This is a genomic window from Actinophytocola sp. NPDC049390, assembly GCF_044466355.1.
In the GTDB taxonomy this organism is placed as follows: domain Bacteria; phylum Actinomycetota; class Actinomycetes; order Mycobacteriales; family Pseudonocardiaceae; genus Actinophytocola.
Map to the genome: position 1 here is coordinate 222,968 of NZ_JBITMQ010000003.1, position 40,627 is coordinate 263,594.

The following is a 40,627-nucleotide window of genomic DNA, read 5'->3' on the forward strand; positions in this document are numbered from 1 at the left end:
CCGACGACGGCGGCCAGCACCATGAGCGCCAGCAGGACGGCCGCCCACCCGAGCGCGGCCGCGTCCACGCCGGGTGCCCACCCGGCCGCGGCCACGAACACCGCCGCGGCCGCGAGCACCCCGGTACGGCCCAGTTCCGCGCCGCCCGCCGGACCCTCGGTCAGGGACGCCCAGCACCCGCACGACGACCCGCGCAGCACGGCCAGGACCACGAAGCAGAGGAACCCGGCGTACGTGACCGCGAGCGCCGCCCCGACGACCCGGCCGCCGACGAACACGACCGCGGCCGCGAGCAGCAGCTCCCACGCGCCGAGCAGCCGCCCGGCCAACCGCAGCCGGTGCGCGGGACGTGGTCCGAGGACACGCCGAAGCGCCCCGGCGACATGACCGGGGCGCCACAGCTTCGGTACGCCCGCGCTGACCAGCAACGCGGCCAGCGCGAGCGCGAAGCCCTGCGCAGGGCTCACAACTTGTCGTAGCAGTCGATGATCACGGCCATGATCACGCCGAGGCCCGCGCCAGCGGCGACCGCCGCGATGATCTCGGCGGCCGCGACCCCGACCGCCGCCAGTGCCGCCTCCAGGTAGGTGGCGCCCCACCGGGACGCCGCGATCAGCATCGCCTTCACGTCCTGCGGCAGCATCCGCCACAGGCCCGCGATCTCCTTGACGCCGTCCTCGCCGATCTCCATGAGGATCTCGCCGTCGCGGCCCGCGCACGCGGTGAAGTCATCCCACGCCATCGTTCACTTCCCCTTCGTCACGCGGTCTGCTCGAGTGCCTGGTTGGTCGCCTGCAGCGACTCGCCCAGCGACATGCCGTTGCCCGCGAACGCCGTGATCAGCGGGTCGCCCTCGGACACCACCCCGACCTCCGGGTCGCCGAGCAGCGTGTCGGCGCCCTGCCGGGAGAGGGCGTCCACGATCGCCCTGCTGGTCTCGTCGAGCCCCTCGTACCAGCTGTTCACGTGCGCGGCGACCTGCTGGATGTAGCCCGCGTCCGCGACCTCCGGCGCGATGTCGATGCCCGCGCCCGCGAGCGCGCCCACCAGCGCGTCAGCACCCGCTCCGTCGTCGACCGGCTGCCACTGGCTGCCGTCCCACTTCCACTTGCCGTCGTCGCTGAGCGCGCCGACCTCCGCCTGCTGCGTCTCCCCGTCCGGGACCGGCTGCCAGTCGGCGCCGTCCCACCAGTACCTGCCGTCCTCGGAGAGCTGCGCTCCCTCTGGCACCGTCATCGCTGTTCCTCCCGCGGTGACCGGCCACGACGTCCGTGGCCCGTGGCAGGAGGATGGCTCCTCACGGTCCTTGCCGGACAGTCGTGGCGGACCGGTTCAACGGGAACCGCCGACCTCCCGAAAGGGCAGTGCGGTGACCAGCGCCGTGGCCGCGATCCGCAGGCGCCTGCGCGTCGGTACGACCACGCGCCTGCCGAGCACGTCGTAGTCGGCGTCGGCGATCTCGTCGAGGATGCGGCGGTACATGGCGGCCGCGGCGGCGATGCACGGCCGTGCCCTGGGTGCCAGCATCCCGATGCCCGGCTCGGCCCGCCGGTAGACGGCGTGGTTGCACGACACGAGGTGGGCGAGCGCACGGCGGATGGGCCGTGCGGTGCGGCCCGTGCGGTGCGCGTGCTCGACCATGGCCCGGTCCACGCCGAACGCCGCCAGCTCGTCGGCGGGCAGGTACAGGCGGCCGCGGTCGAGGTCCTCACCGACGTCGCGCAGGAAGTTCGTCAGCTGGAACGCCTCACCGAGCGCCGCCGCGTACGGCGCCGCCTCCGCCTGTGGCACGGACGTGCCGAGCACCGGCAGCATCTGCAGCCCGATCACGCCCGCCGAGCCGTGCGTGTACTCGGCGAGGTCGGCGAAGGTGGCGTAACCGGTGACCGTGAGGTCCATCCGCATGGACGCGAGGAACTCGGTGAACAGGTGCTCGTCGATGTCGTGGCGCTGCACGGTGTCGGCGAGCGCCAGCAGCACGGGGTGCGCGCAGGGGCCGCCGGACAGCGCTTCGGCGAGCGCCTTCTCGAGGCTGTTCAGCGCCTCGCCGGGGTCGCCGGGTGCGGTCCCGCTGTCGACGATCTCGTCCGCGAGTCGTGCGAACCCGTACAGGGCGTGCACCGAGGGCCTGCTCGCCGCGGGCAGCAGCCGGGTGGCCAGGAAGTACGTGCGCCCGTGCTGTGCGTTGATCCGTCGGCAGGCCGCGTACGCGGCTTCCAGCGCCGACGTTCTTCTTCCCGCGGAGGTGCCCAACAGCCCTGTCACTTGGGGCAGCTCACCCACTGGCCCGCCGGGCACGCGCCCTTCTCCTGCTTGTACGTCGCCACCAGCTGGGCCGCGAGCGCATGCGCGGACACGGGGTTGTCCGCGGTGGTGACGAGGGAGTACGTGCACACGGACTTGGTGGTGCCGAGGCAGCTGCGCAGCTGTTCCTTCGCCTGGTCACGCCAGTAGCGCGCGGACACGACGCCGTACTTCCACACGCCCTCGGAGTAGGAGACCTCGTACACGGCGTGCCCGCTCTCGCCCTCGCTGCGTGCCTTCGGGTCCGCGGCCTTGGCGGCGCCGCGTTCGGCGAGCGGCGCGGCGTCCGGCGGGTCCGCCAGTGCGAGGGCGGTCCACACGGCGCCGTACGGGTGGCTGCCGGGCACGCTGTTGGCGCGCTGGTAGAAGTCCGCCCACTTCTGGTTCTTGATCGCGCAGCTCATGGTGGCCGACTTGCCGGGCTGGACCGGTCCGACGGTCTGCTCGCAGCTGCCGAGCGGCGCGTTGTCGCCCGTCCAGTCGGCCTTCAGGTGGACCTTCACGGCCTTCTTCGACGGGTTGGTGATGTCGACGATGAGCGTGCAGCTCGTCGCAGCGCACTTGTCGAACCGGTTGCCGCCCTGGGTGATCGACGTGAGCGCGTCGACCGCGGTGTTCAGTTCGTTCTTCGCCTTGCCGGCCAGGTCGGTGTAGATCTTGTTGATCGTCGCGGACACGTCGGTGACGGCCACCTGCAGGTCGCGGGCCTTGGTGTTCTCGGCGCTGCCGATCTCGTCGAGCGTGAGCGCGACGACGCCGTGCGGCGCCTCCTCCGCGAGGTAGACGGTGCCGCCGTCGACGGGGATCTCGACCCCGCTCACGCCGCCGCCCGCGTTGGTGGCCTGGGTGGGCAGCTCCCCGTCGGCGTCCTTGGTGGCCTTGCCCGCGGTCTGGCCGACGACGTCCGGGGTGAAGATGTCGGCGAACTCGACGCCGAGCAGCACGGTCGGCAGCTTCACCCAGCGGTTGCCGAGCGCGGTGCCGTCACCGGAGCTGACGCCGAAGCGGGCGGCCATGGCGGCCCAGAACTCGGGTTTGCCCTTCAGGTACAGGGTCTTGTCGAGCACGATGATCGACGCGCCGCGCCCGTCGACGGCGATCGAGCCGAACACCTCGCTGGTGCTGGTCGCGGTCACGTCGACGGTGAACGTCGAGTCGTCGGAGGCGGTCAGCGTGCCCTGGTAGCGCACCGCGGCCGACTCCGCGAGGCTCGCGAGCGCGGCGCCCGTGGCCTCCGCGGTGGTGAGCGGCCCGATCTCGACGCCCGACGGCGCCCCGCTGACCGCGTTCGTGCACGCGGTCAGCCCGAGCGCACCCGCGACCAGGAGAGGCACCAGCCGGCGAGGCTTGCGAGTCGGCTCCGCTGTCATCGTTGTTCTCCCCGTCCGGCGGGCACGCCGTGGCCTGTTCGGGCGCATCCCCAGCAGGAGTATCCCAACTCAGTTGGCGGCGACGCGGGGGGAGTTCCTGACGGATTGCCGACGAGTCGTCCCCGTCACCCGTTCGGCGGCGAGCCGGCCGGAGATGACGACGGGCGGTATGCCCACGCCCGGGGTGGTGCCGCAGCCCGCGAGGACGACGTTGGCCGCGCCGCGCACCAGGTTGCGCGGCCGGAACGGACCGGTCTGCGGAAACGTGTGGGCCAGTGAGAACGGGGTGCCCGCCGCGAGGCCCTGTGCGGCCCAGTCGGCGGGGGTGACCAGCCGTTCGACGGTGATCGCGTCGTCGAAACCGGTGAGTCCGCGGTCGGCGAGCACCCGCCCCAGCTCCGCCCGGTAGGCGGGCCCGACCCGGTGCCAGTCGATGGCCGCGGTCGCCAGGTTCGGGCACGGCGCGAGCACCGACAGGACCTCGCGGCCGTGCGGCGCGAGGCCGGGGTCGGTCGCGGTCGGGCGGGTGACCAGCAGCGACGGGTCGCTCATGAGCCTGCCCGCACGCAGGATCTCGGCGAACGTGCGGTCCCACTCCGCGCCGAAGAACACCGTGTGGTGCCCGAGTTCCGGCCAGGTGCGGTCCACGCCGGCGTGCAGCACGACCGCCGACGGCGACCAGCGCGGCCGCAGCGGCCTGCGTGGCGAGATGCCGAGCAGCCGGTAGCTGACCGGCAGGTCGGGGGTGAGCACGATCGCGTCGCACGGGATCCGCTCGCCGTGCGTGGTGCGGACGGCCGTGACCTGGTCGCCGGTGCGTTCCAGCCAGGCCGCGCCGGTGCCGGTGCGCACCGAGGCGCCCGCGTCCGTCGCCGCGTCCGCCATGGCCTGCGCGACCGCGCCGACCCCGCCGCGCGGGAAGTAGACGCCCGCGACGGTGTCCATGTAGGCGATCACCGCGTAGGCGGCGAGTGCCTGGGTCGGCGCGAGGCCCGCGTACAGCGACTGGAAGGAGAACAGCCGCCGCAGCCGTTCGTCGGACAGGAACCGGCCGATCCGCGGGCCGAGCCTGCCGAACCCGCCCAGTGCGGCGAGGTGGGCGAGCTCGCCGCCGAGCAGGTCGAGCGGGGAGTCGAAGTTGGCGCCGATGAACGTGTCGCGCTGGACGCGGTACAGCCGGGTCAGCCACTGGCGCAGCCGCAGGTAGCCCGCCGCCTCACGGGGCCCGGCCACCCGGCGGACCTCCTCGGCCATGGCGTCGGCGTCGGTGTGCACGGCGATCGTGGACCCGTCGGCGAAGTGCGCGCGGTACGCCGGGTCGAGCCGGATGAGGTCGACGCGGTCGGCGAGCGACGAGCCGACGGCCGCGAACGCCTCGTCGAGCAGTTCCGGCATGGTGAGCACGGAGGCGCCGGTGTCGATGCGGAACTCACCGAGCCGGTCGCGGCCCGCGCGGCCGCCGACGTGCGGCGCCGCCTCCAGCACGGTCACCTCGCGGCCGGCGCCGAGCAGGTGCAGCGCGGCCGACAGCCCGGCCAGGCCGGCGCCGACCACGACCACGTGGTCGGTCCTGCCGGGAAGGGAACGCATTCAGCGGTCCCGCCGGGTCGCGGCGATCGCGAGGTCCGCGAGCCGGGTGCGGCCTGGTTCGGCCAGCCCGGCCGCGTCGAGCGCGGCCATCGCCGACACCGTGAGCTTCTCGATCCGCCGTTCCAGCTCGTCGACTGCGCCGACCTCGACCAGCAGGTCCCGCACCCGCCGGATGGTCTCCTCGGTGAGGTCGGGGTCGCCGAGCGCGCGGCGCAGCAGGTCCGCGTCGGCGTGCCTGCCCGCGTCGTCGGCGTACCGCAGGCCGAGCGAGACCAGCAGCGTGCGCTTGCCCTCACGCAGGTCGTCACCGGCGGGTTTGCCGGTGACGACGGTGTCGCCGTACACGCCGAGCAGGTCGTCGCGGAGCTGGAACGCGACGCCGATGTCGGTGCCGAACGCGCGGACGGACGCGATCGTGTCCTCGTCGGCGCCCGCGAGCGCCACACCCATGTGCAGCGGGCGTTCCACCGTGTACGCGGCGGTCTTCAGCCGGGCCACGCCCAGCGCACGTTCCTCGGACTCGTCACCCTCGGCCTGCGCGAGCACGTCGAGGTACTGGCCCGCGAACATCTCGGCCCGCATCGCGAGCCACGGCGCACGGGCGGCGGCCCGCATCCGGTCGTTCAGCGGTGCGCCGGTGAACATGTCGTCCGCCCACGCGAGCGCGAGGTCGCCGAGCAGGATCGCGGCGGCCATGCCGAACCGTTCCGGCTCACCGAGCCAGCCACCGGCCCGGTGCGCGTCGGTGAACCGGACGTGCACGGTCGGGTGGCCCCTGCGCAGTTCCGAGGCGTCCATGAGGTCGTCGTGGACCAGCGCGCACGTCTGGATCAGCTCCAGCGCGCTCACCGCGGTCAGCACGGCCTCGGCCGTCGGGCCGGTGCCCTCCCCGCCCGCGGCGCGCCACCCCCACCACGCGAACGTGGGCCGGATGCGCTTGCCACCGCGGAGCGCGAAGTCGGACAGGGTGTCGACGGCGGTCGCGAACGTCTGCGCCTGCGCGGGCAGCTCGGCGCGACGCTCGGCGAGGTAGCCGCGGAGGAGCTTCTCGACGTGGCGGTGCACCGCGCTGTCGATGTCCTCAGCTACGCGCTCGGGGGTCACGCTGACCATGGTGCGTGTTCGGCGTCCGGAACGCACCGCCGGGGGTGGGTGTCGAGGGGATCTGTAGGCAGAGTCACTACCCTGAGTGCATGACTTCGGTGGTGGCCCGCATCCCAGGTGACCGGCCGGTGTTCTCCGTCGAGTTCATGCCGCCCCGGGACGACGCGGACGAACTGCGGCTGTGGAACGCCATCCGCTCGTTGGAGGGCCTCGACCCGGCGTTCGTGTCGGTGACCTACGGCGCGGGCGGCTCCAGCCGCGACCGCACCATCAGGACGACCGGCCGGGTCGTGACCGAGACCACGCTGGTGTCGATGGCCCACCTGACCGCTGTCGACCACTCGGTGGCCGAGCTGCGCAACGTCATCGGCTGGTACGCCTCGCTCGGCATCCGCAACGTGCTCGCGCTGCGCGGGGACCCGCCTGGCGACCCCAACGGTGAGTGGGTCAGGCACCCCGAGGGCCTGGAGTACGCCGAGGAACTGGTGACCCTCGTCCGCTCGCTCGGCGACTTCTGCGTCGGCGTGTCGGCGTTCCCGTACGGCCACCCGCGCTCCGCCGACCTCGACGAGGACACGAGGTACCTGGTCCGCAAGCTCCGCGCGGGCGCCGACTTCGCCATCGCCCAGCTGTTCTTCGAGGCCGACGACTTCCTGCGGCTGCGTGACCGGGTCGCTGCGGCGGGCTGCGAGACGCTGCTCCTGCCCGGTGTGATGCCGCTGACCACGCCGAAGATCCTGAGCAAGACCGTGGAGCTGTCCGGCGCGGACGTGCCCGCGGCGCTCGCCGAGCGCCTCGACCCGCTCGCCGGGGACGCGAAGGCCTTCCGCGAGGAGGGCATGAACGTCACGACGGAGCTGTGCGAACGGCTCCTGGCCGAGGGCGTGCCGAGCCTGCACTTCTACACGTTCAACCGGTCGAAGGCGACGAAGGAGATCGTGGTCGACCGCCTCGGCCTGGCCCCGGGCCGCTCACACCTGCGCTCGGTCGGCTAGCGCCTGGCCTGGGCGCGTTCCGCGCTCAGGCTGCGGCGGTGTGCGATCAGCGCCAGCAGGGCGGCGATCACGGACGCGCCCAGTGCACCGCCGCCGACGATCGTCACCCACTTCGTCAGCGACTCGCCGCGCGTGTCGGAGTACTGCGCGATCGCGTTGAACTCCGTGATCGCGGCGGGTTTCGGGGACCAGCTGATCGTGCCTTCGTCCTCGTCGCCGTTGGTCCTGGTGATCGAGCCGGGGAAGGCGACCTTGATCTGGACGTCCGCGCGGTCCTTGGGCATCTGCGACAGGTCGACCGAACCGGCGAGCGTCACGAGGCCGCCGGCACGGCGCAACGACAGCCGGAACTCGTCGGCCTCGGAGATCGTGTCCACGAGCGTCTGGACGTCGGCGAAGCGCAGGCCGGAGAACGTCACCTTCTGCCCGACGTAGCCGTCCTGGGCGTACTTCTCCGTCCGCACGCGGTCCGACAGCTCGGGCGGGATCGTCAGCGGCGGCCCGGTGTCCTGCTCGCTCACCGGCAGCGCGGCGACGACCAGCTCACCCGACACGAGGTCGTCCGGCGACACCGCGATGGCGGCGTGGATGCGCAGGCAGCCGGTCAGGGAGAGCATGAGCATGCCGAGCAGCGCGAGTAGCCCTGTGACTCGAAAGACCCTGCGCACCGCGCCATCCTGCCAGTACCCCCGGGTGGGCGCGAAATCCCGTGTGCGTGCACGCGCCGGTCGGTACCGTGCGCGCCATGACCGTGCAGCGCATCAGCGACCAGTACGTCGACGACTACGTGCGGCTTCTGCCGACGGTGGCCACCGAACTGGGCATCCCCGGCCACGACGACCGGTGGCCGGACCTGTCACCCGACGGGAACGCCGCGGTCACCGACCTGCAGCGGCGCGCACTCGCCGACGTGGCCGCCGTCGAACCGGCGGACGGCGCGGAACGCGTGGCGAAGGCGGTGTTCGCCGAGCGGCTCGGCGTCGAGGTCGAGACCTACGACGCCGGCCTCGTCGACTCGGACCTGAACGTGCTCGCGAGCCCGCCGCAGACGCTGCGGTCCACGTTCGACCTGATGCCCGCCGACACCGCCGACGACTGGGCCACCATCGCGACCCGCCTGTCCCGCCTGCCCGCGGCCATGGCCGGCTACCGCGCGAGCCTGCTGCACGCCGCCGCGAAGGGCCACGTGTCCGCGGCCCGGCAGGTCCGCAAGGTGGCCGACCAGTGCGGGCAGTGGAGCGAGGACTTCTTCACCGGTCTCGTCGCCGCCGCGAAGGACGTGCCGGACAGCCTGCGTGCCGACCTGAACGCGGGCGCGGAGGCCGCCTCGCGGACCTACGGGGAGCTGGCGGAGTTCCTGCGCACCGAGATGCTGCCGAAGGCCCCGGAGAAGGACGCGGTCGGCGAGGACGCCTACAAGCTGCTGTCCCGCCGCTACCTGGGTGCCGCGCTGGACCTGCGCGAGGCCTACGCGTGGGGCTGGGACGAGTTCATGCGCCTCGAGGCCGAGATGAAACAGGTCGCGAACCGGATCAGGCCGGGCGCGAACCTCGCCGAGGCCGCCGCCGCGCTCGACGCCGACCCGCGCTACCAGGTGCGGGGCGTCGAGGCGTTCCGCGAGTGGATGCAGAAGCTGTCCGACCAGGCGCTGTCCGACCTGCGCGGCGTGCACTTCGACATCCCCGACGAGATCATGCGGCTCGACTGCAAGATCGCCCCGCCCGGTGGATCGGCGGGCGCGTACTACACCAACCCGAGCGACGACTTCACCCGTCCCGGCGCGATGTGGTGGGCCCTGCCGCCCGGCAAGGACTCGTTCACCACGTGGCGCGAGGCCAGCATCGTCTACCACGAGGGCGCGCCGGGCCACCACCTGCAGATCGCGACGGCGATGTACCACGCGGAACGGCTGAACAAGTTCCAGCGGATGCTGTCGTGGGTGCCCGCCTACTCGGAGGGCTGGGCGCTGTACGCCGAGCGGCTGATGCGCGAGTTCGGCTACCTGTCCGACGACGGCAACCTGTTCGGGATGCTCAACGAGAACATCTTCCGCGCCGCTCGCGTGATCATCGACATCGGCATGCACCTGGAGCTGACGATCCCGCCGGGCACCGGCTTCCACGAGGGCGCGACCTGGACCCCGGAGCTGGGCCTGGAGTTCATGCTGACCAGGACGATCACCGAGCAGGCGACGGTCGTCGACGAGGTGGACCGGTACCTGGGGTGGGGCGGTCAGGCACCCGCGTACAAGCTGGGCGAGCGGTTGTGGCTGGAGGCCCGCGAGGACGCCAAGGCCCGGTCGGGCGCCGCGTTCGACCTGAAGCACTTCCACATGGAGGCCCTCTACCTGGGGCAGATGGGCATGGACACGATGCGAGAGTGCCTGGCCCGCATCTAGGTCGTCACCTCGGTGAAGGCCCACGGGTCGTGGGCGGAGAACACCCGCACCTCGTCGCCGTGGTCGCGGACCAGTTCCCGGAGCCGGGCCTGGTTGCCGATCCGCAGCGGCCGGTCGGTCTCGGTGATCTCCTCGAACGCGTCCCACAGCGGGATCTCCCACCGCTGCGGCGCGATCTGCCCGTCGTAGTAGAACGCGTCCCCGGCGTGCAGCAGCCAGCGGTCGGTGGTCTTCACGGCGACCGCGCAGTGGCCCGGCGTGTGCCCGGCCAACGGCACCAGCAGCACGTCCTGCGGCAGCCCGTCCAGGTGTACGGCGTCGAAGCCGAACCACGTCGTGTCGCGCCTGGACGGGTACGTCACCCACCTCGGCCGGTGTGCCCAGTGCGCCGGGCGGTACCGCAGCGTGTGTTCCGGGTGCGTGCTGGTCGTCGCCATGGCCGCGCGGAACTCGGCGTCATGGACGTGGATCCGGGCAGCGGGAAAGTCGGGCAGACCGCCGCTGTGGTCGAGGTCGAGGTGGGTGAGCACGATGTCGGTCACGTCCGCCGGGTCGTGGCCCAGCGCGGTGAGCCGCGCGACCGCGGTCTCGTCCGGGTCGAGCAGTGGCTCCGTGCGGGCCAGGAAGTCCGGGCCGAGCGCGACGTCCGGCTGCCCGATGTCGACCGCGCCGAACCCGGTCTCCACCAGCACCAGGCCGTGGTCCGCCTCGACCACGAGGCAGTGGCACACGACGCGCGCGGGTTCCCGGCCGTCGGCGGGGATCTCGCGCATGGTGCCGCAGTTGAGGTGTGTGACGTTCATCCGTGCTCCAAGAAGTCGCAAGAAATGTGGAAACCGCGAAAATCACTCGCTTTGTCAACCGAATGGGGCAATCCGGTCGCGCGCTAGCCCTGCCGTCGGAGTGATACGCCCCCGTTCGGAGGAAGCGACGGCCCCGGTGCACCGGCCACGACGAGAGAATATGACGACTGGTCTAGCTAATTCAATAGACCGGTCATCATAGACTTCGAGAAAGTTCGTGCCTTGTGCTTGCGCGACACGAGATAGTGGAGGCAAGTGACACCCCAGTGGAGGTCGGCATGGCAACCGACGCGGAAGTCATCGGCGTCCGCGGCGTCTTCCTCAAGCTGAGGACTCATGCCGGCCTGACTGCCAGACGTCTGCGCGACACGGAAGTGGACACGCGTGTCCTCGCGGACCTGCCCGCGGTGCAGCGCGCGATCCGCGAGTCCGGCGCGCCGGTCGAGCAGGCCGTCGTCGACGCCGTGGCCGCGGTCGTCGCCGAGCTGGAACCCACCGACCGGCTCATCGCCGACGTGGTGCTCGCGCTCGGCATGCTGGCCGACGAGCTCACCGACCAGCCCGCGCTCGCCAACCGCCTCTACCGCGCCGACCTCGGCGTGCGGCGGATCGCGCTGTCGGAGGGCTGGCGCACGCTGCACGAGCTGATGGGCGTGGAGAACCCGCCGCCCGCGCCGACCGTGCGCAGCCTGCGCGGCTCGGTGGAGGAGAAGACGCTCGGCGTGCTGGCCGAGCGCTGCGTCCGCGCCGCGGGCCTGGCGCGCCGCGAGTCGTCCGAGGAGCCCGGCAACACGGTGCTCGTCGTCGGCGGCGCGGTGATGGACCACATCACGGTCGTCGAGCAGCTGCCGGTCGCGGGCACGTCCGTGCAGGCCACGTCGTTCCACATGAACCCCGGCGGCAAGGGGCTCAACCTGTCGGTGGCCGGCAGGCGCATGGGCTTCGACATCCGTTTCGCCGCCGCCGTCGGTGGTGACGCGGCCGCGACCAGGCTTCTCGAGTACATGCGCAGCGAGGACCTGTCCACCGACTTGATCGTTGAAGCACCGGGCGAAGCGACCCCCGTGGCACAGGTTATTGTGCTGCCCAACGGAGACGCCGCCACGATCGGCTGGAAGAACGAACTCCGGGTCGCACTCTCCACAAGAGACATGCGAAGCCAGGCGATGAGCCGTGCGCTGGCCGAGGCCGACGCCGTGCTCGTGACCCTGGAAGCGCCGGTCGATGTCGTGAAGTGGACGTTGGACACCGCACGGAATCTGCCGAGGAAGCCGCTGGTGCTGTTGCAGGCGTCCCCACCCCTGGACCGTCCACAGCAGATCTACCGGCAGCTCACCGGCGTGGATTACGTCGTGGGTTCCGAATGGGCGCTAGGCAAGCTGCTGCCCCCCTTCGACGACGACAAGAGCATTGACGAGATCGCTCGTCAGCTGCGCACCATGGGCGTGGCGACGGTCTGTGTCGTGGAGAACTTCCGCTGCCGCATCAGATCTCGTGAGTTGGAAGCGGACATCGACGCACCATCGGTGCCGCTCACCGACTCCCCGGGGGCTCGCGAAGCCTTCTCCGCGGCCCTGGTACATCATTTGCTCAGGATCGGCCGCGGTGGCCTCACCCGCGAAAGCCTTGAGTGGGCGAGCGCGGCGATGGCCACGAACCTTTCCATCGACATCATCACAGACGCCATGCCCAAGCCCGGCGACGTCGGACGGATCATGGAGTCGGACCAGAGTGTGGGGTAGCCCGCGTGGGCGATGAAAACCTGACGGAACATGTGCTGAGGCACGCAGACGGGGACTTCCGCGTCGTCGTGCTCGGCCGGGGTTCCGACCTGCACGGCAACCAGCCGTGCGCCGCGGTGTTCGGCGAACCCGAGGACGGGTGTCTCGTTCGGATCCACTCGCGGTGTGTGTATGGCGAGATCTTCGAGTCCGTCGACTGCGACTGCCGGGACCAACTGCGGCAGTCGATGGCCATGATGCGCAAAGCGGGCTCCGGTGTGCTCATCTACCTCGATCAGGAGGGCAGAGGCGCCGGGCTGCTCGCGAAGGCTCTCGGGTACCAGCTGACCCAACGTGAGGGCCTGGACACGTTTTCCAGCTACCGGGTGCTCGGCCTGCCCGAGGACTCCCGGTCCTATGAGGACGCGGTGGCCATCCTCCGCGGTCTCGGCCTGCGCCGGGTGCGGCTGCTGACCAACAACCCGGCGAAGGTCGCGGCACTGGCGACCGCGGACTTCCACGTCGACCAGCAACCGTTCCTCGTACCCGGCCAGAGCGCCGAGGCACGCAGCTACCTGGCGGCCAAGGCCAGGTACGGCCACACCATCTCGATCACCGAGTTGGAGGCCGACGCCGCACGCGAACGCTGGCGGTGGCTGCACAAGCTGCTGCGGCGGACCAGGCGGCGTCCGCAGACGACGACCCCGGAGCGGGCACCCGCGCTGGTCGTCGAGCTGCCGGTACCCACGGTGAACCCCGTGGAGAAGCCGGTGGCGACCGCGCAACCGACCGATCTGGTCAGCTGACACGCGGGGGTGGCCGGGGCGGTTCGCCACCCCGGCCACCCGGCGGCTACAGCGGTAGCGTGTGGCCCAGCACGCCGAACGGGCGGGGGTCACCGGTGAACCGGTAGTGGCGCAACACGTCGGTGAAACCCATCCGGTAGTACAGCCGCCACGCGCGCGTCGGCCCCTCCGGCGTCGACAGCAGCACCTTCGACGAGCGCACACCGGCCAGCAGCCCGCGCAGCAACTCCTCGCCGACGCCCCGGCCCTGGCTCGCGGGCGCGACGTGCACCTCGGTCAGCTCGAAGTAGTCGTCGAGCCAGCGGTCCGCCTGCTCGACACCGGCCTGCTCGATGATCCCGCGGCGCACCTGCTCGTGCCACCACTGGCCCGCCGCGCCCCGGTAGCCGTACGCGATGCCCACCATGCGGTCGTCGGTGTCGAAGGCGCCGACGCAGCGCCACTCCGCGCGGAGCATGTGCGCGAGCCACATGGGTGCGCGTTGCTCCGCTGTGCCCATCGGGTAGCGCATCGCCGTGACGTACAGCGACAACGCTTCGTGCAGGCGGGCGCGCAGCTCGTCGGCGGAGAGGTCGACGAACCGTTCTACGCGTGGCGGGACCGCGGTCACGACAGGCGATTCTCCTCTCCGTCCGCGACGGCCGCAGCTGTGCCCCCCGTCATGGTGAGCAGATCGGCGTAGGTCGTCGGGAACACGGACTTCGGGTGGCCTGCGGCCGCCCACACCACCGCATAGCGTGCCAGGTCCTCGTCCACGACCGTGCGAATCCGGTTCGGGTGGCCCATCGGTGCCACGCCGCCGATCGCCTGACCGGTCTGTTCGCGCACGAACGCCGGGTCGGCCCTGCCCACCTCGTCCGCGCCGGTCAACCGCGCGAGGACGGCGGTGTCGGCGCGGTGGGCACCGGAGGTCAGCGCGAGCAACGGGCGCACCTCGTCACCGTGGGTAGCGCGGAAGACGAGGCTGTTGGCGATCGCCCCGACCTCGACGCCGAGCGCCTGTGCGGCGGCCGCCGCGGTGCGCACCTCGTCGTCGAGGATGCGGATGCCGTCCGCCGCCGCCGACATGCCCGCCTCGCGCAGCGCGGCGGCCAACTTGCTGATCGAGGGGTGGTCCAGAGAGGTCATGGGCCTATCTGACCACGGATGTGACGTGCCCCGCCGCTGAAATTCCCGGTCGAGGTTGAGTCTCCAGGCAGGCGGAGCTAAGCTCGAATTGTTCGAACACCCGTTCGAACGTCGGCTCGGTGGCAGGGTGGGGGAAGCGCCTTGCCACCGAGCCCCGCCGGCTTCCCCACGGCACGTCGTCACAGCCAGTGATGACTTCCCGATCCGCGAGGAGGTCCGGTGACCGCGACTCTCGACTTTCCCCATCACCACTCGGCGGCGCCCGAGTCAGCGTACGGCCTGCTCGCCCAGGCCGAGACCGGGCTGTCGGCCGCGGAACTCGAGCAGGACGCGGCACGGCGGTTCGCGGACGCCTACCTCGCGGCGCTGCGTGCCGCCGCGGCGCTGCTCGCCATGCGCGGGCGCCCGCACCGTGCCCGTTCGCGCCCGATGAGCGTCTGGACGCTGCTGTCGTCCGTCGCGCCGGAGCTGCGGGAGTGGGCGGCGTTCTTCGCGTCCTGCTCGGCGACGCGCGCGTCGGTGCAGGCGGGCATCACGCGGGCGGTCAGCGTCCGGTCCGCCGACGACCTCGTGCGGCAGGCGGGGCAGTTCATCGAGCTGGTGTCGCGGCTGGTCCGCGGCGCTGACGACCGGTGACCGTCACCCCACTGGTCGACTACGCCCGTCTTCTCGACGTACTGGACACGGAGGGGGAGCGGCTGGCCACGTCGGCCACCGGCACCGACCCGGAACTGGAGGTGCCGCACCTGCCGGGCATGCGGCTCGGCGAGGTGGTGCGGCACGTCGGTTCGGTCTACCGGATGGTCACCTCCTGGCTGCGGGACGGCGAACGGCCCACGCGCTGGCAGCGTGAGCCGGCGGCGGACCAGAGCGTCGTGGACTACCTGCGCGCCGGCCTGCTGGAGGTCGTCGACGAGCTGGACCGGCGGGACCCGCTCGACGGCGCCCCGACGTGGTGGCCGGAACACCAGGTCTACGGCTTCTGGTGCCGCAGGCTCGCACACGAGACCACCGTCCACCGCGTCGACGTGCAGCTGACCGGCGCGAAGCTCATCGTCGGCGACCTCGCGCAGGACGTGGCGACCGACGGCGTCGACGAGATCATGTCGCTGTGGTTCACCCACCGGCTCGGCGTGCTCGGCGTGTCGGACGTCGTGCCGGGCACGGTGGCCGTCAACGCGGGCGGCCGCCGTTGGATCGCGAAGGTCAGCACGACCGGCACCGCGGCGTGGCGGGCGACCGACGACGAACCGGCCGACGCCACGGTCTCCAGCGACCCGGTGGGCATGTACCTGTGGCTGTGGGGCAGGCGGCCGGGTGCGTACGTGCAGGAGTCGGGTGATCCGCTGCTGGTCGCGCAGCTGAGATCCCTGCTGCGGATCGCCACCCGCTGAAATGTCGGTGCTTTCCGCTAGTTTGCGGCACATGTCCACGCGACTGATCAACGTGGTGGTAGACGCGGCCGACTCGGCGGCCCTGGCCGAGTTCTGGGTGAACCTGCTGGGCTGGCGGGTGTCCCTTGCGAACGACGACGAGGTGGACGTGGTCGCGCCGCCGGACGACGGCTGGGAGTTCGACCTGGTCTTCGTCCCGGTGGCGAGCCCGAAGGTGGGCAAGAACCGCGTGCACCTCGACCTGTCCAGCGCCTCACCGGACCACCAGATGGCGATCGTGGCGCACGCGGAGTCCCTCGGCGCGACCCGGGTGGACGTCGGTCAGGGCACCGTCCCGTGGATCGTCCTGGCCGACCCGGAGGGCAACGAGTTCTGCGTGCTGGAACACCGGCCGGAGTACGCGGCGTCGGGGGCCGTCGCGGCGGTGGTCCTCGACGCCGAGAACCCGTTGCGCCTGGCGGAGTTCTGGTCGGCGGCGTCCGGCTGGCCGGTGGTGGAGACGACCCGGTGGACGGCGTCGCTCCGCTCACCGAGCGGGCGGGGTCCGTGGCTGGAGTGCATCCACACCGGCGAGCCGCACCGGGTGAAGAACCGCGTGCACCTGGACGTGGCTCCGCCGCCCGAGGACGACCAGCGGGCCGAGGTGACCCGTCTCGTGGAACTGGGGGCGCGCAAGGTGGACGTGGGGCAGGGATCGGTGCCCTGGCAGGTGATGGCCGACGTGGAGGGCAACGAGTTCTGCGTGCTGACGCCTCGGTGAGCTCAGGCGCCGCGGCGGCGCAGGCGGTCGTGGAGCACCCGGCGGACCAGCAGAGCGGCCTTGTCGCGGGTCGTGCCCTCCGGAAGCGGTTCGCCCTTCAGCGTCTGCAGCACTGACAGCAGCAGCTCGTTGGTGGTGGTCCACAGCGGCACGAACCTGCCGGTGACCGGGCCGGTCGCGGTCAGGGGGCCGCCCACCGCCTCGGTCACCGCCCGCGCGAGGTCCACGGTGCCCCCGTCGCGGAAGACCAGGTGCACCTCGTCGTTCTCCACGCGGAGCTCCATCTTGCGCGCCGCCTGCTCCTCCGGGGTCGCGTCGGTGGTGTCCTCGGTGTCGAACTCGTCCACCTTCGCGGCGATCGCGGCCGCGTCGATGCCCAGGTCGGCCAGCACCTTCGCGGCCATGCTGCCTTCCGCGCGGATCAGGGCCTCCAGCAGGTGGTGGCTGCCCATCGGCGCGTCGCCCGCCAGCGCCTGGGCCGCGGTGACGACCTCCTCCGCCGCGTTCGTGCGGGGTGCCGGTTCGGCTGCCGGGCGCTCGCGGACGCCGTCGCGGAGCAGGTCGTCGACCATCGCGCGAACGGCGCCCGCGTCGGGAATCCGGGCGGTCAGGAGCTCCGCCGCCAGCCCCCCGCCCTCGCGCTGCAACGCCAGCAGGATGTGTTCCGTGCCGATGTAGTTGTGCTTGAACTGCAACGCTTCCCGCAGCGACAGCTCCAGCGCCTTCTTGGCGCGCTTCGTGAACGGGATGTGGCCGACCCGCTCCGCCGTGCCGCGGCCGACCTTCTCCTCGATTCCCGTGCGCACCGCGGCCGCCGTGACGCCGAGGTTGCGCAGCGCTCGCGCCGCGACGCTCGTCGGCGTGGCGAACAGTCCCAGCAGGATGTGCTCGGTGCCGATGTAGTCGTGCCCCAGGTCGCGGGCTTCCTCCTGCGCGCGGACCACCACCGTGCGGGCGTCCGCGGTGAAGCGCTCGAACATGCACACGATGGTGTGCCCTGACTGTGACCCTGTCAATACACTGTCATTGATACCCTCTCCCTGTGACGGACTGGGATGAGCGGCTCTCCCGCTGGCAGGACGAGCTGGAGTTGTTCGCGCAGCTCGAGGAGACGCCGTGGGTCACGCTGGCCCAGGCCGAGCAGGAGACCGGGGTGTCGCGGTCGGCGCTGCGGGCCTGGTACCGCAACGGCGAGATCGAGTCGCGACTCGTCGACGGGCCCAACGGGCCGCAGCGGCTGGTACCCCTCGACGCCGTGGTCGCCAGAGCCGCGCGGTCACCGCGGATCCAGCGGCGGGCCGAGCGCGAGGTCAGCCTGGAGGCGCAGGTGACCTTGCTCCGCCACCGCGTCGACCAGTTGGAGCTGCGGCTGGCCGCGCTCGAGAAGGACAGGGAGAAGTAGGCGGCGGAGCCCCCAGGTCTCCGCCGCCTTTCCCTCCCCGGTCTTCGCCCCCGGTGCCGTCGTGCCGGGCCGCCCCCCCGCGACCCGTATCGATATTCAACCCACGTTCGTGGGCGGGGAACACGAAGCGAGCACGCAGTTTCACCGCCTGTGCGCGGCATGTGCGCCCGTGGACGGTTAGGCGCGCAGGCGCAGCCCCTTCGGCGTGGCGCGGAAGCCCGCGTCCCGCAGCACGTCCGCCAGTCCGGAGGTGAGTGCCTCCTCTCCGTCCGCACGCTGGACCGCCAGCTGACCGAGCCAGCCTTCCCGCACCGCACGCGACAACGCCTCAGCGGCCGCGCGCAACGCGGTGTCGTGCTCGGTGAAGGACAGCAGCGAGCGGCCGCCACGTTCCACGTACAGCGCGGGCACACCGTCCACGAGGACCGCGAGCGCGCCCGCTTTCCGTGCGGGGCGGTGCTTTCCGGTGCCCACCGGGTCCGGCCACGGCAGTGCCGCGCCGTACGGCTGCGCCGGGTCGGCCGCCGCCAGCACGGTCGCCTGCACGTCCGCCTCAAGTGCACTGTCTGCTTTGGACAGAGCGCGTAATCGGTCGACCGCCCCGCGTGCGGCGAACTGCGACGCGCCAAGGCCTTCCACGACGTAGCCGCGCACGATCTGGCCCGACTCCTCCATCGCGCGCAACACCTTGTACACGCCGGTGAACCCACCGGTCACCCGCTCGGTGTCGAGCGCACCACGGGTCAGCACACCGTGCCGTTCCAGGAACGCCTCCGCGCGGGCGTGTGCCCGGCGGGTCGGGTCCTCCTCCCTCGGGGCCACCAGCGACCACCGGCCCGCCACCGTCGGTGGGCCTGTCCTGCTCGGCATGGCGGGGCGTGCCCCACGCAACCGCGCGTACCGGCCGCGCGGGGTGGAGCCGCGTGGCTTGTGCGCCGCACCTCGCCCGGACACCAGCGCGCGCAACGGCGCGATCGTGTCGTTGGTGACGAGCCCCGACCACACCAGATCCCACAGCGCCACAACGACATCCGGGTCCGACGGTGCCTCGGCGCCACCGTCGAGCAGGATGGCGCCCGCGCGTTCCGCCAGTTGCCGGAAGAACAACGCGCCACCGTCCATCGCGGACAGCACCGCGCCGTGCAACGGTGTGTCCGGCACGGCCTCCTCGACGTCCGGCAGCAGCAGGTCCGCCACATCCGTCGGTGCCAGGGCGATCCAGCCGTCACCGCCCGCCAGCGCACCGGTGCCGCACCACGTCACCTCGCCCGCGGTGGTCAGCTCGTCCAGCAACGACGGCGTGTAGCCGGGTAACCGTGACGGCAGGATCAGCGACTCGAACCCGCTCGCGGGCAGCGGCGCCCCCGCCAGCTGTTCCACCACCGACAGCACGTCGTCGGCGGTCGGGGCGTGCCGCAAACGCTTGCCGACCCCGTGCCACGTGGGCAGGAACCGGCCCAGCGCCGCCGGTTCGACCGGTTCGACCTCGGCGCGCAGCTTCGCGAGCGACGCCCGGCGCACGCGCCGCAACACGTCCGCGTCGCAGTACTCCACGTGGGTGCCACCGGGCCGCAGCTCGCCGCGTACGAGCCGCCCCGTGCCGACCATGCGGTCGAGCACCCCGGTCACCACCGCGACACCCAGCCCGAACCGCGCCGCCACCTCCGCGGCGGGGAACGGGCCGTGTGTCCGCGCGTACCGCGACAGCAGGTCGCCCAGGGGGTCGTCCACCGGTTCCGTGAACGCCTCCGGCACGCCGACGGGCAGCGCCACCCCGAGCGCGTCCCGCATCCGGCCGGCGTCCTCGATGATCACGAACCGTTCCTCGCCCGCGATCCGCACCCGGATGACCCGCCGCTGCTTCTCCAGCTCGTCGAGCCAGCCCGGTTCCACGCCGCGCAGCGCCGCCTCCGCCGCCGACAGATCACCGAGGAACCGCAACAGGTCCGCCGTGTCCTCGGCGTGCCGGGCGTGCCGCGACTGCTCCAGCCGCTGCAGCGACTGCTCCACCTCGGCCAGCACGTCGGGGTCGAGCAGCTCCCGGATCGCCTCCGACCCCAGCAGTTCCGCCAGCAGCGACGAGTCCAGTGACAGCGCCGCCGCACGCCGCTCCGCCAGCGGCGCGTCGGCGTCGTAGAGGAACAGGCCCGCGTAGCCGAACAGCATGCTGCGCGCGAACGGCGACGGTGTCGGCGTCTCCACCTCGACGACCCGCACCTTCCGCGACCGCACCTCCGCCATCAGCGACTTCAGCCCCGGCAGGTCGTACACGTCCTGCAGGCACTCCCGCATGGCCTCCAGCACCACGGGGAACTGTTCGTACTTGGCCGCCACCGACAACAGCTGCGAAGCCCGCTGCCGCTGGCGCCACAACGGGGTCCGCTTGCGCGGGTCACGGCGCGGCAGCAACAACGACCTGGCCGCACACTCCCGGAACCGGGACGCGAACAACGCGGACCCGCCGACCTCGGTGACCACGATCTGCTCGATCTCGTCCGGGTCGAGCAGCACGTCCTCGGCCTCCGCCACGACGTCCGCGCCCTCGTCGTCGACCGTGTCCGGCAGCTGGATCACGATGCCGTCGTCGGAGTGCGCGACCCTGGCCTCGATGCCGCGCCGCTCCCGCAACCGCGCGCCGATCGCGAGCGCCCACGGCGCGTTGACCTGCGCGCCGAACGGTGAGTGCACCACCATCCGCCAGTCGCCGAGTTCGTCGCGGTACCGCTCGATGAGCATCGTGCGGTCGTCCGGGACGTGGCGGGTGGCCTCCTTCTGCTCGGTCAGGTACGCGATCAGGTTGCCCGCCGCGAACCCGTCGAGCCCGGCGGCCGCGGCCCGCGTCCTGGCCTCCGGTTCCGGCATGCTCGACATCTCGCGCAGGAACTTCCCCAGCGCACGGCCGAGTTCGAGCGGCCGCCCCGGCGTGTCGCCCTTCCAGAACGGCATCCGCGCGGGCTCACCGGGAGCGGGCGTCGCGATCACCCGGTCCGCGGTGATGTCCTCGATCCGCCACGACGACGTGCCGAGCAGGAACGTGTCGCCGACCCGCGACTCGTACACCATCTCCTCGTCCAGCTCACCGACCCGGGACCCGGACCCCGAGTCGGACGCCGGGGTCATGACGGTGAACAGCCCGCGGTCGGGGATCGTGCCGCCCGAGGTGACCGCGAGCCGCTGCGCGCCCGGCCGCCCGCGCAGCTCGCCGTTCACCCGGTCCCACGTCACCCTCGGCCGCAGCTCGCCGAACTCCTCCGACGGGTACCGGCCAGCCAGCATGTCCAGCACCGAGTGCAGCGCCGACTCGGGCAGCGCGGCGAACGGCGCCGCCCGCCGCACCAGCGCCGCCAGGTCCGTCACCGACCAGGTTTCGAGCGCCACCATCGCCACGACGTGCTGGGCGAGCACGTCGAGCGGGTTGCGCGGGTAGCGCATGGACTCGATCGCGCCCTCGCCCATCCGCTCCGCCACCACCGCGCACGACACCAGGTCGCCCCGGAACTTGGGGAACATCACCCCGCGCGACACCGCACCCACCTGGTGCCCCGCGCGGCCGATGCGCTGCATGCCGGACGCCACCGACGGCGGCGCCTCGATCTGGACGACGAGGTCGACCGCGCCCATGTCGATGCCCAGCTCCAGCGACGAGGTCGCCACCACGCACGGCAGCTGCCCCGACTTCAGCGCCTCCTCCACCGAGGTCCGCTGCTCGCGCGACATCGAGCCGTGGTGCGCCCTGGCCACGGTCGGGTTCTCGACCCCGGCCGCCCAGCCCGACTCCGCGATGGCCTCCGCGGGGAAGCGGCCCACGTCCTTCGGGTAGACGGCCTGTTCCGCGGCCAGCTCGTTCAGCCGGGACGTCAGCCGCTCCGCCAGCCGCCGCGAGTTGGTGAACACGATGGTCGACCGGTGCTGCCGGACCAGCTCCAGCACGCGTTCCTCGACCGCGGGCCAGATCGACGGTCTCCTCGGGCCGCCCATCCCACCGGTCATCTCCTCGAGCGTGCCGATGCCGCCCGGCAGGTCGAGGTCGAGGTCCGGGTCGGGCGTGACGGGCTGGTCCGGCGGCGGTGGACCGTCCAGCTCGGTCATGTCCTCGACCGGCACGACCACCGTCATCTCGATGGTCTTGCCGATCTTCGGCGCCACCACGCTGACCGGCCGCCCGCCCGCGAGGAACCCGCTGACCTCGTCGACCGGCCGGACCGTCGCCGACAGCCCGATCCGCTGCGCGGGCCGGGGGAGCAGCGCGTCGAGCCGTTCGAGCGACACGGCGAGGTGCGCGCCGCGCTTGGTGCCCGCGACCGCGTGCACCTCGTCGACGATCACCGTCTCCACGCCGCGCAGCGACTCGCGGGCGGCGGAGGTGAGGAGCAGGAACAGCGACTCCGGCGTGGTGACCAGGATGTCCGGCGGCGTGCGCTGGAACGACCGGCGTTCCTCGGCGGGCGTGTCGCCAGTGCGCATGCCGACCGTGATGCCCGGGTCGGGGTCGCCAAGCCTGCGCGCGGCCTGGCTGATGCCCGCGAGCGGCGCGCGCAGGTTGCGTTGCACGTCGACGGCCAGCGCCTTCAGCGGCGACACGTACAGAACACGGCAGCGTTCGGTGCGTTCCGCGGGCTTCGGCTGCGTGGCGAGCCGGTCGAGTGCCCACAGGAACGCCGCCAGCGTCTTGCCGGACCCGGTCGGCGCGACGACCAGCGCGTGCTCACCGTTCGCCGCCGCACGCCACGCGCCCGCCTGGGCGGCCGTGGGCGTGGCGAAGGCGCCGGTGAACCACTGCCTGGTCGCCGGCGAGAACAGGTCGAGCACGTCGGAACTCACGAGACCATGATGAACCCGGCCACCGACAATTTTGATTCGCGCAGGTCAGCGGCCGATATCCGGGACCTGTCCCATCGTGTCGGACCGTTCTGGCAGCATCTCTCCTGCGCAATGCGACGAGGGGAGAGTCGTGAACGTCCTGTCTGTGGATCTCGGCACATCGAACACGGTTGCCGTGCTGTCCGCGCACGGCAGGCCGCCGCGGGTGGTCGACGTGGACGGGGCGTCCATGATGCCGTCCGCGGTGTTCGCGGCCGAGGACGGAAACCTCGTGGTCGGCCGCGATGCCGAGCGCCGCGCCCGCCTCGACCCGGCCCGGTTCGAACCCAACCCGAAGCGCCGTGTCGACGAGGGCACGCTGCTGCTCGGGGACCAGGTCGTGCCGGTCACCGACGCGCTCGCCGGGGTGCTGCGGCGCGTCATCGACGAGACCTCCCGCCAGCTCGGCGGCAAGAAGCCCGACGAGGTCCGCCTCACCCACCCGGCCCAGTGGGGTCCGGTGCGGCGCAACGTGCTGCTGTCCGCGGCCCGCCAGGCGGGCATGGGCAGCAACCTCGTGCTGGTGCCCGAACCCGTCGCCGCGGCCGCCCACTTCGCGTCCTTCCCCGGGCAGACGCTCGCGCCCGGGCAGGCGCTCGCCGTGTACGACCTCGGCGCCGGCACGTTCGACGTGGCCATCGTCGGCGCCACCCAGAACGGGTTCGTCGTGCTGGCCGAGGCAGGCCTGCCCGACCTCGGTGGTCTCGACGTGGACCAGGCGCTGCTCGAACACGTCGGCCGGCAGGTGTCCATGCGGGACCCGGGCCGCTGGCAGAGCCTGCTGCGGCCGATGTCGACCGGTGACCGGCGTGCGCAGCGCGCGCTCCGCGAGGACGTGAAGGCGGGCAAGGAGTCGCTGTCGCGGCACCCGCAGACGGAGGTGCCGCTGCCGGAGCCGTTCGACGACGTGCTGGTCACGCGGGTCGAGCTGGAGGCGTTGATCCGGCCGGGCATGCTGCGCAGCGTCGAGCTGCTCGCGGGCACCATCCGGTCCACCGGCATGACGCCGGGGCGGCTCGTCGGCATCTACCTCGTCGGTGGCTCAAGCCGCATCCCGCTGATCGCGACCCTCATCGCCGAGCAGCTGCGGGTCGTGCCCACGTCCCTGGACCAGCCGGAGACGGCCGTCGCCCTCGGCGCGCACCACGTGCCGCAGGAGGGCATCACGCTGCGCACCAGCGACATCAGCAGCACCATCGAGGACGTCCAGCGCACCAGGCAGGTCGTGGCGCCGCGCACCGGCGGGTTCAACGCGGGCCCGCCGAAGCCGCCGCCACCACCGCCGCCGCCCACCGGGGCCACCCCGGCGCAGAACCCGTTCCCGAACAGCGGCCCGCAGCGGGTCCAGGGCCCGCCGAGCACGCCGACCCCGGTACCCGCGATGTCCTCGGGCCCCGGGCCGACGCAGTACCCGGTGCAGACGCAGCAGCGCCGCGGCTCGTCGAACAAGCCGTGGTACATCGCGACGGCCGTGGTCGCGGTCGTGGTGATCGCGGTGGTCAGCATCATCATCGCGACGTCCGGCAGCGGCGCGGCCGGTGGCGGCACCGTCGCCGGGGTCGACTGCGAGAGCCGCAAGGCCGACAGCAGCGGCATGAGCGAGTGCATGCGCAAGGTCGCGGGCGCGGTCGCGGAGAACAACGAGTGCGCCTCGGGCGCCGCGACCGCGGGCAGCCAGCCGATCGAGACCCCGGGCGCGACGGCCTCGACGTGCACGATGGACGACACGCACTCCGTCATGTACATGCACTTCGGCAACAGCGACAACCAGAACGGCGACCAGCTGTCCGGCACGGACTCCGCCAAGCAGTACATCGACACCGTCCTCAAGCAGCTGAAGGGCCTCGGCAACGGCGACCCGGAGCAGGGCGACTGGAAGGGCGGCGAGCTGACCGGCACCTATGCCGCCATCGACATCGGCGGTGGCAGCGGCATGATCGTGTTCGTGGTCAACGACTCCCCGATCGCCGGTGTGCTCATGAACATCGACATCGGTGGGTCCGGCGACATCAACGATCTGCTCGACTACTTCGACCAGCACGTCAAGCCAGGCGGTGACGGCGTCGGCTCGTGAGTGCGGGCGGGTCCGGCCACAGCGGACGGACGCGCATGGCAGCATGCTGCTGACCAGTCAGGTGCGAGGGGAGAGTCGTGGCCGTCCTGTCGGTTGACCTCGGTACGTCGAACACGGTTGCGGTGCTGTCCGCGCACGGGAGGCCGCCGAGGGTGATCGAGGTGGACGGGTCCGCCACGATGCCGTCCGCGCTCTTCGCGGACGACGACGGGAACCTCGTCGTCGGGCGCGACGCCGAGCGGCGGGCGCGGCTGGACCCGGCCCGGTTCGAGCCGAACCCGAAGCGGCGCGTCGACGAGGGCATGCTGCTGCTCGGCGACGTGGTCGTGCCCGTCACCGAGGCGCTCGGCGCCGTGTTGCGGCGCGTGATCGACGAGACGTCCCGCCAGCTCGGTGGCGCCAAGCCCGACGAGGTCCGGCTGACGCACCCCGCGCAGTGGGGTCCGGTGCGCCGCAACGTCCTCCTCGCCGCGGCCCGGCTGGCCGGGATGGGCAGCAACCTCGTCCTGGTACCGGAGCCGGTCGCCGCGGCCGCCCACTTCGCCTCGTTCCCCGGGCAGCAGCTCGGCCCCGGGCAGGCGCTCGCCGTGTACGACCTCGGCGCCGGCACGTTCGACGTCGCGATCGTCGCGGCCACGCAGAACGGCTACACCGTGCTCGCCGAGGCGGGGCTGCCGGACCTCGGTGGTCTCGACGTGGACCAGGCGCTGCTGGAGCACGTCGGCCGCCAGGTCTCGATCCGTGACCCAGCACGCTGGCAGAGCATCCTGCGCCCCGAGTCCACCGGCGACCGCCGTGCGCAGCGCGCGCTCCGCGAGGACGTCAAGGCCGCCAAGGAAGCGCTCTCGCGCCACCCGCAGACCGAGGTGCCGCTGCCGGAACCGTTCGACGACGTGCTGGTCACGCGGGTCGAGCTGGAGGCGCTGATCCGCCCCAGCCTGCTGCGCAGCGTCGAGCTGCTCGCCGCGACGATCCGCTCGACGGGCATGACGCCGGACCGGCTCGTCGGCATCTACCTGGTCGGTGGCTCCAGCCGCATCCCGCTGATCGCGACGTTGATCGCCGAGCAGCTGCGGGTGGTCCCGTCGAGCCTCGACCAGCCGGAGACGGCCGTCGCGCTCGGCGCGCACCACATCACGCCGGAGGGCGTCAGCCTCCGCACCAGCAACATCGGCCCGCAGGCACCGCCCACCGGCGGGTTCCACCAGCAGGCCATGCCCGCGCCGATGCCCCAGCAGGCGCCGCCCCAGCCCGCACCGCTGGGTCCCGGTCCGGTTCCGGGACCGTCCAGCGCGCCCACCCCGGTCGCCGCGCAGCCCTCACCCGCGGTCGGCAACCCCGTGCTCGGGCCGCCGAGCACGGCGTTCCCCGCGCAGACCCCGGTTCCGGCGCCCACCGGCAGGCGCAGGGTCCTGCTCGGGGTGGCCGCGGTCGTGGTCCTCGCGATCGTCGCCGTCGGCGCCGTGTTCCTGCTGCGGCCGGACAGCGACCTGCCGACCGCGGAGAGCTGCGGCCAGAAGGGCGAGCCCGACGGCAACGGGTTCACGTCCTGTCTGCGGCAGCTGGCGGGCGCGGTGGCCGACAGCGGCGACTGCGAACCCGCCGACGGCGACACCGACGCGGACGTCACGTGCTCGTTGTCCGACAGCTACCAGGTCAGCTACGCCCACGTCGCGTCCGTGGAGGACGCGCAGAAGCTCGCCAACGCGGAGCTGGGCGACATGACCGACGGCGACCACGTCGAGGCCCAGTGGAAGGGCAACGGCCTGGACGGGCGCTGGCGGGCCGGTGTCACCGGCGGCACGGGCGTGCTCGTGTTCACCGTCAAGGACCGGCCGCTCGTCGGCTGGCTGTCCAGGACGGAACTGCGTGCGTCGGACGAGTTCACCCCGGACACGCTCGGCGACTACTTCGCCGAGCACGTGCAGCCGGGCACCTGACCTAACGCCGGTTCCGCAGCGCCATCACGCCGATCACGATCGCGGCCACCAGGACGCCGATGATGCCGATGTCGATGAGCACCGACTCGAGGCCGGTCGGTTCGAGGTCGACCATGACCGGATTCTCCCAGATCCGGGCGGACTCGTAGGCTGGCACCGATGCGTATCACGGTGTTCCGCAAGCTCATGGCCCACGAATTCGGCGACGTGCGGGCCGACATGCTCGCCCGGGACCACGTCTTCAGCTCGCTGGGCGGGCGCACGGTGGACCAGGCGCTGGAGGCCGGGGTCGAGCCGAAGGAGATCTGGCGGGCGGTGTGCGACGCGTTCGAGGTGCCCGCCGAGCGACGGTAGGGAGCGGCGTCCGCAACGGCGTGTCGGCGCCGGCTCGAACAAGCGTTCGGCTAGCCTGTTGTCCACAACAGGGTGAGTTGTCCACAGGACGGGCCCCTCAGCCCGAAATTGTCGGTGCTTGCCGTTAGCGTCGCCGGCGTGAGTGCAAAGCGGTCTAAGAACAGTCAAGGTGGATCCCAGATGGCACCAGCAGCACCCGATCGCGCGAAGGCGTTGGAACTGGCCCTCGCCCAGATCGACAAGAACTTCGGCAAGGGTTCGGTCATGCGCCTCGGCGACGAGGGCAGGGCCCCGATCGAGGTCATCCCGACCGGCTCCATCGCGTTGGACATCGCGCTGGGCATCGGTGGCCTCCCACGCGGCAGGGTCGTGGAGATCTACGGCCCTGAGTCGTCCGGTAAGACGACCGTCGCCCTGCACGCCGTGGCCAACGCGCAGCGCAACGGCGGCATCGCGGCGTTCATCGACGCGGAACACGCGCTCGACCCCGAGTACGCGAAGGCGCTCGGCGTCGACACCGACGCGCTGCTGGTGTCCCAGCCGGACACCGGTGAGCAGGCGCTCGAGATCGCGGACATGCTGATCCGCTCCGGCGCGCTCGACATCCTGGTCATCGACTCCGTGGCGGCGCTCGTGCCCCGCGCCGAGATCGAGGGCGAGATGGGTGACAGCCACGTCGGTCTGCAGGCCCGCCTGATGAGCCAGGCGCTGCGGAAGATCACCGGTGCGCTCAACGCGTCCGGCACCACCGCGATCTTCATCAACCAGCTGCGTGAGAAGGTCGGCGTGATGTTCGGCTCACCGGAGACCACGACCGGTGGCAAGGCGCTGAAGTTCTACGCGTCCGTGCGCCTGGACGTCCGTCGCATCGAGACGCTGAAGGACGGCGGCGAGGCGGTCGGCAACCGGACCCGCGTCAAGGTCGTGAAGAACAAGGTCGCGCCGCCGTTCAAGCAGGCCGAGTTCGACATCCTCTACGGCAAGGGCGTGTCTCGCGAGGGCTCGCTCATCGACATGGGCGTCGAGCACGGCATCGTGCGCAAGTCCGGCGCCTGGTACACGTACGAGGGCGACCAGCTCGGCCAGGGCAAGGAGAACGCGCGGAAGTTCCTGCTCGAGAACCCGGACATCGCCAACGAGATCGAGAAGCGGATCAAAGACAAGCTCGGTGTCGGCGCGAAGCTCGACGCCGACGCCACCGAGCCCGCGCCCGCCCCGGTGGACTTCTAGCCGGTGGCAGGCCGTCGAGGAAGCCGGAGGCCGAACGACGACGCGGTCTCCGGCGCGGACCAGCGCGCCCCGAAGCCGCCGGACGACCCGGTCGCGCAGGCGAAGGAGATCTGCCTGCGCCTGCTGACCGCGCGCCCGCGGACGCGGGCCGAGCTGGCGCAGGCGCTCGCCCGCAAGGGGGTGGAGGAGGACGTGGCGTCGCAGGTGCTGGAGCGCCTCGACGAGGTCGGTCTGATCGACGACGCCGCGTTCGCCGAGGTGTGGGTGCGGTCGCGGCACAGCTACCAGGGGTTGAGTCGCCGCGCGCTGGCGATGGAACTGCGGCGCAAGGGGGTCGCGGACGAGTCCGCCCAGGAGGCGCTCGCCACGGTGGACTCCGACGCCGAGGAGGAGCGGGCTCGGGCGCTGGTGCGCAAGCGTCTGCGGTCACTCGGCGACGCCGAGGAGGCCGTGAAGGTGCGCAAGCTGGTGGGGATGCTGGCCCGGAAGGGCTACGGCGAGGGGCTGGCCTACCGAGTGGTGAAGGACGAGGTCCGGACCTCACTGCTCGACGACGCTCTGTGAGCTGATTCCCGGTGGTGGGGGCCTCGGGCTGATCTCGGGACCGCGGTCTGGGCTTGTCGAAGATTTTGGCTTGGACGGCCTGCCTGCCCTCCCGCCGGGAGGGCAGGCAGGCCGTCTTTGTGGGCTTTCGCCCGGCTTGCGCGATGTTGCGGGCCGGGGGCGCAGGGCCCGCCGTTTTCGTTCGGAACCTCTTCGGCTCGGAAGTTACTCGTGGGTATTTCCGTTGGCTTCATATGTTTTGCCTGGTGGTGCCTGTCCGGGCAGTGTCCTCACGGGACGGTGTCGCCTGTTGTCGGGGAAGTTTCACCGAATCGCAACCTTGCGTGTCGGTGGCGCGCTTGGCTTCGTGCGCGGGTTCTTCTTGATCGATCGCGTGATTTGGGCCATGTGTGTAGGGCGTCCTAACTAAGTGTTGCATTCTGTATGCAATGCGTTCTCCTAAACGGCGGAACGGTGTGAATTCCGCGTAGTGGAGCCGAATTCGCTGCTTCGGCGCGGTTGTTCCGCGAAGGCCGGGTGCACGGAGTACGGTCTGGGTTCGAGGTCGCCGACGGGCGTGCCCCAGGACACCTTCTGTGCAGGCCGCTCACCGGCGCTTTCCCAGCGTGTGGTACTTCTCCTCTTGCCACCGACGGCACAGTTGGCGGCTCGGCGGTCGTCTCCCGTGGCGGCGTCGCCGAAGGGGAGTGGACCGTAGGAAGGTGTCGACGATGCCGACCCATCGCGCACCGGGTGTGACACGCGGAACGCCGCCGCTGGCACAGATCGCGGTTAGTCTCTGACAAACAAATCGTTCCGGAGTCGAGGACAAACAATGAAGGCAGGCGTCGGTGCCCCCGAACGGGCGCAAATTACCGAGCGCACGTATCGGACCGACCGTTGGTGGGCCTACCCGCTGAGTACTGGTGGGATCCTGCTGTTCTTCACCGCGTACGCGCTGGTCCGCTACTTCATGAACGACCACTACTGGGCGGCGGAGGAGCACTACCTCACGCCCATGTACTCGCCGTGCGTCAACGAGGCGTGCGTCCCGGGCTCCAGCCACTTCGGTGAGTTCATCCCGACCTACCCGGCGTGGATCCCGATCGGCATCATCACCTTCCTGGTGCTCCTCGGTTTCCGGGCGACCTGCTACTACTACCGCAAGGCCGCCTACCGGTCCCTGATGTTCTCCCCGGCCGCGTGCGCCGTCCCCGAGCCGGCCAAGAAGTACTCCGGCGAGCGCAAGTTCCCGTACATCTTCACCAACGGGCACCGCTACTTCTTCTACGCCGCGCTCCTCTTCGCCGGCATCAACGTCTACGACGCGGTGCTTGCCTTCCACGGCAAGGACGGCGGCATCGGCATGGGCCTCGGCACGATCATCATCCTGATCAACGTGGTGTTCCTCGTGCTGTACACGCTGTCCTGCCACGCGTGCCGGCACATCATCGGCGGCAAGCTGAAGCACTTCTCGAAGCATCCGATCCGCTACCGCTACTGGCAGTTCGTGTCCAAGCTCAACCCGCGGCACGGCCAGTTCGCCATGATCTCGCTCTTCACGGTGATCATCACGGACGCCTACATCATGGCGGTGGCCGCGGGCTGGATCACCGATCTGCGGATCTTCAACTGAGGGACTGAGAAGGAACCATGGTTCAGGTTCAGGTCGAGCGATACGACTACGACGTCATCGTCATCGGTGCGGGTGGCGCCGGTCTGCGAGCCGCCATCGAGGCCCGGCAGCAGGGCAAGAAGACCGCGATCATCTCGAAGTCGCTCTTCGGCAAGGCCCACACCGTCATGGCAGAGGGCGGCTGCGCCGCCTCGATGGGCAACGTCAACGAGAAGGACAACTGGCAGGTCCACTTCCGCGACACGATGCGCGGCGGGAAGTTCCTCAACAACTGGCGGATGGCCGAGCTGCACGCCAAGGAGGCCCCGGAGCGCGTCTGGGAGCTGGAGACCTACGGTGCGCTGTTCGACCGCACCAAGGACGGCAAGATCAGCCAGCGCAACTTCGGTGGCCACACCTACCCGCGCCTCGCGCACGTCGGTGACCGCACCGGCCTCGAGATGATCCGCACCATGCAGCAGAAGATCGTCTCGCTGCAGCAGGAGGACTTCGCGGAGTTCGGTGACTACGAGGCCAAGCTGAAGGTCTTCCCCGAGTGCACGGTCACCGAGCTGATCAAGGACGGCGACCGGATCGCGGGCGCGTTCGGCTACTGGCGCGACTCCGGCAAGTTCGTCCTCTTCGAGGCGCCCGCCATCGTGCTGGCGACCGGCGGCATCGGCAAGTCGTTCAAGGTCACCTCGAACTCCTGGGAGTACACCGGCGACGGCCACGCGCTGGCACTGCGCGCGGGCGCCACGCTGATCAACATGGAGTTCGTCCAGTTCCACCCGACCGGCATGGTCTGGCCGCCGTCGGTGAAGGGCATCCTCGTCACCGAGGGCGTCCGCGGTGACGGTGGTGTGCTGAAGAACTCCGACGGCAAGCGCTTCATGTTCGAGTACATCCCGGACGTGTTCAAGGGCCAGTACGCGGAGACCGAGCAGGAGGCCGACGGCTGGTACGCCGACCAGGACAACAACCGCCGCACCCCCGACCTGCTGCCCCGTGACGAGGTCGCCCGCGCGATCAACTCCGAGGTCAAGGCGGGCCGTGGCTCACCCCACGGCGGCGTGTTCCTGGACATCGCGAGCCGCCTCCCCGCCGAGGAGATCAAGCGGCGCCTGCCGTCGATGTACCACCAGTTCAAGGAGCTGGCGGACGTCGACATCACCGCGCAGCCCATGGAGGTCGGCCCGACCTGCCACTACGTCATGGGTGGCATCGAGGTCGACCCCGACACCGCGTCGTCGATCGTGCCCGGCCTGTTCGCGGCCGGTGAGGTCGCGGGCGGCATGCACGGCTCCAACCGGCTCGGTGGCAACTCGCTGTCCGACCTGATCGTGTTCGGCCGCCGCGCCGGTCTCGGCGCGTCGGAGTACGTGGACGCGCTCGACCAGCGCCCGAAGATCTCCGAGTCCAATGTGGACGGCGCGGCCGAGCGTGCGGTGAACCCGTTCGACTACCCGGCGGGCGGCCAGTCGGAGAACCCGTACACCATCCACGCCGAGCTGCAGCAGTCGATGAACGACCTCGTCGGCATCATCCGCAAGGAAGAGGAAGTCCAGCAGGCGCTGGACAAGCTCGAGGAGCTGAAGGCGCGGGTGAAGAACGTGGCCGTCGAGGGTCGCCGCGAGTTCAACCCCGGCTGGCACCTCGCGCTCGACCTGCGCAACATGCTGCTCGTCAGCGAGTGCGTCGCGAAGGCCGCGCTGATGCGCACGGAGAGCCGAGGCGGCCACACCCGCGACGACTTCCCCGGCATGGACTCCCAGTGGCGCAACACCTTGCTCGTGTGCGAGGCCTACGACCAGGGTGCGAAGGTCACGCCGAAGGAGCAGGTGCCGATGCGCGAGGACCTGCTCGAGCTGTTCGAGCTGTCCGAGCTCGAGAAGTACTACACGGATGAGGAACTGGCCGCTCATCCTCAGAGGGGTGAGTCATGAGCGGAGCTTGCGGAGCGAATCAACAAAGCTGGGCGACCCGCGAGCGGCCGCTCGGAGCCTGCGAGGAGCGGTCATGAGCTACAAGGGCAACTTCAAGGTTTGGCGCGGTGACGCGGACGGCGGCGGCCTGGAGGACTACGTCGTCGAGGTCAACGAGGGTGAGGTCGTCCTCGACATCATCCACCGCCTGCAGGCCACGCAGGCGCCGGACCTCGCCGTGCGCTGGAACTGCAAGGCGGGCAAGTGCGGCTCGTGTTCCGCTGAGATCAACGGCATGCCGCGGCTGATGTGCATGACGCGCATGTCGGTGTTCTCCGAGTCGGAGACGATCACGGTCACGCCGCTGCGCACGTTCCCGGTGGTCCGCGACCTCGTCACCGACGTGTCGTACAACTACCAGAAGGCGCGGGAGATCCCGTCCTTCGCGCCGCCGAAGAACCTCGGTCTCGGCGAGTACCGGATGAAGCAGCAGGACGTCGAGCGCTCGCAGGAGTTCCGCAAGTGCATCGAGTGCTTCCTGTGCCAGAACACCTGCCACGTCATCCGTGACCACGAGGAGAACAAGGAGCACTTCGCGGGCCCGCGTTTCCTCATGCGCGTCGCCGAACTGGACATGCACCCGCTCGACCAGGCGGACCGCGTGCGCGAGGCGCAGGAGGAGCACGGCCTCGGGTTCTGCAACATCACCAAGTGCTGCACCGAGGTGTGCCCCGAGCACATCAAGATCACCGACAACGCGCTGATCCCGATGAAGGAGCGCGTGGTCGACCGCAAGTACGACCCGGTGGTGTGGCTGGGCAACAAGCTGTTCCGCCGCAGCGGCAGCCGCCACTGAGCACACACTGGGCACAGCTCACCGGAGCCGCACGAACTTCGTGCGGCTCCGGTGCTGTTTCCGCACGCGTTTCCCGCGTGCATCGGTTCCTTGGTGCGCCAGGCGCTCGCCTCGCGGATCACCTGACGGGGCAGGGCACACCGTCCCGGAACGCGGTCGCCGACGCGATCGCCTCGTCCAGCCGGTCGCGGGTCTCGACGAGGTCGTGCACCTGCCGGTCGATGCGGGCGCGTTCGGTGCTCAGCAGCTCCAGCACGCCGTCGTGCACCTCGTTGTTCTCGAAGCACGGCAGCAGTTTCACGATCGTCTTGCTCGGCAGGCCGGCCGCGTACAGCATCTGGATCCACCGCACCCGGTCGACCGCGGACTCGCGGTAGTGCCGCTGGCCGCTGGGGCTCCGCTCGGCGGTCAGCAGGTGGTTCTCCTCGTAGTAGCGCAGCGCCCGCACGCTCACCCCGGCGCGCTCCGCCAGTTCACCGATCCGCACGAGTGGCTCCCATCACCTTGCCCCTGACGTCAACGTCAGGTTTTAGCGTAGTTCCCATGAAGATCAACGACTCCGTCGCACTCGTCACAGGCGCCAACCGCGGCCTCGGCAGGCACTTCGCCGAACAGCTCCTGCGCCGCGGCGCGAAGGTCTACGCGACCGCGCGCCGCCCGGAACTCGTCGACCTGCCGGGCGTGACCGTCCTGTCGCTGGACGTCACCGACCAGGACTCGATCGCCGCGGCGGCCGCATCGGCACCCGACGTGAACCTGCTGGTGAACAACGCGGGCTCCAACACCTACCAGAACCTGGTCGCCGGTGACCGCGACAGGATCCGCCTGGACATGGACACGCACTACTTCGGCACCCTGGACGTGGTGCGTGCGTTCGCACCGATGCTCGCCACGAACGGCGGCGGCGCGATCCTGAACGTGCTGTCGGCCCTGACGTGGTACGCCGTCGACGGCGCGGGCTCCTACAGCGCGGCCAAGTCCGCACAGTGGGGCCTGACCAACTCGGTCCGCCTCGAACTCGCCGCCCAGGGCACCGCGGTCACGGGCCTGCACCTGTCCAGCACCGACACCGACATGGTGGCCGCGTTCGACATCCCCAAGAGCGACCCGGCGAAGATCGTGGCGATCGCGCTCGACGGGGTCGAGGCCGGCCTGCACGAGATCCTCGCCGACAGCGACACCGAGGCGGTCAAGGCCGCGCTCGCGGGCGACCTCACCGCGCTCTACCCGCGGCTCGGCTAGGCGGGTTTCCTGGCCAGCAGGAACGCCTGACCGGTCAGCTCGCCCTCCTGGGCCTCGCGGACCGTGGTGACGTGCACCGGTACGCCCGCGTCGGCCAGCAGTGCCGCCATGCGGTCCGGGCGGCGCCGGTGGAAGACCAGGTCCAGGTCGTGCCCGAGCGCGGACGTCAGATGGCGCGGCTGGTCACCCACCTGGAAGCCCAGCATGAGGTGCCCGCCCGGCCGCAGTACGCGGGCCAGCTCCGACAACGCGGTCGGCAGCTCCTCGTCCGGCACGTGGATCGTCGAGTACCACGCCACGACACCCGCGAACGCGGCGTCGGCGTGGGGGAGCGCCAGCATCGACGCCTCCGCGAAGTTCACGTCCGGGCAGGTCCGCCGCGCGACGTCCAGCATCCCCGGCGACAGGTCCACGCCCGCGATGTCCACACCGAGACGGTGGAGGTGGGCGGTCACCAGGCCGGTGCCGCAGCCGACGTCGAGCACGGGCCCGGCCACCAGCGACGCGAACAGGCCCAGCACCGCGCCCTCCACGGGCTGGCGGGCCATCTCCGCGAGGCCGTACTCGTGGTAGTCGGCGGCCACCCGATCGTACGAGGACCGGGTGGCCGCCAGGAAATCAGTTGCCACTCGTCCGTCCGGCCAGGCCCGCGGCTTCGAGCTCCCTTGAGGGGCCACCTTCCAGCTCGATGTGCTTCTTGCTGCGCCGCTCCCGCTTCTGCAGGTAGTTCGCGAGCCACGTCAGCAGCAGGCACAGGCCGATGTAGATCGCGGCCACGACCAGCGCGGTCGGCACGAACGGCCTGCTGAACAGCCCGTCACCGCCGATGCGCTGCGCGAACCGCAGCAGCTCCTCGTAGGTGATGAGGAAGCCGAGCGCGGTGTCCTTCAGCAGCACGACCAGCTGGCTGATGATCGTCGGCATCATCGACCGCAGCGCCTGCGGCAGCAGGATAAGGACCATCACCTGCGTCTTGCGCATGCCGAGCGCGTACGCGGCTTCGGCCTGCCCGCGCGGCAGCGCCTGGATGCCCGCGCGGAACACCTCCGCGAGCACCGAGCCGTTGTAGAGCATGAGACCCAGCACCACGGCCATGTACGGCGACATCCGGATGCCGACCGAGGGCAGGCCGTAGTAGAAGAGGAACATCAGGATCAGCAGCGGGACGGCGCGGAAAAGCTCCACGACGAAGCCGGAGACCATCCGCACCGACTTGTGGTCCGACAGCCTGCCCGCGGCGAAGATCGCACCGAACAGAAGGGCCAGCACGGCGCCCAGCGCGAACGCCTGCAACGTCGCCAGGACCGCCGAGATCAGGTCCTCCTGGATCTGCGTGTACTGGATCCACTCCCACTTGCGGGCGGTGAACTGGCCGCTGTCGTAGAAGCGCCAGCCGACGTAGGCGACGATTCCGACCAGCACCAGGATGCCGAGCCCGGCGAAGATCCGGTGGCGCGCACGAGCGCGGGGCCCTGGGGTGTCAAAAAGGACGTTGCTCATCGGGCGACGCTCCAACGCTTCTCGAGGGTCCGCTGCACCAGCGTGAGCACCATGACCAGGACGATGAAGCCCAGTGACACCCACAGGAGGCCGACCAGCTGGTTCTCGCCGTCGTCCGAGAGGACGGACCGGATGCGGCCCGCCTCCGCGACGGAGAAACCGGCGGCGATCGTGGTGTTCTTCAGCAGGGCGATCAGCGTGCTCACCAGCGGCGGCACCACCGACCGCAGCGCCTGCGGCAGGATGATCTGCGACAGCGACTGACCGAACGTCAGGCCGAGCGCGCGGGCGGCCTCCGCCTGACCGAGCGGCACCGTGTTGATGCCGGACCGCACGACCTCGCAGATGAACGCCGACGTGTAGAACGACAGCGCGACCACCGCGGCGGTGAAGAAGGACATCTCGATGATGTCCAGGTACGGGTAGGCGAAGACGAAGAACAGGAACACCAGCGTCAGCGGGGTGTTCCGCACGACGGTGACGTAGAGGGTGCCGGCCGCCCGGAACACCGGCACGGGGCTGACCCGCAGCATCGCCAGGATCACGCCGAAGACCAGCGACGCGACGCCGGCAAGCAGGAACAACTCGATCGTGGTGAGGAAGCCGTCGCGGAACAACGGCCAGTAGTCGATCAGTATGTTCATCGGGCCTTCCCCGCCGGTGGTTGTTGGTTTGGTTACGACTGTGGGTGGTCACCCACGCGGGTGACCACCCACAGTCAGGGTCGGATCAGTAGCGGTCGATCGTCGGCTTCTCGGCCGTCGAGCCCGACTTGCCGAGCGTGCTGTCGTAGATGCTCTGCCAGGTGCCGTCGGAGAGGGCGGCCTCGAGGATGTCGTTCACCTTGTCCCGCAGGGCCTTGTCGTCCTTCGGCAGGCCGACGCCGTACGGCTCCTCGGAGAAGGTCTCACCGATGACCTTCAGCGCGTCCGGGTCCTGCGCGGCGAAGCCCTTCAGGATGGCGTCGTCGGTCGTGACCGCGTCGACCTCCTTGGTCAGCAGCTTGTCGACGCACTGCGAGTAGCCCTGGAACTCGACGATGTTGCTGGGCTCGGTCAGAGCCTCGTCGCGGATGCGCTGGATCGGCGTGGAGCCGGTCACCGAGCAGACCTTCTTGCCCTTCAGGGTGTCCTTGCCCTTGATCGTCTCTTCGTCCTTGCGGACCAGCAGGTCCTGGCCGGCCACGAAGTACGGGCCCGCGAAGGAGATCTGCTGCTTGCGCTTGTCGTTGATCGTGTAGGTGCCGACGTAGTAGTCGACGGTGCCGTTGGTGATGGCGGCCTCACGACCGGCGGACTGCACGGTCTTGTACTCGATCTTGTCCTCGCCGAAGCCCAGCTTCGCGGCGATCAGGCGCGCGATCTCGATGTCGAAACCGGAGTACTCGCCCGTGGTCGGGTCCTTGTAACCCAGGCCCGGCTGGTCCTCCTTGACGCCGATGACGACCTTGCCGTTCTGCTTCATCCGGTCGAACGTCGGGGAGCCTTCGACCGTGACGTCCGTTTCCACCGCCGCCGTGGTCGACGGGCCACCGCCGGTCACGTTGTCGGACGGCGCGCCCTCCTTGCCGCACGCCGTCAGGGCGAGGCCACCGACCAGCAGCCCGATCGCGAGGGAACGAACCCTCAGCGCTGCATTACCCACTGCCACTTCACTCCTGCTCTAGTTGGTCACGCGGCGCGGGGCGAAACACGCCGCTCGGGGTCCTCAGTGTGTGAGGATCTTGCCAAGGAAATCCTTCGCCCTGTTCGACTTCGGCGCCGAGAAGAACTCCTTGGGGGTGGAGTCCTCGACGATCTCACCGTCCGCCATGAACACCACCCGGTGCGCCGCGTTGCGCGCGAAACCCATCTCGTGGGTGACGACCAGCATCGTCATGCCCTCCTCCGCGAGGGTGGTCATGACGTCGAGCACTTCGTTGATCATTTCCGGGTCGAGCGCCGAGGTGGGCTCGTCGAAGAGCATGACCTTGGGCTTCATGGCGAGCGCCCGCGCGATCGCGGCCCGCTGCTGCTGGCCGCCGGAGAGCTGAGCAGGGTACTTCTGCGCCTGGTTGGCGATGCCGACGCGTTCGAGGAGTTCCATCGCCGTGCGCTTGGCCTCCGGCTGCGCGGTCTTGCGCACCTTCACCGGCGCCAGCATCACGTTGTCGAGGATCGACTTGTGGGCGAAGAGGTTGAACGACTGGAAGACCATCCCGACGTCCGCGCGCAGGCTCGCCAGCTCCTTGCCCTCGGCGGGCAGGGGCTTGCCGTCGATCTCGATCAGCCCGGAGTTGATCGGTTCGAGGCGGTTGATCGCACGGCACAGGGTCGACTTGCCGGACCCGGACGGCCCGAGCACCACGACCACCTGTCCACGCGGCACCTCGATGTTGATGTTCTTGAGCACGTGGAGCTGTCCGAAGTACTTGTCCACCTCCACCATGCGGATCATGGGGGTGTCGGTAGCCGCTTCGGTCATCAATCCTCCAACGAGCGCGGGTACGTCAGGCGTGCTGAGGGTAGCGGCCCGGTAATGGGCGAAACCTACCGCTACCGGATATGAAGTTCATCCAGATCGACCACCGACAAGGTCTCAATGCGGTCACGCGTACCCTCGGTCACTGAGATGAGCACTCGCACCTACCAGGTACGCACGTTCGGTTGTCAGATGAACGTGCACGACTCCGAGCGGCTGGCCGGCCTGCTCGAAGACGCTGGTTACGCGCCGGCCGAGGCCGATGGCGTGCCCGACGTCGTCGTGCTGAACACGTGCGCCGTCCGCGAGAACGCCGACAACAAGTTGTACGGCAACCTTGGCCACTTGCGGCCAACCAAGATCGCGAACCCCGGCATGCAGATCGCCGTCGGCGGCTGCCTCGCGCAGAAGGACCGCGGCGACATCGTCAAGAAGGCGCCATGGGTGGACGTCGTGTTCGGCACCCACAACATCGGCGCGCTTCCGGTGTTGCTCGAACGTGCGCGGCACAACGCGGAGGCCCAGGTCGAGATCCTGGAGTCGCTCGAGACGTTCCCGTCGACGCTGCCCGCCCGCCGCGACTCGGCCCACTCGGGCTGGGTGTCGGTGTCGGTGGGGTGCAACAACACCTGCACGTTCTGCATCGTGCCGTCGTTGCGCGGCAAGGAGAAGGACCGCCGCCCGGGTGACGTGCTGGCCGAGGTGCAGGCGTTGGTCGCGGAGGGTGTTCTCGAAGTCACGCTGCTGGGTCAGAACGTGAACTCCTACGGCGTCGAGTTCGGCGACCGGTTCGCGTTCGGCAAGCTGCTGCGGGCGTGCGGGGAGATCGAGGGCCTGGAGCGCGTGCGGTTCACCTCGCCGCACCCGAAGGACTTCACCTCCGACGTCATCGCCGCGATGGCCGAGACGCCGAACGTGTGCCACCAGCTGCACATGCCGCTGCAGTCCGGATCGGACCGGGTGCTGAAGGCGATGCGCCGGTCCTACCGCCAGGCGCGGTACCTGTCGATCATCGACGAGGTCCGTGCCGCGATGCCGGACGCCGCCATCACGACCGACATCATCGTGGGCTTCCCCGGCGAGACCGAGGAGGACTTCGAGGAGACGCTGAACGTGGTGCGGGCCGCGAAGTTCTCGTCGGCTTTCACGTTCCAGTACTCCAAGCGCCCCGGCACGCCCGCCGCGTCGCTGCCGGACCAGCTGCCGAAGGCCGTGGTCCAGGACCGCTTCGACCGGCTGATCGCCGTGCAGGAGGAGGTGTCCTGGGCCGCGAACAAGGCGCTGGTCGGCAAGCGGGTCGAGGTGCTGGTGTCCACGGGCGAGGGCCGCAAGGACGCCGACACCCGGCGTCTGTCCGGCCGCGCCCGCGACGGTCGGCTGGTGCACTTCGCGCCCGGCGACGCCGGCGTCCGGCCGGGTGACGTGGTGGAGACCGTGATCACCTACGGCGCGCCGCACCACCTGGTGGCCGACGGGCCGCTGGTGTCGCACCGGCGTACCCGTGCGGGTGACAACCATGAGGAGGGCGTGCGGCCCCGCACGTCCGGTGTCGGGCTGGGTCTGCCGTCGTTCGGTCCGCCCTCAGTGACGAGTCAGTCGAGTGAACCGGTGGGTGGATGCGCAGTCCGATGACCGAATCCGACGACGAGATGCGCGAGGAGATCGACGAGGTCGGTCGCCGCGTCGCACGGACGGTCGAGCTGGGTGGCCGCGCGGTCGTCGTCGCGGTGGCCGTGTTCGTCCTGCTGATCGGGCTGATCCTGCCGTGGATGAACGGGGCCTCCGGCCTCGACGTGCTGATCGGCCAGGAGAGCGGCAAGGCGTCCATGGTCCCGCGCCTGTTCGCGGCGACGGCGGTGCTGTTCGGCGTGCTCACGTCGGCTCTGGCACTGACCACCCGGCGCTGGTTCTTCACCTGGGTCGGCGCGGCGGGCGGCTGGTTCGCCTCCGTCGACGGCGTCCTCGCGATCTGGTCCCGCCAGTCCTCCGGCACCGACGTGGGCATCGGCCTGGTCATCGCGGAGATCGCCATGGTCGCCATCGCCATCCAGTGGTTCCGCACCGCCGCCTCCCGCACGTAACCCCGCGAGTCGCGCGCCAAAACACCGCGAGTCGCGCGCCAAAACACCGCGAGTCGCGCGCCAAAACACCGCGAGTCGCGCTCCCAGGCATACCGAGTTGTGGGGGGGGGGGGGGGGGCCCGGGGGGGGGGGGGGGGGGGAAACGCCCACACAAAGGGGGCCGGAGCGCGCG

Annotated in this window: 38 protein-coding genes (1 of these 38 only partly in view); 19 read left to right on the top strand and 19 right to left on the bottom strand. The window is 70.7% G+C overall.

The window, feature by feature from the left end; translation table 11 throughout:
• From ACIBVP_RS12055 to ACIBVP_RS12085, 7 genes are all read right to left on the bottom strand, one after another.
• Window positions 1–467: the 5' portion of a MauE/DoxX family redox-associated membrane protein gene (locus tag ACIBVP_RS12055; protein ID WP_396106095.1), read on the bottom strand. 214 nt of this gene lie to the left of the window's left edge; 467 of the gene's 681 nt are visible here — the first part of the coding sequence; its start codon is at window positions 465–467; its stop codon lies off the left edge, out of view.
• Window positions 464–742, bottom strand: coding sequence for a hypothetical protein (locus ACIBVP_RS12060; RefSeq protein WP_396106096.1), 279 nt, complete (start codon window positions 740–742; stop codon window positions 464–466). The genes ACIBVP_RS12055 and ACIBVP_RS12060 overlap by 4 nt, the downstream gene beginning before the upstream one ends.
• 17 nt (window positions 743–759) lie before the next feature.
• A complete protein-coding gene (locus ACIBVP_RS12065; RefSeq protein ID WP_396106097.1) occupies window positions 760–1,236 on the bottom strand; it encodes a hypothetical protein in 477 nt (158 codons plus the stop codon).
• 96 nt (window positions 1,237–1,332) lie between these two features.
• On the bottom strand, window positions 1,333–2,265 hold the full coding sequence (locus ACIBVP_RS12070) for a phytoene/squalene synthase family protein (RefSeq protein ID WP_396106098.1): 933 nt from the start codon (window positions 2,263–2,265) through the stop codon (window positions 1,333–1,335).
• Window positions 2,262–3,674: a hypothetical protein gene (locus ACIBVP_RS12075; RefSeq protein WP_396106099.1), complete on the bottom strand. Its 1,413-nt coding sequence runs from the start codon at window positions 3,672–3,674 to the stop codon at window positions 2,262–2,264. Before ACIBVP_RS12075 ends, ACIBVP_RS12070 begins: the two co-directional genes overlap by 4 nt.
• 69 nt (window positions 3,675–3,743) lie before the next feature.
• Window positions 3,744–5,264, bottom strand: a complete 1,521-nt coding sequence (gene crtI / locus ACIBVP_RS12080) for a phytoene desaturase family protein (protein ID WP_396106100.1) — start codon at window positions 5,262–5,264, stop codon at window positions 3,744–3,746.
• Entirely contained in the window at window positions 5,265–6,377 is a 1,113-nt protein-coding gene (locus ACIBVP_RS12085) for a polyprenyl synthetase family protein (protein WP_396106101.1), read from the bottom strand.
• 80 nt (window positions 6,378–6,457) lie between these two features.
• Between ACIBVP_RS12085 and ACIBVP_RS12090 the strand changes: the two genes are divergently transcribed.
• Window positions 6,458–7,363 (top strand): methylenetetrahydrofolate reductase, encoded by a 906-nt coding sequence (locus ACIBVP_RS12090; RefSeq protein ID WP_396106102.1) that lies wholly within the window; start codon window positions 6,458–6,460, stop codon window positions 7,361–7,363.
• On the opposite strand, the gene ACIBVP_RS12095 is transcribed toward ACIBVP_RS12090, so the two are convergent.
• Complete coding sequence (locus ACIBVP_RS12095; RefSeq protein ID WP_396106103.1) at window positions 7,360–8,031, bottom strand: LppM family (lipo)protein; 672 nt, start codon at window positions 8,029–8,031, stop codon at window positions 7,360–7,362. The two genes, ACIBVP_RS12090 and ACIBVP_RS12095, sit on opposite strands and share 4 nt — an antisense overlap.
• Before the next feature lie 77 nt (window positions 8,032–8,108).
• On the opposite strand from ACIBVP_RS12095, the gene ACIBVP_RS12100 reads away from it, so the two are divergent.
• Window positions 8,109–9,761, top strand: a complete 1,653-nt coding sequence (locus tag ACIBVP_RS12100) for a DUF885 domain-containing protein (protein WP_396106104.1) — start codon at window positions 8,109–8,111, stop codon at window positions 9,759–9,761.
• Here ACIBVP_RS12100 and ACIBVP_RS12105 read toward each other — a convergent pair.
• Window positions 9,758–10,564, bottom strand: coding sequence for an MBL fold metallo-hydrolase (locus ACIBVP_RS12105; RefSeq protein ID WP_396106105.1), 807 nt, complete (start codon window positions 10,562–10,564; stop codon window positions 9,758–9,760). The two genes, ACIBVP_RS12100 and ACIBVP_RS12105, sit on opposite strands and share 4 nt — an antisense overlap.
• A 278-nt stretch (window positions 10,565–10,842) precedes the next feature.
• On the opposite strand from ACIBVP_RS12105, the gene ACIBVP_RS12110 reads away from it, so the two are divergent.
• Complete coding sequence (locus tag ACIBVP_RS12110; protein WP_396106106.1) at window positions 10,843–12,306, top strand: PfkB family carbohydrate kinase; 1,464 nt, start codon at window positions 10,843–10,845, stop codon at window positions 12,304–12,306.
• A 32-nt stretch (window positions 12,307–12,338) separates the two neighbouring features.
• Window positions 12,339–13,091 carry a GTP cyclohydrolase II gene (locus ACIBVP_RS12115; RefSeq protein WP_396106108.1) on the top strand — a complete coding sequence of 251 codons (753 nt, stop codon included), beginning with the start codon at window positions 12,339–12,341 and terminating at the stop codon, window positions 13,089–13,091.
• A gap of 46 nt (window positions 13,092–13,137) precedes the next feature.
• Here ACIBVP_RS12115 and ACIBVP_RS12120 read toward each other — a convergent pair whose 3' ends face one another.
• Together ACIBVP_RS12120 and ACIBVP_RS12125 are read right to left on the bottom strand one after the other, a co-directional pair.
• A complete protein-coding gene (locus ACIBVP_RS12120) occupies window positions 13,138–13,701 on the bottom strand; it encodes a GNAT family N-acetyltransferase (RefSeq protein ID WP_396106109.1) in 564 nt (187 codons plus the stop codon).
• Window positions 13,698–14,219 carry a YbaK/EbsC family protein gene (locus ACIBVP_RS12125; protein ID WP_396106110.1) on the bottom strand — a complete coding sequence of 174 codons (522 nt, stop codon included), beginning with the start codon at window positions 14,217–14,219 and terminating at the stop codon, window positions 13,698–13,700. Before ACIBVP_RS12125 ends, ACIBVP_RS12120 begins: the two co-directional genes overlap by 4 nt.
• Before the next feature lie 219 nt (window positions 14,220–14,438).
• Between ACIBVP_RS12125 and ACIBVP_RS12130 the strand changes: the two genes are divergently transcribed.
• Genes ACIBVP_RS12130 through ACIBVP_RS12140 form a run of 3 tightly spaced genes read left to right on the top strand, consistent with a single transcriptional unit; the run spans window position 14,439 to window position 16,373 of the window.
• Entirely contained in the window at window positions 14,439–14,855 is a 417-nt protein-coding gene (locus tag ACIBVP_RS12130) for an SAV_6107 family HEPN domain-containing protein (protein WP_396106111.1), read from the top strand.
• Complete coding sequence (locus tag ACIBVP_RS12135) at window positions 14,852–15,613, top strand: maleylpyruvate isomerase N-terminal domain-containing protein (protein WP_396106112.1); 762 nt, start codon at window positions 14,852–14,854, stop codon at window positions 15,611–15,613. Before ACIBVP_RS12130 ends, ACIBVP_RS12135 begins: the two co-directional genes overlap by 4 nt.
• 31 nt (window positions 15,614–15,644) lie before the next feature.
• Entirely contained in the window at window positions 15,645–16,373 is a 729-nt protein-coding gene (locus ACIBVP_RS12140) for a VOC family protein (protein ID WP_396106113.1), read from the top strand.
• A gap of 2 nt (window positions 16,374–16,375) precedes the next feature.
• On the opposite strand, the gene ACIBVP_RS12145 is transcribed toward ACIBVP_RS12140, so the two are convergent.
• Window positions 16,376–17,353 carry a Clp protease N-terminal domain-containing protein gene (locus tag ACIBVP_RS12145; RefSeq protein WP_396106114.1) on the bottom strand — a complete coding sequence of 326 codons (978 nt, stop codon included), beginning with the start codon at window positions 17,351–17,353 and terminating at the stop codon, window positions 16,376–16,378.
• Between the two features lie 62 nt (window positions 17,354–17,415).
• Between ACIBVP_RS12145 and ACIBVP_RS12150 the strand changes: the two genes are divergently transcribed.
• Window positions 17,416–17,775: an excisionase gene (locus ACIBVP_RS12150; RefSeq protein WP_396106115.1), complete on the top strand. Its 360-nt coding sequence runs from the start codon at window positions 17,416–17,418 to the stop codon at window positions 17,773–17,775.
• Between the two features lie 177 nt (window positions 17,776–17,952).
• Here the strand turns inward: ACIBVP_RS12150 and ACIBVP_RS12155 are convergent, their stop codons facing one another.
• The gene (locus ACIBVP_RS12155) at window positions 17,953–22,596 is read right to left on the bottom strand and encodes an ATP-dependent helicase (protein WP_396106116.1); all 4,644 of its coding nucleotides are present in this window, start codon (window positions 22,594–22,596) and stop codon (window positions 17,953–17,955) included.
• A gap of 130 nt (window positions 22,597–22,726) precedes the next feature.
• On the opposite strand from ACIBVP_RS12155, the gene ACIBVP_RS12160 reads away from it, so the two are divergent.
• The 8 genes from ACIBVP_RS12160 (at window position 22,727) to ACIBVP_RS12195 (ending at window position 33,172) form a co-directional block, all read left to right on the top strand.
• Window positions 22,727–24,709, top strand: coding sequence for an Hsp70 family protein (locus ACIBVP_RS12160; RefSeq protein ID WP_396106117.1), 1,983 nt, complete (start codon window positions 22,727–22,729; stop codon window positions 24,707–24,709).
• Between the two features lie 77 nt (window positions 24,710–24,786).
• On the top strand, window positions 24,787–26,649 hold the full coding sequence (locus ACIBVP_RS12165; RefSeq protein ID WP_396106118.1) for an Hsp70 family protein: 1,863 nt from the start codon (window positions 24,787–24,789) through the stop codon (window positions 26,647–26,649).
• 159 nt (window positions 26,650–26,808) lie between these two features.
• Entirely contained in the window at window positions 26,809–27,003 is a 195-nt protein-coding gene (locus ACIBVP_RS12170) for a DUF3046 domain-containing protein (protein WP_396106119.1), read from the top strand.
• A 180-nt stretch (window positions 27,004–27,183) separates the two neighbouring features.
• Window positions 27,184–28,233, top strand: coding sequence for a recombinase RecA (recA, locus tag ACIBVP_RS12175; protein ID WP_396106120.1), 1,050 nt, complete (start codon window positions 27,184–27,186; stop codon window positions 28,231–28,233).
• Between the two features lie 3 nt (window positions 28,234–28,236).
• Complete coding sequence (gene recX / locus ACIBVP_RS12180) at window positions 28,237–28,797, top strand: recombination regulator RecX (protein ID WP_396106121.1); 561 nt, start codon at window positions 28,237–28,239, stop codon at window positions 28,795–28,797.
• An 814-nt stretch (window positions 28,798–29,611) separates the two neighbouring features.
• The gene (locus tag ACIBVP_RS12185; RefSeq protein WP_396106122.1) at window positions 29,612–30,412 is read left to right on the top strand and encodes a hypothetical protein; all 801 of its coding nucleotides are present in this window, start codon (window positions 29,612–29,614) and stop codon (window positions 30,410–30,412) included.
• Window positions 30,413–30,429: 17 nt separating this feature from the next.
• Window positions 30,430–32,337 (top strand): fumarate reductase/succinate dehydrogenase flavoprotein subunit, encoded by a 1,908-nt coding sequence (locus ACIBVP_RS12190; protein WP_396106123.1) that lies wholly within the window; start codon window positions 30,430–30,432, stop codon window positions 32,335–32,337.
• Window positions 32,338–32,410: 73 nt separating this feature from the next.
• Window positions 32,411–33,172 (top strand): succinate dehydrogenase/fumarate reductase iron-sulfur subunit, encoded by a 762-nt coding sequence (locus ACIBVP_RS12195; RefSeq protein ID WP_396106124.1) that lies wholly within the window; start codon window positions 32,411–32,413, stop codon window positions 33,170–33,172.
• A 118-nt stretch (window positions 33,173–33,290) separates the two neighbouring features.
• On the opposite strand, the gene ACIBVP_RS12200 is transcribed toward ACIBVP_RS12195, so the two are convergent.
• The gene (locus ACIBVP_RS12200) at window positions 33,291–33,659 is read right to left on the bottom strand and encodes a MerR family transcriptional regulator (protein WP_396106125.1); all 369 of its coding nucleotides are present in this window, start codon (window positions 33,657–33,659) and stop codon (window positions 33,291–33,293) included.
• A 56-nt stretch (window positions 33,660–33,715) separates the two neighbouring features.
• On the opposite strand from ACIBVP_RS12200, the gene ACIBVP_RS12205 reads away from it, so the two are divergent.
• Window positions 33,716–34,414 carry an SDR family oxidoreductase gene (locus ACIBVP_RS12205; RefSeq protein WP_396106126.1) on the top strand — a complete coding sequence of 233 codons (699 nt, stop codon included), beginning with the start codon at window positions 33,716–33,718 and terminating at the stop codon, window positions 34,412–34,414.
• Here the strand turns inward: ACIBVP_RS12205 and ACIBVP_RS12210 are convergent.
• From ACIBVP_RS12210 to ACIBVP_RS12230, 5 genes are all read right to left on the bottom strand, one after another.
• A complete protein-coding gene (locus ACIBVP_RS12210) occupies window positions 34,411–35,043 on the bottom strand; it encodes a class I SAM-dependent methyltransferase (RefSeq protein ID WP_396106127.1) in 633 nt (210 codons plus the stop codon). The two genes, ACIBVP_RS12205 and ACIBVP_RS12210, sit on opposite strands and share 4 nt — an antisense overlap.
• Complete coding sequence (locus tag ACIBVP_RS12215) at window positions 35,033–35,914, bottom strand: amino acid ABC transporter permease (RefSeq protein ID WP_396106128.1); 882 nt, start codon at window positions 35,912–35,914, stop codon at window positions 35,033–35,035. The genes ACIBVP_RS12210 and ACIBVP_RS12215 overlap by 11 nt, the downstream gene beginning before the upstream one ends.
• Window positions 35,911–36,558, bottom strand: a complete 648-nt coding sequence (locus tag ACIBVP_RS12220) for an amino acid ABC transporter permease (RefSeq protein ID WP_396106129.1) — start codon at window positions 36,556–36,558, stop codon at window positions 35,911–35,913. Before ACIBVP_RS12220 ends, ACIBVP_RS12215 begins: the two co-directional genes overlap by 4 nt.
• Window positions 36,559–36,643: 85 nt before the next feature.
• Window positions 36,644–37,543, bottom strand: a complete 900-nt coding sequence (locus ACIBVP_RS12225) for a glutamate ABC transporter substrate-binding protein (RefSeq protein WP_396106415.1) — start codon at window positions 37,541–37,543, stop codon at window positions 36,644–36,646.
• Between the two features lie 78 nt (window positions 37,544–37,621).
• On the bottom strand, window positions 37,622–38,350 hold the full coding sequence (locus ACIBVP_RS12230; RefSeq protein ID WP_396106416.1) for an amino acid ABC transporter ATP-binding protein: 729 nt from the start codon (window positions 38,348–38,350) through the stop codon (window positions 37,622–37,624).
• 174 nt (window positions 38,351–38,524) lie between these two features.
• Between ACIBVP_RS12230 and miaB the strand changes: the two genes are divergently transcribed.
• Complete coding sequence (miaB, locus tag ACIBVP_RS12235; RefSeq protein ID WP_396106130.1) at window positions 38,525–40,006, top strand: tRNA (N6-isopentenyl adenosine(37)-C2)-methylthiotransferase MiaB; 1,482 nt, start codon at window positions 38,525–38,527, stop codon at window positions 40,004–40,006.
• Entirely contained in the window at window positions 40,003–40,455 is a 453-nt protein-coding gene (locus ACIBVP_RS12240; protein WP_396106131.1) for a hypothetical protein, read from the top strand. The genes miaB and ACIBVP_RS12240 overlap by 4 nt, the downstream gene beginning before the upstream one ends.
• Window positions 40,456–40,627 lie beyond the last annotated feature (172 nt).

Excerpts from the sequence above, each read along its gene's own strand:
- ACIBVP_RS12240 (WP_396106131.1), top strand. The coding sequence starts at position 40,003 with ATGACCGAATCCGACGACGAGATGCGCGAGGAGATCGACGAGGTCGGT.
- ACIBVP_RS12170 (WP_396106119.1), top strand. The coding sequence starts at position 26,809 with ATGCGTATCACGGTGTTCCGCAAGCTCATGGCCCACGAATTCGGCGAC.
- crtI (WP_396106100.1), bottom strand. The coding sequence starts at position 5,264 with ATGCGTTCCCTTCCCGGCAGGACCGACCACGTGGTCGTGGTCGGCGCC.
- ACIBVP_RS12145 (WP_396106114.1), bottom strand. The coding sequence starts at position 17,353 with ATGTTCGAGCGCTTCACCGCGGACGCCCGCACGGTGGTGGTCCGCGCG.
- recA (WP_396106120.1), top strand. The coding sequence starts at position 27,184 with ATGGCACCAGCAGCACCCGATCGCGCGAAGGCGTTGGAACTGGCCCTC.
- ACIBVP_RS12090 (WP_396106102.1), top strand. The coding sequence starts at position 6,458 with ATGACTTCGGTGGTGGCCCGCATCCCAGGTGACCGGCCGGTGTTCTCC.
- ACIBVP_RS12185 (WP_396106122.1), top strand. The coding sequence starts at position 29,612 with ATGAAGGCAGGCGTCGGTGCCCCCGAACGGGCGCAAATTACCGAGCGC.
- ACIBVP_RS12140 (WP_396106113.1), top strand. The coding sequence starts at position 15,645 with ATGTCCACGCGACTGATCAACGTGGTGGTAGACGCGGCCGACTCGGCG.
- ACIBVP_RS12220 (WP_396106129.1), bottom strand. The coding sequence starts at position 36,558 with ATGAACATACTGATCGACTACTGGCCGTTGTTCCGCGACGGCTTCCTC.
- ACIBVP_RS12230 (WP_396106416.1), bottom strand. The coding sequence starts at position 38,350 with ATGATCCGCATGGTGGAGGTGGACAAGTACTTCGGACAGCTCCACGTG.
- ACIBVP_RS12215 (WP_396106128.1), bottom strand. The coding sequence starts at position 35,914 with ATGAGCAACGTCCTTTTTGACACCCCAGGGCCCCGCGCTCGTGCGCGC.
- ACIBVP_RS12075 (WP_396106099.1), bottom strand. The coding sequence starts at position 3,674 with ATGACAGCGGAGCCGACTCGCAAGCCTCGCCGGCTGGTGCCTCTCCTG.
- ACIBVP_RS12190 (WP_396106123.1), top strand. The coding sequence starts at position 30,430 with ATGGTTCAGGTTCAGGTCGAGCGATACGACTACGACGTCATCGTCATC.
- ACIBVP_RS12125 (WP_396106110.1), bottom strand. The coding sequence starts at position 14,219 with ATGACCTCTCTGGACCACCCCTCGATCAGCAAGTTGGCCGCCGCGCTG.
- ACIBVP_RS12065 (WP_396106097.1), bottom strand. The coding sequence starts at position 1,236 with ATGACGGTGCCAGAGGGAGCGCAGCTCTCCGAGGACGGCAGGTACTGG.
- ACIBVP_RS12205 (WP_396106126.1), top strand. The coding sequence starts at position 33,716 with ATGAAGATCAACGACTCCGTCGCACTCGTCACAGGCGCCAACCGCGGC.
- ACIBVP_RS12110 (WP_396106106.1), top strand. The coding sequence starts at position 10,843 with ATGGCAACCGACGCGGAAGTCATCGGCGTCCGCGGCGTCTTCCTCAAG.
- ACIBVP_RS12060 (WP_396106096.1), bottom strand. The coding sequence starts at position 742 with ATGGCGTGGGATGACTTCACCGCGTGCGCGGGCCGCGACGGCGAGATC.
- ACIBVP_RS12100 (WP_396106104.1), top strand. The coding sequence starts at position 8,109 with ATGACCGTGCAGCGCATCAGCGACCAGTACGTCGACGACTACGTGCGG.
- ACIBVP_RS12105 (WP_396106105.1), bottom strand. The coding sequence starts at position 10,564 with ATGAACGTCACACACCTCAACTGCGGCACCATGCGCGAGATCCCCGCC.
- ACIBVP_RS12195 (WP_396106124.1), top strand. The coding sequence starts at position 32,411 with ATGAGCTACAAGGGCAACTTCAAGGTTTGGCGCGGTGACGCGGACGGC.
- ACIBVP_RS12085 (WP_396106101.1), bottom strand. The coding sequence starts at position 6,377 with ATGGTCAGCGTGACCCCCGAGCGCGTAGCTGAGGACATCGACAGCGCG.
- miaB (WP_396106130.1), top strand. The coding sequence starts at position 38,525 with ATGAGCACTCGCACCTACCAGGTACGCACGTTCGGTTGTCAGATGAAC.